The sequence below is a fragment of the Oceanicella actignis genome (assembly GCF_900111545.1).
GTDB classification, from domain to species: Bacteria; Pseudomonadota; Alphaproteobacteria; order Rhodobacterales; family Rhodobacteraceae; genus Oceanicella; species Oceanicella actignis.
Genome location: NZ_FOHL01000002.1, coordinates 358,915 through 414,429, shown reverse-complemented (window position 1 = coordinate 414,429; position 55,515 = coordinate 358,915). Strand labels below are relative to the sequence as shown.

Below are 55,515 nucleotides of genomic sequence, written 5' to 3'. Positions count from 1 at the left end.
CCCGAGACCGGCATCGCGCCCTTCGTCGCCAAGCGCGCCGTCATCCAGAAGGGCGAGAACCGCCAGCTGGTCTATTACTGGTTCGAGCAGCGCGGGCGGCGCATCACCAACGACTTCCTGGCCAAGGCGCTGGTGGTGTGGGATTCGCTGCGGCTGGGGCGGACCGACGGCGCGCTGGTGCGCGTGATCACCCCCATCGGCCGGGGCGAGAACGCCATGGCCGAGGCCGAGGCGCGCCTGCGCGACTTCCTGGCCGAGGCGCTGGTTCCGCTGCCGCGTTTCGTGCCGCCCCACCCGCCGCTGGCCGATCCGCGCGCGGGCTGAGGGGCGCGGTCCAAGGGGCGGGCCGGCCGGCCGCCGGGCTGGCGGCGACGAGGACCGCCGGGGAGCCGTGGGACCGGGGGAAGACCGGGCGAATCGGGCCGCGGCGCGCGGGCGGGGCGTCAGTCCAGCTTCTTGACCCGCAGGCGCGTGATGCGGTTGCGCTTGCGCTCGAGCACCTCGAAGCGGAAGCCGTGGAAGCTGAAGATCTGCCCCGGCGTCGGAATGGCCTGCGCCTCGTGGATCACCAGCCCGGCGACGGTGTTGGCCTCGTCGTCGGGCAGCGACCAGTCGCAGGCGCGGTTGAGGTCGCGGATGGTCATGGCGCCGTCCACGATGACCGAGCCGTCGGGCCGGCGCTCGAGCCCCTCGCGCGTGGGGTCGTGCTCGTCCGAGATGTCGCCCACGATCTCTTCGAGGATGTCCTCGAGGGTGATGAGCCCTTGCAGGTCGCCGTATTCGTCCACCACCAGCGCGAAATGGCTGCGGCGCTTGAGAAAGGCGCGCATCTGCTCGTCCAGCGAGGTGGTGTCGGGCACGAACCAGGGCTGCATGGCGATCGCCAGCGGGTCGAGCTTGCGCACCGCCGCGCTCCAGTCGCCGCCGTTCTCGCGCACCAGGCGGTTGACCTCGCGCAGCAGGTCCTTGGCGTGGATGACGCCGACGATGTTCTCGGGGTTGTCCTTCCAGATGGGCAGCCGCGTGTGGGTCGAGGCCAGGCACGCGTCGATCAGCTCTTCGGGCGGCAGCGAGGCGTCGATCATCTCGATGTTGCGCCGATGGGTCATCACCTCGGACACCTCGCGATGGCGCAGATCCAGCGCCGCCAGAAGGCGGTCGCGGTCGTCCTTGGCCACGGCGCCCTCGTGGTGGTGCATCACGATGGCCTCGGCGATCTCCTGATGGGCCAGCACCTTGGCCTCGGGGTCGGTGCGCACGCCCAGCAGCCCCAGAAACGCGCGCACGAAGCGCGACACCGCCGCCACCGCCGGCGCCAGCGCCCACACCAGCAGCGCGATGGGACGCGAGACGCGCTCGGCCGCCGCCTCGGGTTCGGTGATGGCGTAGGTCTTGGGCGCGACCTCGGCGAAGATGAGCACCAGCAGGGTCATGACCAGCGTCGCCAGCGCCACGCCCCCCTCGCCGAACAGCGCCGTGAACAGCGACGTCGCCAGCGCCGCCGACAGGATGTTGACCAGGTTGTTGCCCAGCAGGATCGCGCCGATCAGCCGCTCGGGCTCGCCGCGCAGGCGCAGCGCCAGCGCCGCCCCGCGCGATCCCTTCTCGGCCATGGCGTGCAGCTTGGCCCGGTTGGCGGCCGTCAGCGCCGTTTCCGAGCCCGAGAAGAAGGCGGACATCAGCAGCAGCAGCACGATCGCCGCGCCGTTCCACAGCACGGCGGGGTCGTCGAAGGCCATCAGGGCCAGGGCGTCGTCGGGCATGGCTTGCTTCCCTTGTTGGCGCGCAGCGCCCATATGCGCCCATCGCCCCCCGCGCGGCAAGAGCGCGCGGCGCGCTGGACAGCGCGCGCGGAATGAGGCATCAGAGGGGCCATGACCGCCGCCGCCAGAACCGCCGTTCACATCGCCGCAATCCGCATCATCCGCTGACTTGCCCTCCGCGGCGGCGCGTCCTTTCGAGCATCGGGAAGGCGGCCGGCGCCGCGGAAGGCGCCGCGCATCCGGGGCCTTGCCATGACCGAGCATCCCATCCGCCTTCGCAACTCGCTGACCGGCCGCAAGGAGGCGTTCGTCCCCATCGACTGGACGCGCGACATGCCCGACGAGTCGCGCCGCGTGCGCATGTATGTCTGTGGCCCCACCGTCTATGACCGCGCCCATATCGGCAATGCGCGCCCGGTGGTCGTCTTCGACGTGCTGTTCCGCCTGCTGCGCCGCCTCTACGGCCCCGAGCGCGTGATCTACGCGCGCAACATCACCGACATCGACGACAAGATCATCGACCGCGCGCGTCTTGCCGGCCGCCCCATCGAGGACATCACCCGCGAGACCGCCGCCTGGTTCGCCGAGGACATGGCCGCGCTCGGCGCGCTTGCGCCCACGCTTCAGCCGCGGGCGACCGAATGGGTCGGGCGCATGATCGCCATGATCGAAACGCTGATCGCCAGGGGGCACGCCTACGAGGCCGAGGGGCATGTGCTGTTCTCGGTCGACAGCTGGCCGCAATACGGGGCGCTCTCGCGCCGCTCGGTCGAGGACATGATCGCCGGCGCCCGCGTCGAGGTCGCTCCCTACAAGAAGAACCCCATGGATTTCGTGCTGTGGAAGCCCTCGACGCCCGAGCAGCCCGGCTGGGACAGCCCCTGGGGGCGGGGGCGTCCGGGCTGGCACATCGAGTGCTCGGCCATGGCGCAAGAGCTGCTGGGCGCCGATTTCGACATCCATGGCGGCGGCGCGGACCTGATCTTTCCGCATCACGAAAACGAGATCGCGCAGTCGTGCTGCGCCGCGCCGGGCAGCGGCTTCGCCCATGTCTGGATGCATAACGGCATGATCCGCGTCGATGGGCGCAAGATGTCGAAGTCGCTTGGAAACTTCATCACCGTCAAGGATTTGCGAGATGAAATTCATCCGCAGGTGATCCGCCTGACGCTGCTCTCGGTCCATTACCGCAAGACGCTGGACTGGACCGCGCAGCGCGTCGCCGAGATGGCCGAGTGGCTGGCCTCGGCCATCGCCGCCACGCCACCCGACTGGAACGGCGAAGAGCTGGGCCCCGTGCCCGAGCAGGTGATGCGCCGGCTGTGCAACGATCTCGACACCCACGGCGCCTTCGTCGAGATCGGCCTGCTGCGCACCGCCGCCGGGCCGGGCGGGCGCGACGACGCCGAGGCCTCGCGCCAGGTGGCCAGCGCGCTGGCCTTTCTGGGCTTCGACCGCTCGTGGCTGACGGCGCGCGAGGGCGCCGCCGCCCGCCGGCGCGAGCGCGCCGCGCCCCTCGTCGAAAGGCTGCTCGAAGAGCGCCGCGCCGCCCGCGCGGCGCGCGACTTCGCCCGCGCCGACGCCATCCGCGACCTGTTCAAGGCGGCCGGCGTGCTGGTCAAGGACACCCCGCAGGGCGCCGAGTGGGAGCTGGGCCCCGATTTCGACCCCGCCAAGCTGGAGAACGCGCAATGACCGCCCGCGAGCGTCTTTTCCTTTACGACACCACGCTGCGCGACGGCCAGCAGACCGCCGGCGTGGATTTCTCGGCCGAGGAGAAGGCCCGCATCGCCCGCGCGCTGGACGCGCTGGGGGTGGATTACGTCGAGGGCGGCTGGCCCGGCGCCAACCCCACCGACAGCGACTTCTTCGACGCCCCGCCCAGCCTGTCGCGCGCGCGCCTGACGGCCTTCGGCATGACGCGGCGGGTCGGGCGCTCGGCGGCCAATGACGACGTGCTGGGCGCGGTGATCAACGCCGGCGCCCCGGCGGTCTGCCTGGTGGGCAAGACCCATGACTACCACGTCACCGCCGCGCTCGGCGTCTCGCTGGACGAGAACCGCCAGGCCATCGCCGACAGCCTGCGCCACCTGGTCGCGCTGGGGCGCGAGGCGCTGTTCGACGCCGAGCATTTCTTCGACGGCTACAAGGCCAATCCCGATTACGCGCTGTCCTGCGTCGAGGCCGCCATCGAGGCCGGCGCGCGTTGGGTGGTGCTGTGCGACACGAATGGCGGCGCGCTGCCGCACGAGGTGTTCGAGATCACGCAGGAGGTCACGCGCCGCTTTCCCGGCGAGCGCATCGGCATCCATTGCCATGACGACGCGGGGCTTGCGGCGGCGAACTCGCTGGCGGCGGTCGATGCGGGGGCGCGGCAGATCCAGGGCACGCTCAACGGTCTGGGCGAGCGCTGCGGCAACGCCAACCTGGTCACGCTGATCCCGACGCTGCTGCTCAAGGCGCCCTATCGCGACCGCTTCGAGACCGGCGTCACCCCCGAGGCGCTGACCACCCTGACCTCGGTCAGCCGCATGGTGGACGACATCCTCAACCGCGTGCCCGATCGCCACGCGCCCTATGTCGGCGCGGCCGCCTTCACCCACAAGGCGGGGCTGCACGCCTCGGCCATCCTCAAGGACCCCTCGACCTACGAGCACATCCCCCCCGAGCTGGTGGGCAACGAGCGCGTGGTGCCCATGTCGAACCAGGCCGGGCAGTCGAACCTGATCCGCCGCCTGTCCGAGATGGGGATCAAGGTCGAGAAGGGCGACCCGCGCCTGGCGCGCATCCTCGATCTGGTCAAGCGGCGCGAGGACGAGGGCTACGCCTATGACGGCGCGCAGGCCAGCTTCGAGCTGCTGGCGCGGCGCGAGCTGGGCCTTCTGCCGCGCTTCTTCGAGGTCGAGCGCTACCGCGTCACGGTCGAGCGGCGGCGCAACGCCCTTCAGCGCGAGATCACCGTGTCCGAGGCCGTGGTGGTCGTGCGCATCGACGGCGAGCGGGTGATGAGCGTGTCCGAATCCCACGATCCCGTCTCGGACGCCGATCAGGGGCCGGTGAACGCGCTCAGCCGCGCGCTGGCCAAGGATCTGGGGCGGTATCAGAGCTATATCGACGACATGCACCTGGTGGATTTCAAGGTGCGCATCACCGGCGCGGGAACCGACGCGGTGACCCGGGTGCTCATCGACAGCGCCGACGGGCAGGGGCGACGCTGGTCCACGGTCGGGGTTTCGGCCAACATCGTCGACGCCAGCTTCCAGGCGCTGCATGACGCGCTGGTGTGGAAGCTGGTGCGCGATGGCGCGCCCGCCGCCGCATGAGCGCCCGCGCCCGCGCCCCCGCCCTCGACGCCGACGCCGACGCCGAGGCCTGCGCCGAGCTGCTGCGCCGCGGCGATCCCGACCGGCTGCGCACGGCGCTGGCGGCGGGGGACAAGGCGCCGCGGCTGCTGGGGCTTTACGCCTTCAACCTCGAGGTGGCGCGCATCGCCTCGGCCGCGCGCGAGCCCATCCTGGCGCAGATGCGGCTGCAATGGTGGCGCGACGCGCTCGAGCGGCTGCACGCCGGCGGCGCGGCGGCCGGCCATCCGGCGCTCGCGCCGCTGGCCGAGGCGATGGCCGCGGCGCGGCTCGATCGCGCCTTGTTCGACCGCTATCTGGACGCGCGCGCGCTTGATCCCGAGGGGCCCAGCTTCGCCGAGGAGGGGGCGCTGCACGCCTATCTGGCCGATACGGGCGGCGCGCTGATGCGGCTGGCGACGCGGGCGCTGCTGGACGGGGCCGACGCCGACGCCCTGGCCGTCGCGGACGAGGCCGCCGCGCATATGGGCTGGGCCTCGGCCGCGGCCAATCTGACGCGCGCGCTGCCCGCCCTTTACGCGCGCGGGGCCGAGCCCTTGCCGCTGGACGCGCCCGCCGATCGCGCGGCCATGGCCGAGGGGCGCACCCCGCCGGCCCTGCGCCCGGCGCTGGCGGCGCTGGCGCGCGCGGGGCTGGGGCGGCTGGCCCGGGCGCGGGCGCTGCGCCGGCGCGTGCCGCGCGCCGCGGCCCCCGCCTTTCTGGCCGGCTGGGAGGCCGAGCGCATTCTTCGCGCCGCCGCGCGGCCCGATTACGACATGTTTTCAGGGCATCAGGCGTCCGAGTTCAGACGCCGCGGCAGCCTGGCGCTGCGCGCGCTGACGGGGCTTTGGTGAGCGCGGCTCAGAGCTTGCGCATGACGTAGAGCGTCGCCTCGCGCCCATCCGGGGCCCGATGCAGACCGCGCTCCTTGACCTCGAGCAGCGCCGCGCCCGAGTCAAGCAGCTCGGTCAGCCGCGCCAGGCGCTCGCGCTCGGCCTCTTCGTCGATGGCGGTCGCGACCAGCCCTTGCGGCGCGGCCAGCGCCAGCGCGCCGTCCAGCAGCTCGGGCGGGGCGTCTTCGGGCGGGGTCAGCAGCACGACCCCGGCATAGCCCCCCGGCGCCGCGGCCGCGGCCGCGTCGGCCGGGTCCGCCTCGATCAGCCGGCGATAGGCGCCCACGGCCTGCGCCTGCGCCAGAAGCGGCTTGCGCGGGTCCAGCCCGTCGATGGCGCGAAAGCCCAGATCGCTCAGCGCCGCGCCGGTCAGGCCGGCGCCGCAGAATAGGTCGAGGATCGGCGCGCCGCGATCGGGGATCAGCTCGGCCAGCGCCGCGGCGGCGCGCAGATGCGCGTCCGCGCGCGCGGCGTCGGTCGATGGTGCAGCGTTCATGTTCATGGCATCCTCCCACAAAGTCATTTTCCGACCTTGGGGGGCGCAAGTCAAACCGGCGCCGCCGCGGGGGCGAGCCGCGCCCATTCGCGCCACAGCGGCTTGGCGCGTTCGGTGTAGGCGCGCGCGCGCTCGCGCTTGCCGCGCCGCCCGCCGCGCGCCCCGTCCAGCGGCGGGAACAGGCCGAAATTCACGTTCATGGGCTGGAAGGTCTCGGCCTCGGCCCCGCCGGTGATATGCGCGTGCAGCGCGCCGATGGCGGTTTCGCGCGGGGGCGGGGGCAGGGGGCGGCCCAGCCGCTCGGCCGCGGCCAGACGTCCGGCCAGCAGCCCCATGGCGGCGCTTTCCACATAGCCCTCGACGCCGGTGATCTGGCCCGCCAGGCGCAGCCGCGGATCGGCGCGCAGGCGCAGCTCGGCGTCCAAAAGCCGGGGGGCGTTGATGAAGGTGTTGCGGTGAATGCCGCCAAGGCGCGCGAAGCGGGCGTTCTCGAGCCCCGGAATCATCCGGAAGACAGACACTTGCGCGCCGTGCTTCATCTTGGTCTGGAAGCCGACCATGTTGTAGAGCGTGCCCAGCGCGTTGTCGCGGCGCAGCTGCACCACGGCGTAGGGCTTGACGTCGGGCTGGTGCGGATTGGTCAGCCCCACGGGCTTGAGCGGACCGTAGCGCAAGGTCTCGCGGCCGCGCTCGGCCATGACCTCGATGGGCAGGCAGCCCTCGAAATAGGGGGTGTCGCGCTCCCAGTCCTTGAACTCCGTCTTCTCGGCCGCCAGCAGCGCGTCGACGAAGGCCTCGTATTGCGCGCGGTCCATGGGGCAGTTGAGATAGGCGGTGCGCTCGGCCTCGGTCTCGCCCTTGTCGTAGCGCGACTGGAACCAGGCCTTGGACATGTCGATGCTGTCGGCATGCACGATGGGCGCGATGGCGTCGAAGAAGGCCAGCCCGTCCTCGCCGGTCAGGGCGCGCAGGCGCTCGGCCAGCGCGGCCGAGGTCAGCGGACCCGTGGCGATGATGACGCTGCGCCAGCTTTCGGGGGGCCAGTCGATTTCCTCGCGGCGGATCTCGATCAGCGGGTGCGACTCGAGCGCGGCGGTCACGGCGGCCGAGAAGGGCTCGCGATCGACGGCCAGCGCGCCGCCGGCGGGCACGCTATGCCGGTCGGCCATGCGCATGATCAGGCCGTCGGCCTCGCGCATCTCCCAGTGCAGCAGGCCCACGGCGTTCGTCTCGTCGTCGTCCGAGCGGAACGAGTTCGAGCAGACCAGCTCGGCCAGCCCGTCGGTGCGATGGGCGTCGGTGGCGCGCACGGGGCGCATCTCGTGCAGGATGACGGGCACGCCCATGCGCGCCGCCTGCCATGCGGCTTCGGAGCCGGCCATGCCGCCGCCGATGATGTGAACGGGTTCGATCATGGCGCCCATGTAGGGCTTTTCGCGGGGATTTGCAAAGTCATCCGCGCTGCGCTTCGGCCAGGCCCGCGGCGACCGGAACCGAGGCCGCGCTCATCAGCGCAAGCGCGGCCAGCGCCGCGGCGGGTCCGGCCAGCTGCGCCAAGAGCCCGAAGCCGCCCCCCAGCAGCAAGAGCGCGCCGATCGCCGTGTTCGCCAGGGCCACAAGGCGCGCGCGCTGTTTCTCGTCGGTCATGTCGGTCAGATGCACCTTGCGCGAGACGCGCCCGCCCGCATGCGCCAGCTGAAGGGCGAACAGCGCCCCCGCCGCGGCCCATGGCCCCGCCCCCGCGCCCTGAAGGGCGGTGATGAGCGCGCCCGCGCCCAGCGCCGCCGCGCCCAGCGCGCCCGCGGCCATCATCGCCCGCCGGCTCGAGCGGTCGGCCGCGCGGCCCCACACATAAGAGGACAGCGCCGCCGCCAGCGCCGAGGCCAGCACCAGCGGGCCGAGAGCCCCCGCCGCGCCGCCGCCCTTCAGCGCGGCGGCGCCCATGACCAGAAAGGGCGGACCCAGCGCCGTCGCCGCCAACAGGCCCCGCGCGGCGACGAAGCGGCGAAAATCGCCCGGGCGAAGCAGCGGCGCCAAGGGCGGCCAGGCGTCGCCGCGCCCGGCGTCCTCCGGCCCCGCGGGCGCGCCAGGCTCTTCCTCGAGACGCAGAAAGACCGCGGCCGCCGCCAGCCATGCCAGGCCCGCCAACGCCGCGGCGCCCGCCAGCGCCGATTGCGTCTGCGGCACGATCCCAAGCCAGAGCAGCGCGCCGAAGGCCAGCGCTCCGGCCGAGCCCGCCGTCGCCGCCACCCCCGTGACCGCGCCGCGCCGCGTCTTTCCGACGGTGCGGGCCAGCGCGTCCTTGTGGCTGACCGAACAGGCGGCCCGCGCCACGGCCAGCGCCGCCAGGCACAGCGTCGCCGCAATGCCCGCCGCCCAGCCCGACAGCGTCGCGCCCGCCGCCGCGATCCCCAGCGCCGCCGCGCCCTGGCCCGCCGCGCCCAGGGCCCAGACGCGCTTGCGCAGCGGCGCGCGGCGCACCCGCTCGGCCAGGGCGATCTGGGGCAGCAGCGCGCCGGCCTCGCGCACGGGCGCCAGCGCGCCGATGAAGGCGGAGGGCGCCCCGGCGGCGCTCAGCAGCCAGGGCAGGACCAGCTTGGGGTCGATGAGCGCGTCGGCCAGCCGCGTCAGCGTCAACGCCGCGACGTGGCGCAGGAAATCGCGCGGCTCGGCCGCCCGCGGCGCAGGAGCGCCAGGCCCCGAGGGCGCCAGCGCGCGGAAGATGACCTCGCTCATCGCCATGCGCGCAGCATAGGCCGCGCCGCGCGGCGGCGGCAAGAGCGCGCCACGGGCGCGTCGGACGCGGCGCGGGCGCGTCTGGGGAACGGGGCGGGGGCGCTGGGGCGCGGGCACATGGCGCAGGGCGCGGCGCGGGGCCGCGCCTTTGACGCCGGGCGCCTCAGCCCTCGGCCGGGTCCGCGCCCGGCTCGTCGCCCGGCTTCGACGCCGCCGCCTCGGACGATGCGGGGGCGGCCGCAGGGGCATCCTCGGAATCGGCCGCGGGCGCCGCGCGCTCGTCCTCGCCATGCTCGGCGATGCGGGCGGCCGAGACCACGCGCTCGCCCTCGGCGATGTCGAGGATCTTGACCCCGCCCGCCGCGCGCGAGCGGAACGAGATGCCCGCCACCGGGCAGCGGATCGACTTGCCCGCATCGGTGGCCAGCATGATCTGGTCGTCCGGCTCGACGGGGAAGGCGGCGACCAGAAGCCCGCCGCGCATGGCCCGGTCGATGGCCGCCACGCCCTGGCCGCCGCGCCCGCGCACGGGGTAGTCGTGGCTGGAGCTGAGCTTGCCCTGGCCGCGCTCGGTGACGGTCAGGATCAGCTCTTCGGCGGCCGACATCTGCGCGTAGCGCTCGGGCGAGAGGGGCGCGTCGGCGGCGGCCTCCTCCTCGTCGGCGTCGAGCTCCTCCTCCTCGGCGGCGCCGGCCATCATGCGGCGCATCTTCAGATAGGCTGCGCGCTCTTCGGGCGTCGCCTCGAAATGGCGCAGGATCGACATGGCCACCACGCGGTCGCCCTCGGCCAGGCGGATGCCGCGCACGCCCGTCGAGTCGCGGCCCTTGAACACCCGCACCTCGCCGACCGGGAAGCGGATCGCCTTGCCCTGGGCGGTGACCAGCATCACGTCGTCGTCCGGCGCGCAGATGCGCGCGTTCACCAGGCTGACGCCCTCCGGCAGCTTCATGGCGATCTTGCCGTTGGACTTGACGTTGGTGAAGTCGGACAGCGCGTTGCGCCGCACCTGACCGTCCGAGGTGGCGAAGAAGATGTGCAGCTTGTCCCAGTCCTGTTCGGGCGCGTCCACGGGCATGATCGCGGCCACCGAGACCCCCTGCGCGATGGGCAGGATGTTGACGATGGCCTTGCCGCGCGCGTTGCGCCCGCCCGGCGGCAAGCGCCAGGTCTTGAGCTTGTAGACCATGCCGTCGGTGGTGAAGAACAGCAGCTGCGTGTGCGTGTCGGCCACGAACAGGCGTGTGACGAAGTCCTCGTCCTTGGTCGCCATGCCCGCCAGGCCCTTGCCGCCGCGCGCCTGCGCGCGGTAGTCGACCAGCGGCGTGCGCTTGATGTAGCCCTGGTTCGTGACGGTGACGACCATGTCCTCGCGCTCGATCAGGTCCTCGTCGTCGAGATCGCCCGCATAGTCCACGATCTGGGTGCGGCGGGGCGTGCCGAACTCTTCCTTCACGGCGCGCAGCTCGTCGGCGATGATGCCCAGGATCCGCTCGCGCGAGCGCAAGATGTCGAGATAGTCGGTGATGCGCGCGGCCAGATCGCGCAGCTCGTCGGTCACCTCCTGCACGCCGAGCGCCGTCAGGCGCTGCAGCCGCAGGTCGAGGATGGCGCGCGCCTGCGTCTCGGACAGGCGGTAGGTCCCGTCCTCGGCGACCATGTGGCTCGGATCGTCGATCAGGCGGATGTAGGGCGCGATGCCGGCGGCGGGCCAGTCGCGGGCCATCAGCCGCTCGCGCGCGGTCTGCGGATCGGGCGAGGAGCGGATCAGCGCCACCACCTCGTCCACGTTCTCGACCGCGACGGCGAGGCCGCACAGCACATGGGCGCGCTCGCGCGCCTTGCGCAGGTCGAAGGCGGTGCGGCGGGCGACGACCTCTTCGCGGAAGGCGAGGAAGGCGGTCAGAATGCCGCGCAGGTCCAGCTGCTCGGGCCGGCCGCCGTTCAGCGCCAGCATGTTGCAGCCGAAATGCGTCTGCATCGGCGTGTAGCGGAACAGCTGGTTGAGCACGACCTCGGGGGTCGCGTCGCGGCGCAGCTCGATGACCACGCGCACGCCGAAACGGTCGGATTCGTCCTGGACGTGGGCGATGCCCTCGATCTTCTTCTCGCGCGCCAGCTCGGCGATCTTCTCGATCATCGTCGCCTTGTTCACCTGGTAGGGAATTTCCTCGACGATGATGGCGTAGCGATCCTTGCGGATCTCTTCGACGCGGGTCCTGGCGCGCATGATGACGCTGCCGCGCCCCTCGTGATAGGCCTTGCGCGCGCCGGCGCGGCCCAGGATCAGCCCGCCGGTGGGGAAGTCGGGGCCGGGGATGTGCTCCATCAGCTCCGAAACCGTCAGGTCGGGGTTCTCGATCAGCGCCAGCGTCGCGTCCACCACCTCGCCCAGATTGTGGGGCGGGATGTTGGTGGCCATGCCCACGGCGATGCCGCCGCCGCCGTTGACCAGAAGGTTGGGAAAGCGCGCGGGCAGGACGACGGGCTCGCGGTCCTTGCCGTCGTAGTTGTCCTGGAAATCGACCGTGTCCTTCTCGATGTCGGCCAGAAGCGCCTGCGCCGCCTTGGCCATGCGCACCTCGGTGTAGCGCATGGCCGCGGGGGCGTCGCCGTCCATCGAGCCGAAATTGCCCTGGCCGTCCAGGAGCGGCAGGCGCATCGAGAAGTCCTGCGCCATGCGCACCAGCGCGTCGTAGATCGCGCTGTCGCCATGGGGGTGATATTTGCCCATCACGTCGCCCACGGGGCGGGCCGACTTGCGATAGGGCTTGTCGTGCGTGTTGCCGGTCTCGTGCATCGCGTAGAGGATGCGCCGGTGCACGGGCTTGAGGCCGTCGCGCAGATCCGGGATGGCGCGGCTGACGATCACGCTCATGGCGTAATCGAGATAGCTGCGCTTCATCTCCTCCTCGACCGAGATGGTGGGGCCGTCGTAGACGGGTTTCTCGGGCGCGGCTTCGGGCGTGTCGGAGGCGTCGGTCAAGGGCTCGTCCTGTTCGGGATCGTCGTTGAATCGCGGGCTTGTCGCGCGGCCCGCGCGCGGGCGCTTCCTTATAGGACGCGGGGCCGGCGGGGGCAATCGCCGCGGGGCTTTCGGGGGATTTCGCGGGGCCTTGGGGCGTGGCCCGGGCGGGCGGGCGCGGCGGCCCCGCGGGCGGCGCGGGCGGGGTCGGAGCGCGCGCGGGGTCAGAGCGCGCGCAGATCGCGCGCGGGGTCGGCCAGCGCCTCGGGGTCGGGGGAGTGGCCCGCCTCGAGCCAGCGCTTGCCGGTCATGTAGGCGCGCGGATCGTTCATCGCCTCGACGGCGACGAGGCGCGCGCCGCGGAACAGCCAGACCGACAGCGCCCCTTCGCGCGGGCCGGGGCGCGCGACGGCGCGGTCATGGCCCGCGCCCAGCCCGGCGATCTGCAGCTTGATGTCGTATTGATCCGACCAGAACCAGGGCGTCGGCGCGTAGGGGCGCGCGCGACCCAGCATGTTGGCCGCCGCCGCCTGCGCCTGGTCGATGGCGTTCTGCACGCTTTCGAGCCGCACCCGCGCGCCCTCGAAGGGAAACGAGGCGCAGTCGCCCGCCGCGAAGATGTCGGGGTCCGAGCTGCGGCAGAATTCGTCGACCGCCACGCCGTTCTCGCAGGCCAGGCCCGCCGCCTCGGCCAGCGCGACGTCGGGCGCGGCGCCGATGCCGATGACGGCGAAATCGGCCTCGAGGCGCGCGCCGTCGGTCAGCTCGGCGCCGGCGAGCGCGCCGTCGCGCCCGATCAGCCGCGCCACGCCCACGCCCTCGCGCAGATCGACGCCATGGGCGCGGTGCAGGTCGCGAAAGAACGCCGCCGTGCGCGTCGCGGCGACGCGGCCGAGGATGCGTTCGGCCGCCTCGACCAGCGTCACGCGAAGGCCGCGCGCGGCGCACACCGCCGCGACCTCGAGCCCCACATAGCCGCCGCCGACGATCAGCGCCCGGCGCCCGGCGCGCAGCTGCGGCGCCAGCGCGTCGGAATCGGCCATGCTGCGCAGGACGAACGCCCCCGCCAGATCGCCGCCGATGGCCGCGGGCAGGCGGCGCGCGCGCGCGCCGGTGGTCAGCGCCAGGCGGTCATAGGGCAGGGCGCGCCCGTCCTCCAGATGCACAAGCCGCGCGGCGCGGTCGATGCGCGCGGCCCGCGCGCCGCGGATCAGCTCGACGCCATGCTCGGCGTAATGGCTTTCGGGACGCAGGAACAGGCGTTCGCGCGGGAGCTCGCCCAGAAGGTATTTCTTGGACAGGGGCGGGCGCTGATAGGGCGGGGCGGGCTCTTCGCCCACAAGGGCGATGGGGCCCGCATGCCCCTCGGCGCGCAGCGCCTCGCACAGCGCCGCGCCGGCCTGCCCGGCTCCGATGACGACGATCCGCTCGGCCATGCAAGGCGCCCCGCGCGGCGATCAGAAGGGGATCTCGTCGTCGTCGATGCCCGACCCGCCCGAGGGGCCGGCGCCGAAATCGTCGGCGCGCCCGCCCCCGCCCGAGCTCCCGCCCGAGCCGCCGCCCGAAGGCCCGCCATAGCCGCCGCCGAAGTCGCCGCCGCCCTCGCCGCGGCTGTCGAGCAGGGTCAGCTCGCCGCGATAGGGGCGCAGGACGATTTCGGTGGTGTAACGGTCCTGCCCGCTCTGATCCTGCCATTTGCGGGTCTCGAGCTGGCCTTCGATATACACCTTCGACCCCTTGCGCAGGTAGCGCTCGGCGATGTTGGCGAGGGGCTCTGAGAAGATCGCCACCGAGTGCCACTCGGTGCGCTCGCGCCGCTCGCCGGTGTTGCGGTCCTTCCACGTCTCCGACGTCGCAATGCGAAGGTTGCAGACCTTTCCGCCGTTCTGGAAGGTGCGAACCTCGGGGTCGCGCCCGAGATTGCCGATGAGGATGACCTTGTTGACGCTGCCCGCCATGCGCTTCTCCAGTGCCGCGATTCCGTGGTTGCGCGCAGCCTATCGAAGGCCGCGGCGGGTTTCCAACGGTGATTGCGGGCCGCGGGGACTCGCATCCGCGCGCGGATGGTTTATGTAGCGGCGGTGACCTGAGCGGAGCCGAGCATGACGACCGAGCCCAAGACCATCGCGATCCGCGGCGCGCGCGAGCACAACCTCAAATCCATCGACGTCGACATCCCCCGCGACCGGCTGGTGGTGATCACGGGGCTGAGCGGGTCGGGCAAGTCCTCGCTGGCCTTCGACACCATCTACGCCGAGGGCCAGCGGCGCTACGTCGAAAGCCTGTCGGCCTATGCGCGCCAGTTCCTCGACATGATGCGCAAGCCCGACGTGGACCGCATCTCGGGGCTCAGCCCCGCCATCTCGATCGAGCAGAAGACGACCTCGCGCAATCCGCGCTCGACCGTGGGCACGGTGACCGAGATCCACGACTACCTGCGCCTTCTGTTCGCGCGCGCCGGCACCCCGCACAGCCCGGCCACCGGGCTGCCGATCGAGGCGCAGCAGGTCTCGGACATGGTCGACCGCGTCATGACGCTGCCCGAGGGGACGCGCGCCTATCTGCTGGCCCCCATCGTGCGCGACCGCAAGGGCGAGTATCGCAAGGAATTCGCCGAGCTGCGCAAGCAGGGCTTCCAGCGCGTCAAGGTGGACGGCGCCTTTCACGAGCTCGACGAGCCGCCGACGCTGGACAAGAAGCTGCGCCACGACATCGACGTGGTGGTGGACCGCATCGTCGTGCGCCCGGGGCTCGAGCAGCGTCTGGCCGACAGCTTCCAGACCGCGCTGGCCCTGGCCGACGGCATCGCCGTGATCGAGACCGCCCCGGCCGAGGGCGAGCCCGAGCGCATCGTGTTCTCGCAGAAATTCGCCTGCCCGGTGTCGGGCTTCACGATTCCCGAGATCGAGCCGCGGCTGTTCTCGTTCAACGCGCCCTACGGCGCCTGCCCGGCCTGCGACGGGCTGGGGGTCGAGCTGTTCTTCGACGAGCGGCTCGTCGTGCCCGACGAAAGCCTGAGCCTTTGGCAAGGCGCGATCGCGCCCTGGGCCAAGACGCGCACGCCTTACTTCAAGCAGACCATAGAAGCGCTTGGAAAACATTACGGTTTCGACATTCACGCCCCCTGGCGCGACCTGCCCGAGAAGGCGCGCCAGGTCCTGCTGCGCGGCTCGGGGGGCGAAGAGATCCGCTTCCGCTATGACGAGGGCGGGCGCGTCTACCAGATCTCGCGCCCCTTCGAGGGGGTGATCCCCAACCTCGAGCGGCGCTGGCGCGAGACCGACAGCGCCTTCATGCGCGAAGAGTTCGAGCGCTACCAGAACAACCGCCGCTGCGGCGCCTGCGGCGGCTACCGGCTCAAGCCCGAGGCGCTGGCGGTCAGGATCGGCGGGCTGCATGTGGGGCAGGTGTCCGAGATGTCGATCCGCGAGGCGCTGGAGTGGTCGCGCGGCGTCGAGGCGCAGCTGAGCGCGCAAAAGGCCGAGATCGCCCGGCCCATTCTCAAGGAAATCCGCGAACGCCTTGGTTTTCTTGTCAATGTCGGGCTCGACTACCTGACCCTTGCGCGCGGCTCGGGCACGCTCTCGGGCGGCGAAAGCCAGCGCATCCGCCTGGCCAGCCAGATCGGCTCGGGGCTGACCGGCGTGCTCTACGTGCTGGACGAGCCCTCGATCGGCCTGCATCAGCGCGACAACGGGCGCCTTCTTCAGACGCTGCGCAACCTGCGCGACCAGGGCAACACGGTGATCGTGGTCGAGCATGACGAGGAGGCCATCCGCGAGGCCGACCACGTCATCGACATCGGCCCCGGCGCGGGGGTGCATGGCGGGCGCGTGATCGCGCAGGGGCCGCCCGCGGCCATCGCCGCCGATCCGGCCTCGCTGACCGGGCAATACCTGTCGGGCAAGCGCGCCATCCCCGTGCCCGAGCGCCGCCGCCCCGGCTCGGGCCGCGCGCTGCGCGTGCTGGGCGCCAGCGGCAACAACCTGCGCGACGTGGACGTCGAGTTCCCCCTGGGCACGCTGACCTGCGTCACCGGCGTGTCGGGGGGCGGCAAGTCGACGCTGGTGATCGAGACGCTGTTCAAGACCGCCTCGATGCGCCTGAACGGCGCGCGCCAGACCCCGGCGCCGTGCCGCGCCATCGAGGGGCTCGAGCATCTGGACAAGGTCATCGACATCGACCAGTCGCCCATCGGGCGCACGCCGCGCTCGAACCCGGCGACCTACACCGGCGCCTTCGGCCCCATCCGCGACTGGTTCGCCGGCCTGCCCGAGGCCCGCACCCGCGGCTACAAGCCCGGCCGCTTCAGCTTCAACGTCAAGGGCGGGCGCTGCGAGGCCTGCCAGGGCGACGGCGTCATCAAGATCGAGATGCACTTCCTGCCCGACGTCTATGTCGAATGCGAGACCTGCAAGGGCAAGCGCTACAACCGCGAGACGCTCGAAATCAAGTTCAAGGACAAAAGCATAGCCGACGTTCTTGACATGACGGTCGAAGAGGCCGCCGACTTCTTCTCGGCCGTGCCCGCGATCCGCGACAAGATGGAGACGCTCAAGCGCGTGGGGCTTGGCTACGTCAAGGTCGGCCAGCCCGCCACCACCCTGTCGGGCGGCGAGGCCCAGCGCGTCAAGCTGTCCAAGGAGCTGGCGCGCCGGGCCACGGGCCGCACGCTCTACATCCTCGACGAGCCCACCACCGGCCTGCATTTCGAGGATGTGCGCAAGCTGCTCGAAGTGCTGCACGAGCTGGTCGAGCAGGGCAACACGGTGATCGTGATCGAGCACAACCTCGACGTCATCAAGACCGCCGACTGGATCGTCGACATCGGCCCCGAGGGCGGCGACGGCGGCGGGCGCGTCGTGGCCGCCGGCACGCCCGAGGACGTCGCGCGCGTCGAGGCCAGCCACACCGGCCGCTACCTGCGCCCGATCCTGGCCGCGGCGGGGCGCAGGGCGGGGGCGGCCTGAGGGCGCGGGCCAACGCGCGCCTTGACGGGCGCGCGCGCCCCGGTCACGCTTGAGCAAAGCGATGCAGCCGGGAGGAAGACGCGCATGATCGTCCTGCAGATTCTCAAGAGCAAGGGCTCGTCCAAGGTCGAGACCATCCGCCCCGACGCGCCGTTGTCCGAGGCCGCGGCGCGGCTGTCGGCGCGGCGCATCGGCGCGCTGATCGTGTCGCGCGACGGCCAGGCGGTCGAGGGCGTGATCTCCGAGCGCGACATCGTCCGCGTGCTGGGAACCGAGGGCGCCGCCTGCCTCGACCGCCCGGTCGAGGCGGTCATGACGCGCAAGGTCAGCAGCTGCGCGCCGTCGGACAAGGCCGTCTCGGTGCTGGCGCGCATGACCGAGGGGCGCTTTCGCCACATGCCCGTGCTCGAGGACGGCAAGCTGGCCGGGGTGATTTCGATCGGCGACGTGGTCAAGGCGCGCATCGAGGAGGTCGAGCGCGAAAACGCCGCCATGGCCGACATGATCAGCGGCGCCTGAGCCCGGGGCGCTTTGGGCTTGACCCGGGCGGCGCAATATTGTTGCGTCGCAGCGCGAGCGACGAAGCAAGCGAGGGGAGCACGCCCGAATGCGCACTGGACTTTACCCGGGCACCTTCGATCCCGTCACCTACGGGCATCTCGACATCATCCGCCGCGCCGCCAAGCTGGTCGACCGGCTTGTGATCGGCGTGGCGATCAACCGCGACAAGGGGCCGCTCTTCTCGCTCGAGGAGCGCACCCGCATGCTCGAGGCCGAGGTCGCCCCCATCGCGCGCGAGGCGGGCATCGAGATCGTCGCCGAGCCCTTCGAGAACCTGCTCATCCACTTCGCCGAGCAGGTGGGCGCGCAGGTCATCGTGCGCGGGCTGCGGGCGGTGTCCGACTTCGAATACGAGTTCCAGATGGTCGGCATGAACCGCGCCATGAACGACCGCATCGAGACGCTGTTCCTCATGGCCGACGCGCATCACCAGGCCATCGCCTCGAAGCTGGTCAAGGAGATCGCGCGCCTTGGCGGGGACGTGTCGCGCTTCGTCCCGCACGAGGTCGAGCGCGCGCTGTTCTCGCGCCTCAAGAGCTGAGCGCAGGGAAAGGAAGCCGATGCCCATGAACATCCTCCGCCGCCTCGCCGCCGGCCTGTGCGCCGCCGCGCTGGCGCTGACCGCCGCCCCCGGCCCGGCCGCCGCCGCCGATCCCGAGAACACGCTGGTCATCGAGCTGGAATCGGGGCCGGTGCTGATCGAGATGCTGCCCGACCTCGCGCCGCGCCATGTCGAGCGCATCAAGACCCTGGCGCGCGCCGGCGCCTATGACGGCGTGATCTTCCACCGCGTGATCGAGGGCTTCATGGCCCAGACCGGCGACGTGCGCTACGGCCGCGCCGACCGGCTGGACCTGCGCCGCGCGGGGATGGGCGGATCGGATCTGCCCAACCTGCCGGCCGAGTTCTCGAACATCGCCGCCTTCGAGCGCGGCGCCGTGGGCATGGCCCGCGGCCGCGATCCCGACAGCGCCAACTCGCAATTCTTCATCATGTTCCGCGCCGCGCCGCATCTGAACGGGCAATACACGCTCTGGGGGCGGGTGATCTCGGGCATGGAGCATGTCGACCGCATCGCCCGCGGCGAGCCGCCGCGCAACCCGGACCGCATGCTGCGCGTTTACGTCCAGGCCGATCGCTGAGGCCGAGCCCGCAAGGGGCCAGACAGGAAAGACACATGGAAATCAAAGACCCCGAGAACACTCTTGTCATCACGCTCGAACATGGCGAGGTGGCGATCGAGATGCGCCCCGACCTGGCCCCGCAGCATGTGGCGCGCATCAAGGAGCTGGCGCGCGAGGGTTTTTACGACGGCATCCCCTTTCACCGCGTGATCGAGGGCTTCATGGCCCAGACCGGCTGCCCGCACGGGCGCGGCACGGGCGGCTCGTCCAAGCCGAACCTGCCGGCCGAGTTCTCGGACGAGCCGTTCGAGCGCGGCACGGTGGGCATGGCGCGCACGCCCGATCCGAACTCGGCCAATTCGCAGTTCTTCATCATGTTCGCGCCCGCGCCGCATCTGAACGGGCAATACACCGTCTGGGGCAAGGTGATCTCGGGCATGGAGCATGTCGACGCCATCGCCCGCGGCGAGCCGCCGCGCAACCCGGACCGCATGCTCAAGGTCCGCGTGGCCGCCGACGCCCCCGCCGCCGAGGGCTGAGCGACGGCCCCGCGCCGCGCCTTTCTGGACGCCTGCGTCCTCTACCCGCCGCTGGTGCGCCGGCTGCTGCTGGCGGCGGCGGGGCGCGGGCTGCTGCGGCCGCTGTGGTCGGCGAGGGTGCTCGAGGAATGGGCGCGCGCGGCCGAACGCCGCCATGGGCTGGACGAGGGCCGCGCCGTGCGCGCCGAGGGCGCGCTGCTTGACGCGCTGTGGCCCGAGGCCTCGGTCCCGCCCGCCGAGGGGCCCGCGCCGACGCTGCCCGACCCGGACGATGCGCATGTGCTCGCGGCGGCGCTGGCCGGGCGGGCCGAGATCCTCGTCACCTTCAACCTGCGCGACTTTCCCGCCCCCAAGCTGCGGCGGCTGGGGCTGGCGCCGCTGCATCCCGACGCCGCCTTGTGGGAGCTGTGGGGCGCCGCGCCCGAGCTGATGCGCGCCGCGACGGCCGAGGCGCTGGCCGCCCATGTTCCCCCCGGCGCGCCGTCGCCCTCGGCCGAAGAGGGGCCGCGCCTTGTCAAGCGCGCGGGCCTGCCGCGTCTGGCGCGGCTGATGCGTCGCGAGATGGGCTGAGGCGCGCGGGCCTCAGCTGCCGGGCTCGGCGCAGCCGGTCTTGCGCGCGCCCTCGTCCCAGCGCGCGTGCAGGGCGCGGATGCGGGCGATGCGCTCTTCGATCTTCGGGTGGCTGGCCAGCCAGGCGGGGCCGCCGGCGGGGCCGGCGATGTCGGCCAGCTTGCGGAACATGGAGATCTGCGCCGCGGCGGGCAGGCCGGCCGCGCGCATCAGCGCGGCGGCGTAGGCGTCGGCCTCGAACTCGTCCCGGCGCGAAAGCCGCGCGGCCAGAAGGCCGGTCAGCAGCGTCGCGATCCATGCGCCGATCCCGGGCAGGAGCCGCCCCAGCACCATGGCCAGCGCCGCGCGCGCCGCGTTCTGCCCGGTCCAGTCGATCATGCGCCGGCGCGCGTGGCCCAGCGCCACATGGCCCAGCTCATGCGCGATGATCGAGCCGATCTCCTCGGCCGAGAGCCGCCCCATCCGATACTGGTCGATCACGCCCTGGGTGACGAAGATGCGCCCGTCGGGCGCGGCAAGCCCGTTGAAGACCGGAATGCGATAGACATGCGCGCGCAGGTTCTCGGCCCCGGCGGCGCGGCCCAGCCGGCGCACCACGGCTTCGAGCGGCGGATCATCCAGCGGCGCCGAGCGCGCGTCGAGCTCGCGCCGCAGCCGCCAGGCCGAGAAGCGCCACATCGCCAGCGCCCAGGCGACCATCAGAAGGATCGGCGTCAGCTTCAACATGCCTTGGATATAGGGCGCAAAGGCGCGCGCGTCACCCGCATTGACGCGGCGTCGCCGCAAGCGGCGCTTGCGCGCCGGGGGGGCGTGCGGCAAGCTTTGGTTAACCAAAATTGCGATCCAGGGAGGGATTCATGAAACATCCATTCGCCGCGGCGGCGCTGGCGGCACTGCTGGCCGGGCCGGCGGGGGCCGTCACCGTCGCCGAGCGCTATTCGAGCTTCATCGTCTTCGGCGACAGCCTGTCCGATCCGGGCAATCTCTATGCCGCCACCGGCGGCGCGGTTCCGCAAAGCCCGCCTTATTACGCCGGCCGCTTCTCGGACGGTCCGGTCTGGGCCGAGACGCTGGGCGCGAAATTCGCGGCCGAGGGCAAGCCGGTGGCGAATTACGCCTTCGGCGGCGCAAAGGCGGTGAAGGCGGACGATTTTCCGTTCGACATTCCCGATCTGGCGGACGAGCTGGGCCTTTTCGCCCTGTCGCCCATGCCCGCCGCGCTTGGTCCCGAGCCCCTGGCGGCGCTGTGGTTCGGGGGCAACGATCTGTTCAAGGCCCAGGACGACGGCGGCGCGGCGCTGATCGCGGCGGCCGAGGCGGCGGCCGATGCCGTGGCGGATGCGGCGCAGAGCCTGTTCCGGTTCTACGGCATCGCGGACATCCTGCTGGTCAATCTGGGCGATGTGGGCGCGACGCCCGCCTATGCGCGCACGTCGCTCGAAGCGGACATGACCGCGGCGACCCTGGCCTACAACGCGCGGCTTGCGGCGAACGCCGACCTTCTGCGCCTGTCGGGGCTGGAGGTGACGCTGTTCGACAGCTACGCGCTGGGCAAGCGCATCGCCGACGATCCCGCCGCCTACGGCATCACGAACGCGACGGATGCGTGCTTCGACGGGGTCACGGTCTGCGCCGATCCGACCGCCTACGCCTTCTTCGACGGCGTGCATCCGTCCTCGACCGCCCACAACATCCTGGCGGCGCGCATCGAGGCGGCGCTGCCGGTGCCGGTTCCGGCGGCCGGCGGGATGCTGCTGCTGGGGCTTGGCGCGCTGGCGGCGGCGGGCGCCCGGCGCAAGGCCGCCTGAGCGGCGCGCGCCCCGTCCGCGCGGGCGGGGCGCGTCAGCGGCTGAGCTCCTTCATCGCGCCTTCGAGGCCCTGAAGGGTCATCGGATACATGCGGTCGGCGAAGATCTCGCGGATCATCTGGATCGAATGGGTGTAGCCCCACCGGTCCTCGGGCACGGGGTTGATCCAGACGTTCGAGGGCCACTGGTCGATGGCGCGGCGCAGCCAGACCTCGCCGGCCTCCTCGTTCCAGTGCTCGTTGGCGCCGCCGGGATAGGCGATCTCGTAGGGGCTCATGGACGCGTCGCCGATGAACACGCATTTGTAGTCGCGCCCATAGGTGCGCAGCACCTCCCAGGTGGGGATCTGCTCGGTCCAGCGGCGGCGGTTGTCCTTCCACACGCCTTCGTAAAGGCAGTTGTGGAAATAGAAGTATTCCAGGTGCTTGAATTCGGACCGCGCGGCCGAGAACATCTCTTCCATCACCTTGACGTGGTCGTCCATCGAGCCGCCCACATCCATGAACAGCAGCACCTTGACCGCGTTGCGCCGCTCGGGGCGGGTCTTGACGTCAAGATAGCCATGCTCGGCGGTCGAACGGATGGTGCCGTCCAGGTCCAGCTCCTCGGCCGCGCCCTCGCGCGCCCAGCGGCGCAGGCGCTTGAGCGCGACCTTGATGTTGCGCGTGCCCAGCTCGACCGAATCGTCGAAGTTGCGGAACTCGCGCCGGTCCCAGACCTTGACCGCCCGCCGATGGCGCGAGCGGTCCTGACCGATGCGCACGCCCTCGGGGTTGTAGCCATAGGCGCCGAAGGGCGATGTCCCGGCCGTGCCGATCCACTTGTTGCCGCCCTGGTGGCGGCCCTTCTGCTCTTCGAGCCGCTTGCGCAGCGTCTCCATCAGCTTGTCGAAGCCGCCCAGCGCCTCGATCTGGGCCATCTCTTCGGGGGTGAGGTGCTTTTCGGCCAGCTTGCGCAGCCATTCCTCGGGCAGGGCGACGGGCGATCCGCCCTCGGGGGCGCCAGAGACGGCCTCGAGCCCCTTGAACACCTGGGCGAAGACGCGGTCGAACTTGTCGATGTTGCGCTCGTCCTTCACCAGCGCCGCGCGGGCCAGGTAGTAGAAGCCCTCGACGTCATACATGACGACCTGCTTCTCCATCGCCTCGAGCAGCGTCAGGTATTCGCGCAGCGACACGGGCACCTTGGCCTCGCGCAGCGCAAGAAAGAAGTTCACGAACATGGCGCCGGCCTCCGAAGGAATTGGCGGGTCAGTTGGTCAGTCCCTGCCAGTCGCCGAGCGTGACGAAGGCATACAGCGCCAGCGCCGCCGCCAGGCCGTGCACGATGCCGTAGCGCACGCGGTCGGCAAGGCCGCCGCCGGCGCGGCGCGCGCGCAGCCAGCCCAGGGCGAAGAAGGCGATGAAGACGGCAAGCAGGATCATGGGCGCTCCGCTCGGGCATACTTGATGAAGGGCGTGCGTTCGGCGACGCGGTCATACAGGGCGCGCGCCGCGTGGTTGAACTCTTGCGTCAGCCAGTAGACCGTCGGCCGTCCGGCCTGGTCGGCGGCGGCGTAGACGGCCTCGATCAGCGCGCGGCCAAGGCCGGCGCCGCGCGCGGACGGGTCCACATAGAGATCCTGCAGATAGGTGACGCCCTCGGGGCGCCAGCAGTGATCGTGGAAGATGAAGTGGACCAGCCCCGCCGGCGCGCCGTCGCGCTCGGCGATCAGCGCGCGCATGTTCGCCGAGCCGCCCGGCAGGAGGCGCGCGAAGGTTTGCGCATAGGTCTCTTCGGGCAGCGCGGCGCCGTAGAAGTCGAGATAGCCGCGCCAGAGCGCGCGCCAGCGCGGCGCGTCCCCGGGCGCGAGGGGGCGGATGACGCTCACGCGCGCGGCCGCCGGGCCATGAAGGCCAGGCGCTCGAACAGGTGCACGTCCTGCTCGTTCTTGAGCAGCGCCCCATGCAGGCGCGGCAGCGCGGCGCCCGGTTCGGCGCGCAGGTCCTCGGCGTCCAGATCGTCGGCCATCAGCAGCTTGAGCCAGTCGAGCGCCTCGGAGGTCGAGGGCTTCTTCTTCAGCCCCGGCGTCTCGCGCAGCTCGTAAAAGCGCGTGAGCGCGGCGCGCAGCAGGGTCGGCTTGATGTCGGGGAAGTGGACGCGCACGATCCGCTCCATGGTCTGCGCGTCGGGGAAGGAGATGTAGTGGAAGAAGCAGCGGCGCAGGAAGGCGTCGGGCAGCTCCTTCTCGTTGTTCGAGGTGATGATGACGATGGGCCGATGCCTGGCGCGGATGGTCTCGCCGGTCTCGTAGACGAAGAACTCCATCCGGTCGAGCTCCTGCAGCAGGTCGTTGGGGAACTCGATGTCGGCCTTGTCGATCTCGTCGATCAGGAGCACGACCTTCTCGTCGGCCTCGAAGGCCTCCCACAGCTTGCCCTTCTTGATGTAGTTGCGCACGTCGCGCACGCGCTCGTCGCCCAGCTGGCTGTCGCGCAGGCGGCTGACGGCGTCGTATTCGTAAAGGCCCTGCTGCGCCTTGGTGGTCGATTTCACGTTCCACTCGATCATGCGCAGCCCCAGCGCCGAGGCCACCTGGCGCGCCAGCTCGGTCTTGCCGGTGCCCGGCTCGCCCTTCACCAGAAGCGGCCGCTCGAGGGCGATGGCCGCGTTCACCGCGATGGTCAGATCCTCGGTGGCGACGTAGTCGGAGGTGCCTGTGAATTGCATCGAATCCTGCCTGAATTTCGCGTGACGATGGTCGCTTGACGGCGCAAATTGCCCTGATAGGGGCGCGGAGGCAAGCTTTGCCTCGATTTGCGGAACGGCGTGCCGCATCGCCTCGCGCCCGCAAGGTTGAACGGAAAAGCGCAAGCTTTCGCGTGACATGCGCCGGGTCTGGCGCTATCAGTTCGACCCAAGGCGGGCGGCCGCGGCAAGGGGAGGGCCGGGCGCGACAGGCGCCGAAAAGGCGACGCGCCGCCTTAGGGGAAGCCAATGCGAGGTGTTGGGAGATGAAGTCCGAAATCGTGCTTGAGCCCGGCTATGTTCCGGCTGAGGACGAGCCGTTCATGAACCCGCGGCAGAAGGAATATTTCCGCCGCAAGCTGCTTGCCTGGAAGGAAAGCATCCTGAACGAGAGCCGGAGCACGCTCGAGGGCCTTCAGGAAGGGCCGATCTACGCCCCGGACATCGCCGACCGCGCCGCGGCCGAGACCGACCGCGCCATCGAGCTGCGCACGCGCGACCGCCAGCGCAAGCTGATCGCCAAGATCGACGCGGCGCTGCGCCGGATCGAGGACGGCACCTATGGCTATTGCGAGGTCACGGGCGACCCGATCAGCCTCAAGCGGCTGGACGCGCGCCCGATCGCCACGCTGAGCCTGGCCGCGCAGGAGATGCACGAGCGCCGCGAGAAGGTCTATCGCGACGACTGACGAGGCGCGGGCCTCGCCCGGCCGAATCGCAAGGCGAAGAAAACGGGCCGCGCCGGCAGATCCGGCGCGGCCCCTTTCGTTTCGCGCGGCGTCCCTGCCGCGGGCGGGGGCTCAGGCCCCCTTGGCCACGGCGTCCGGGGCGCGCTTTTCCCGCCGCACCATCAGGCGGTTGAGCGCGTGCACATAGGCCCGCGTCGAGGCCAGGATGGTGTCGGTGTCGGCCGACTGGCCCGAGGCGATGCGCCCGTCCTCCTCGATGCGGACCGAGACGGTGGCCTGCGCGTCGGTCCCCTCGGTCACGGCGTGAACCTGGTAGAGCTGCAGCCGCGCCTGGTTCGGCACCAGCTGGTTGACCGCCTTGAAGCAGCTGTCCACGGGGCCGTCGCCGGTCGCGGTGGTGGTCTTCTCTTCGCCGTCGATCTCGAGCGTCAGCACCGCCGAGGGACGCAGCGTGCCGCAGGTGACGGTCAGCGACTTGACCTTCACGCGGTCCGAGCCGGCGTCCGAGTGCATCTCGGTCATCAGCGCCAGCAGGTCCTCGTCATAGACCTCCTTCTTCTGGTCGGCCAGGGCCTTGAAGCGCACGAACACGTCGTTGAGCTGGTTGTCGCCCAGCTCGAAGCCCAGCTCGCGCAGCTTGGCGCGCAGGGCGTTGCGGCCCGAATGCTTGCCCATCACCAGGTTCGAGGCGGTCAGGCCCACATCCTCGGGGCGCATGATCTCGTAGGTGCCGGCGTGCTTGAGCATCCCGTCCTGGTGGATGCCCGATTCATGCGCGAAGGCGTTCTTGCCGACGATGGCCTTGTTGTATTGCACCGGAAAGCCGGTGATGCGGCTGACCAGGCGCGAGGCCTGCATGATCTTGGTCGTGTCCACGCCCGTGCGCCAGGGCATGATGTCGTTGCGCACGCGCATGGCCATCACCACCTCTTCGAGCGCGGCGTTGCCCGCGCGCTCGCCCAGGCCGTTGATGGTGCATTCCACCTGCCGCGCGCCCGCCTCGACCGCCGCCAGCGCGTTGGCCACGGCCATGCCCAGATCGTTGTGGCAATGGGTCGAGATGACGACCTTGTCGATGTCGGGCACGCGCTCCTTGAGCATGCGGATCAGCGCCGCGCTTTCGCCCGGCGCGGTGTAGCCGACCGTGTCGGGGATGTTGATCGTGGTCGCACCGGCCTTGATCGCGGTCTCGACGGCGCGGCACAGGAAATCGTGCTCGGTGCGGGTGCCGTCCTCGGGGCTCCACTGCACGTCGTCGGTCAGCGAGCGCGCATGCGAGACCGAGCGCGCGATGGCCTCGAGCACCTCTTCGGGCTCCATCTGCAGCTTGTATTTCATGTGCAGCGGCGAGGTGGAGATGAAGGTATGGATGCGCGCGCGCCGCGCGCCCTGCAGCGCCTCCCAGGCGCGGTCGATGTCCTTCGCGCCGGCGCGGGCGAGCCCGCACACCACCGCGTTCTTCACCACCTTGGAAATCTCGCGCACCGCTTCGAAATCGCCCTCGGAGGCGATGGGAAAGCCGGCCTCGATGATGTCGACGCCCATCTCGTCCAGCAGCGTCGCGACCTCGAGCTTCTCGGTCAGCGTCATGGTCGCGCCGGGCGACTGCTCGCCGTCGCGCAGCGTGGTGTCGAAGATCAGCACGCGCTCCTGCTCGGGGGCGCCGTTTGCGGTCTGTTCGGTCATGTCATTGATTCCCTGTCCGGGTCCGGCATCGCCGGGTTGCCTCTTGCGGCGCGAAGCGGCGTCCCCTGAGCGCGCGCGCCGACGACCCCGGCACGCTCAGGGGCGGCTAAGGAGAAGAAGCGCGGCGCGCACGCCGCCGGTCCCGCGCAGGGCGCGGGGCTGGGGCAGGGGGCGTATGGGCGCGCGGTGCGTCATGCGGCCGAATATACGCGCCGCGGCGCGAAAGAAAAGCGCATCTTGCGCGCCGCGCGCGTCACTGCGCCTGGCTGGGGGCGGGCGCCGAGGCGCGGCGGCCGTCGATCCACTCGCCTTCGTAGACGGCGCCCGAGGCGTATTCCATCTTGCCCTCGCCATGGCGCTGGCCGTTGCGGAAGGCGCCGGTGTAGACGTCGCCGTTGCGATAGACCGCCACGCCCTGGCCGTGGATCTCGCCGCCCTTCCACGAGCCGGCGTATTCGAAGCCGTCGGGCATGGTGATGCGGCCCTGGCCCTCGCGCAGCCCCTCGGCGAAGTCGCCCTCGTAGACCGAGCCGTCGGGGAAGGTGGTGCGGCCCTTGCCGTGCTGAAGGCCGGCCTTCCATTCGCCCTCGTAGACGTAGCCGTCGGGGTAGGTGATCTTGCCCACGCCGTCCTGCTTGCCGTCCTTGAACTGGCCCTCGTAGACGGCGCCGTTGGCGTAGCGCGCCACGCCCTCGCCCTCGATGCGGCCCTCGACCCAGTCGCCTTCATACGAGCCGCCGTCGGCATAGACGATCTTGCCCTTGCCGTGCTGCTTGCCGTCCTTGAACTGGCCCTCGTAGACGGCGCCGTCGGGATAGACCGCGCGGCCCTGGCCGTCGATCTTGCCGCGCGACCAGCTTCCTTCGTAGCGGAAGCCGTCGGCGGCGACGAAGGTTCCCTGGCCATGGCGCTCGTCGGCGTCGAACTCGCCCTCGTAGACGTCGCCGTTGGCGTAGCGCGCGACGCCCCGGCCATGGCGGTTGCCCTGGACGAACTCGCCCTCGTAGACGTCGCCATTGGCCTGCACGGCGACGCCGACGCCGTCGATCTCGCCGGCCTTCCACGAGCCCTTGTAGACGAAGCCGTCGGGCAGGCGGATCTCGCCCTGGCCCTCGCGCTTGCCGGCCACCAGGCGGCCGGCATAGACCGAGCCGTCGGGATAGGTGACCACGCCCTCGCCGTCGGGCAGGCCGTCCTTGAATTCGCCCTCGTAGCGGTAGCCGTTGGGGCGGGTCATCACGCCCTTGCCGTTCTGGCGCGAGTCGCGGAACGCGCCCTCGTAGACGATGCCGTTGGCATAACGCGCCACGCCCTGGCCCTCGATGCGGCCCTCGACCCAGTCGCCTTCATATGAGCCGCCGTCGGCGTAGACGATCTTGCCCTTGCCGTGGGGGCGGCCGTCCTTGAACTGGCCCTCGTAGACCGAGCCGTTGGGATACTCGGCGCGGCCCTGGCCCTCGATGCGGCCCTCGACCCACTCGCCGACATAGCGGAAGCCGTCGGGGCGCGTGAAGGCGCCCTTGCCGTGCTGCTTGCCGTCCTTGAATTCGCCTTCGTAGACGTCGCCGGTGTCGTAGGTCTTCTTCACCACCTCGGCGCGGGCCGCAAGCGGCGCCGCTGCCAGGGCCGCGGCCAGCGCCGCGAAAGCGAATCCGGGCTTGCTGCGCATCGATTTTCCATCCCCTGCCGGCGCATGGCGCCTTGTTGTTCCTTGCGTCGCGCGGCGCACGGCCCGTGTTCCGCGCGGCGGGCGGCGACACGATACGGGCGGCGGCGCGGCCGCGCAACGATCCTGCGCATGGTGCATTCAAATTTCGTTCATTTCAATCGAATCGGCCCGCACTCCCGAATTCGCGCCCGCCAATGCGCACCCCGCCCGCGCCGCCATGGGGCCGTCGCGCCGCCAACCCGCCGCCAACCCGCCGCCAACCCGCCCTTGTGTCGGCGCGCGCGCTGAGGCTATCTGCCTTGCGCGAAGGCCGCGCCATCCCGCGCCGCCAGACGCAAGCCGCCGGACCCAACAAGACGGGATCAGACGCCGCCATGGACACCGCCACTGCTCGATCCGGCCCGCGCCGGCTGCGCATCGCCCTTGGCCAGCTGGGCCCGCGGGTCGGAGACCTGGACGCGAACGCCGACAAGGCGATCGCCGCCCATGCCCGCGCGCGCGAGGCCGGCGCCGACCTTGTGGCGCTGCCCGAGATGTTCCTGGCCGGCTATCAGCCGCAGGACCTGGTGCTCAAGCCCGCCTTCCTGCGCGCCGTGCGCCGGCGCATCGAGCGCCTGGCCGCCGCCTGCGCCGACGGTCCCGCGCTGGGGATCGGCGCGCCCGATTTCGCCGAGGGGCGCGTGTGGAACGCCTGGTTCGTGCTCGAGGCCGGCGCCGTCAAGGCGGTGATCCGCAAGCACGAGCTGCCCAATTACGGCGTCTTCGACGAAAAGCGCCTCTACGCCCCGGCCGAGCCGCAGGGGCCCGTCTCGATCCGCGACGTGCGCGTGGGCGTGCCGATCTGCGAGGACGCCTGGACGCCCGAAGTGTGCGAGACGCTTGCCGAGACCGGGGCCGAGATCCTGCTGGCGCCCAACGGCTCGCCCTACGAGCGCGGCAAGCTCGAACAGCGCCACGCGCTGATGGTCGCGCGGGTGATCGAGACGGGGCTGCCGCTGATCTACCTCAACATGACGGGCGGGCAGGACGACCAGGTCTTCGACGGCGGCTCGTTCGCGCTGGCGCGCGGCGGGCGGCTGGCGCTGCAGATGCCGCTCTTCGACGAGGCGATCGAGATCGTCGAGCTGGAGGAGGGCGACGAGGGCTGGCGTTTCGTCGCCCCGGCGGGGCGCGCGGCGCTGGCGCCCGTGCCCGGCCCGCTCGAGACCGACTACCGCGCCATGGTCGAGGGCACGCGCGACTACGCCGCCAAGACCGGCTTTTCGCGCGCGCTGCTGGGCCTTTCGGGCGGGGTGGACAGCGCGCTGGTCGCGGCGGTGGCGGCCGACGCGCTGGGGCCCGGGAACGTGCGCTGCGTCATGCTGCCTTCGCGCTACACCTCGGCGCAGTCGCTCGAAGACGCGGCGACGGTGGCGCGCGCCCTTGGCTGCGCGCTGCACGAGCTGCCCATCGAGGGGGCGGTCGAGGCGGTGGGGCGGGGGCTGGCGCCCTTTTTCGCCGGCCTCGCCCCCGACGTGACCGAGGAGAACATCCAGTCGCGCCTGCGCGGGCTCTACCTCATGGCCTTGTCGAACAAGTTCGGCGAACTGCTTCTGAGCACGGGAAACAAGTCCGAGCTTGCCGTGGGCTACGCGACCCTTTACGGCGACATGAACGGGGGCTGGAACCCGCTCAAGGACGTCTACAAGTCGCGCGTCTTCGCGCTGTGCCGCTGGCGCAACGCCCATCACCGGCCCTGGATGCTGGGGCCGGCGGGCGAGGTCATCGCGCCGCGGATCATCGACAAGCCCCCCAGCGCCGAGCTGCGCGAGGGCCAGCGCGACGAGGACAGCCTGCCGCCCTACGAGCGGCTCGACGCCATGCTCGAGATGCTGATCGAGCAGGACGCCGCCATCGAGGACCTTGTCGCCGCGGGCCATGACCGCGCCGAGGCCGAGCGCGTCGAGGGGCTGCTGCTGCGGGCCGAATACAAGCGCTTCCAGTCCGCGCCGGGGCCCAAGCTGGGGCCGAAGGCGTTCTGGCTGGACCGGCGCTATCCGATCGCGAACGCATGGCGGGACAGGGAATGAGCGAGCTTGAGCGCGCGCTGCGCATGGGCGACGACGAAAGCCACGTCGAGACAAGGTTTTACCTCAACCCCTTCAAGTTGTGGTCGCTGGTGGCGCTGCTGCTGGGCGGGGCCTTCTTCTTCGCCTGGCACGCCGTGCGCGCGGGCTGGCGGCCCGACACGCCCGAGGCGCCCGGCACGCTGGCGCTGGGCGCGCTGGCGGTGGTTCTGTTCGCGCTGGCGCTGGTCTTCCGCCGCGAGGCCAGGGACCCGGCGCCGGCGCTCGAGGTCACGCCCGAGGGGCTGCGCGACCGGCGCCTCGGCTTCGTCCCCTGGTCGGATGTGGACAATTACCGCCTGCGGGGCGGCATGTTCACGCCTTGCTTCGGCTACGATCTGCGCCGCGGCGTCCGGCCCGAGCGCGGGGCGCTGTTCTACCGCGTGACCGGCACGTTGGCCTGGATGGGCGGGCTGCCGCGCCGCAACTTCCGCAAGGCGATGATCGTCGGCGGACTTGAACCGATGCTTGAAGCTTGCCGGGCCATGCGCCCGGATCTGGAGCGAAAATGACCGTCGTCACCCGTTTCGCGCCGTCGCCGACGGGGCTCTTGCATGTGGGCAATCTGCGCACGGCGCTGTTCAACTGGCTGTTCGCGCGCAAGGCCGGCGGGCGCTTCGTGCTGCGGCTCGACGACACCGACGCCGAACGCTCGCGCCCCGAATTCGCCGACGCCATCCGCCGCGATCTGGAATGGATGGGGCTCGACTGGGACCAGGAGCTGCGCCAGTCCGAGCGCATGGATCTTTACCGCGCCAGGGCCGAGGCGCTGCGGGGGCAGGGGCGCCTTTACCCGTGCTGGGAGACCCCCGACGAGCTCGAGCGCAAACGCAGGCTTCGGCGCATGCAGGGCCGCCCCCCGATCTACGACCGCGCGGCGCTGGCGCTGGACGAGGACGAGCGCGCGCGCCTTGGCGCCCAGCGTCCGCCGCACTGGCGCTTTCTGCTCGAACATCGCCGCGAGGGATGGGACGATCTCTTCCTCGGCCCACGCGAGGTGGACGCCGCCTCGATGTCCGATCCGGTGCTGATCCGCGAGGATGGGCAGTTCCTGTATACGCTGTGCTCGGTGGCCGATGACGCGGATCTGGGCGTGACGCATGTGCTGCGCGGCGCCGATCACGTGTCGAACACGGCGGTGCAGATGCAGATCTTCCGCGCGCTGGGGGCCGAGGCGCCGGTCTTCGGCCATCACGCGCTGCTGACGGGGCCGGGCGGCGCGCCCTTGTCCAAGCGCCTTGGCGGCCTGTCGCTGGCCGATCTGCGCGCGCAGGGGGTCGAGCCGATGGCCCTGGCGTCGATCCTGGCCCGGCTGGGCGGCGCCGCGGCCCCCGAGCCGCGGCTGAGCCTGCGCGAGCTGATCGCCGAATTCGACCCCGCCGCTTTCGGCGCCGCGCCGGCCGCCTTCGATCCGGCCGATGCGCGCGCCATGACGGCGCGCATTCTGCGCCTGACGCCTTACGAGGCGGCGGCCCCGGCGCTGGCGGCGCGCAACGCCGATCTCGGGCCGCGCTTTTGGGAGACGGTGCGCGAGAACGTCGCCTCATGGGACGAGGCCGCCGCCTGGGCGCGCATTCTGCGCGAGGGCGCGCGACCCGACGTTGCGCCCGAGGACCGCGCCTTCGTGGCCGAGGCGCTGGCGCTTCTGCCGCCGCGGCCTTGGGACGAGACCGCGTGGAAGCGTTGGACCGACGCGGTCAAGGCGGCGTCGGGGCGCAAGGGGCGCGCGCTTTTCATGCCGCTGCGCAAGGCGCTTACGGGCAAAGGCTCGGGCCCGGACATGTCGCGCCTCATGCCGCTGATGCAGGGCCCGGCGCCGCGTCCCGAGGACGTTTCCGCCGATTGAGGGCGGAGCGCGGGTTCGCGGCGCGCGCGGATCTGGTCATATCCGCAGTGCGCATAATCAATATTATGTCAAATAATGGCTGCTCATGAGGATGCAGCCGATGCCGACGCCGCAGGTTCTCGGCCATGACGTCGATCAAGGCCTGCGTGCTGCATGGTCCGGCTGCCGGTCTCGGACCCGAAGGCCTCATTCCAATTGACATGAACCCCCGCCTTCAGCATGTTTAGATTTGGTTAACATTGATGAGCGAGGGGTATGCGCAATGTCGCACCTGCCAAGGCATTCAAGATCATTCGCGCTGGGCGCGATCGCAAGCGTCATGTTCGCCGGCGCCGCTTCGGCATCCGCGATCATCACCAATGGCTCGGTCACGCTGGGCGTGGACGACTTCGGCCAGCTGAACATCCCCGGGCCGCCGTCGCGGCATGACGGGACGGCCTCCGTCGGCCTGCGCCATGCGGCGACGGGGCTGGAGGCGACCTCGCATGGCTGCCTGTGCGAGGGCTGGGGCGTGGGCATCGCCGATGGCGGCGGGATCCGGATCGCCTCGGGACGCGCGAACAACAACTACGGGGTGTCCAACCTCTCCGCGGTGAGCTTCATGTCCACGGCCTCGACGGCGACGTCGGTCGTCGAGCTGAGGGATGACTCCGACACCACCTCGCTCCTGCGCATCACCCACGCCTTCGGGCCGGCGGCCGAGACGTCGGACCTCTACCGGGTGAACGTGACCATCGAGAACATCTCGGGGGCGGCGATCGCCGACCTGCGCTACACCCGCACCTTCGACTGGGACATCGAGCCCGACACCTTCTCCGAGGTCGTCACCCATGCCGGCGTCGCCACCACGCCGTCGGTGCTGGTGGCGGTGGACAACGGCTTCGTCAATTCCGATCCGTTCGCCGGCGGCCGCACCGAGCAGGTGGCGGGCGGCACGGGCGACTTCGTCGATCTCGGTCCGTCCGATCACGGCTCGAACTTCGACTTCGGCTTCGGCATGCTGGCGGCGGGCGACAGCTTCGCCTTCGACATCTTCTACGGCGCGACCCGCACCGAGACGGCGGCGCTGGCGGCGCTGGGCGAGGTCGGGGCCGAGCTCTACTCGCTCGGGCAGCCGGGTTGCGATCCGACGGGCACCGGAACCGGAACCGGCTGCGCCTACGGCGACGACCTGGCTACAGCGACGTTCATCTTCGGCTTCGCCGGCGTGGGCGGCTCGATCATCATCCCCGACCCGACGCCGGGCGGCGTGGTGCCGCTGCCGGCCGCGGCGTGGCTGCTGTTGACCGGCATCGGCGCTCTGGGCGCCGGCGGGGCGATGCGCCGCCGCAAGGCGTGATCGCATGACGACAGGCCCCGCCGCGCCCAATGCGGCGCGGCGGGGTTCTTCTTGACCTCGGACCGAGGGGAAGGCATGGCCGGGATGCGCGGCGCGGGCAGGACAGAACTTCGGGCGACGCTGGTCGCGCTGGCGCTGGCGTGGGCCGCCGCCCCGCCGGCCGCGGCGCAGGCGCGGGCTCAGAACTGGCTGAAAAGCTGCGAGAACGGCCGCTGCACGGTTGCGGCGCGGCTGGTGGCCGACGGCGCGGACCGCATTTTCGCCACCATCGTCATCGGCTTCGACGAGCGAGGGGGCGCGCCGACGCTGACGCTGGTCGCCCCGCTGGGCATCGCCGTGCCGCCCGGGGTTCGGCTGGTGGTGGACGGGGAACGCGCCATCGACGCGCCGGTGACGGTGTGCCTGCCCGATGGCTGCCGGGCGGCGCGGGCGCTGAGCGAGGACGAGCTGGCGGCGCTGGCGCGAGCCCAGACGCTGGAAGTGCGCTATTTCGAGGCCGCCGGCGGACGGCAGCTGGCGGCGCCGGTCTCGACCGCGGGGCTCTCCGCCCTGCTGGCCGACGCGCGCTGAGCGCGGGCGCCCGATCAGCCCGGCGCGCCGCCCTGCCCTGCGGCGGCTTCGCCCCAGCTTCCCGACCTGCGGAACGGCGTTCGGGCTGCCCCCCTCCACCGCCGTGAACAGGAATCGGCGCCAGCGAAAGATCCGGCCTCGCCGCCGGACCGCTCGCACCTCCGCGGCGCGGGTCCGCGGCCGTCTCGGGGCGGCGAAGTCGGCCTAGCCGCTCTCGGGCGTCGCCAGGGTCGCGAAGCGTTTCTCGAATCGCGCCAGCACCTCGGGATCGGCGGCCACGGTCATGCGCGCCTCGTCCTCGGCGTGGTCCTCGGCGATCACGCGCGCATGTTCGTGCAGCCAGGCGCGCGCCGCGCCCTCGGCGGCGGGAATGCGGTAGACTCGCGTCTGCTCGGCCGCGCCGAGCCGCGCGGCGATCATCTCGCGCAGGCGCTCGATCCCCTCGCCCGTGACCGCCGAGACCGCGGCCGCGCCGGGCAGACGCGCGGCCTCGTTGAGCGCCGCGGCCCGCGCCTCGGGCGCCAGAAGGTCGATCTTGTTGCGCACCTCGATCATGGCGTCGCGGCGCGCCTCGTCCACGCCCAGCTCTTCGAGCACGTCCAGCACGTCGGCCTTCTGCGCCTCGGCGTCCGGGTGGCTGACGTCGCGCACATGCACGATCAGATCGGCTTCGAGCACCTCTTCGAGCGTGGCGCGGAACGCGGCCACCAGCTGCGTGGGCAGGTCCGATATGAATCCCACCGTGTCCGAGATGATCGCCTTGCGCCCGCCCGGCAGCGTGACGCCGCGCATCGTCGGGTCGAGGGTGGCGAACAGCATGTCGCGCGCAAGCACGCCCGATTCCGTCAACCTGTTGAAGAGCGTTGATTTTCCCGCGTTGGTGTAGCCCACCAGCGCCACGACGGGGAACGGAACCTTGCGCCGCGAGGCGCGATGCAGATGGCGCGTGCGCACCACGCGCTCGAGCTTGCGGTTGATGCGCGCGATCTTCTCGGCGATGGCGCGCCGGTCGGCCTCGATCTGCGTCTCGCCCGGGCCGCCGACGAAGCCCAGCCCGCCGCGCTGACGCTCGAGATGGGTCCAGGAGCGCACGAGGCGCGACTTGGCGTAGTTCAGATGCGCCAGCTCGACCTGCAGCACGCCCTCGCGCGTGCGGGCGCGCTCGCCGAAGATCTCGAGGATCAGGCCCGTGCGGTCCAGAAGCTTGACGTTCCAGGCCTTTTCAAGGTTGCGCTGCTGGATCGGCGTGACCGGCCCGTCCACCACCACCAGATCGGCGCGCGCCTCGGCCAGGCGCCCGGCCAGCTCGGCGACCTTGCCCGAGCCGAACAGCGTGCCCGCCTGGGGCGCGGCCAGGGGCACGACCTCGGCGCCGGCCAGCTCCAGATCCAGCGCCGCGGTCAGCCCGACGGCCTCTTCGAGCGAGCGCGCGGGATCGCGGCGCGCGCGTCCCTCGTCGGCCCGGGCGCGGGCGCGGATGTCGGGGTGCAGGACGTAGACGCGCGTCATGCGCGCCGCTCAGCTCTGGTCGTCGCCGTCATGCAGATTGATCGGCTGCGACGGCATCACCGTCGAGATCGCGTGCTTGTAGACCAGCTGCCCCTGCCCGTCGCGGCGCAGCAGCACGCAGAAATTGTCGAACCAGGTGATGATTCCCTGCAGCTTGACCCCGTTCACCAGAAAGATCGTCACGGGAACCTTGTTCTTGCGAATGTGATTGAGAAAAGCGTCCTGAAGGCTTTGCTTGTCGGCGGCCATGGTTGATGCAACCCCTTAGCTGGTGCGTTGTTGTTGGCGCTGATGCGCGCGCCGCGGGGCGCGTCCGCGGCGTCATGTTCCGAGAGAAACAGCCTGTCGCCCCGTCTTGCAACCGCGAAATGCGCAAGACGGGCGCTTTCAGCCGCCGCGGCCGCCCAGCGCGCCGGGATTGAGCAGCGCGACGAAGGCCAGGATCTCGATCCGGCCCAGGATCATCGCGCCGCACAGCGCTAGGCGCGCCTCGGGGGCCAGCGCCTTGTAGGCGGCCGGATCGCCCGTGACCATGACCAGCGCCGGCCCGGTGTTGGAAAGCGCGGCGATCGTCGCCTCGAGCGACAGCGCGAAGGGCGCCTCGGTCAGCGTCAGCAGCGCCGTGCCCGTGGCCATCGCCGCCAGGAACAGCGCCATGTAGACCCAGGCGTTCATCACGTCGGCGCGCGTCAGGCGCCCGGCGGGGGTGCGGGCGGTCTCGATCATGTGCGGATGGACCATGCGCGCAAGCTCGGCCGATCCGTGCCGGAACAGCGCGTAGGCGCGGAACAGCTTCAGCCCGCCCGCCGTCGAGGCCACGCCCCCGCCCATGGCCGCAAGGCCCAGCAGCATCAGCGTCGGCGTATCCAGCCCCGACCAGTAGCGCGCCGCCGCCCAATCGGCCGAGACGTAGCCCGTCGTGGTCAGGAAGCTGATGCAGGTCATCGCCGCGCCCCACAGCGCCACGAAGCCGCCCGCGATGGTGTCGCGCAGCTCGGGCGCGGCTTCGGTCAGCGTCAGCGCCCCGATCCAGTGCCGCACGAACAGCCATCCCGCGCAGATCGCCGCCGTCAGCGCCAGAAGCCGCATTTCGGGGTCGGCGGTCCAGGCGCGCCAACCCTCGCGCGCGATCTGGCGGCGATAGATCAGCCTGCTGGCCGCCAGGATCATGCCCGCCAGCGCCGCCGCCTCGGCCCAGCGGTTGTCGAGCGCCGCGAACCCGCCGTCGAGCGGCGAGATCCCGCTGGTCGAGACCACCCCCATCGCATGCGCCGCCGCCGCCAGCCCGTCGCCCGCGCCCGAGGCCAGGAAGGCCAGCGCCAGCGCCGCCGTCAGCGCCCCGTAGATCGGCGCGATGCGCCTCAGCGCGCGCAAGGTCCGCCCGCCCGAATCGACCAGCGCCACCACCCTGCCCGCGCGCGCCGATTCCGGCATGACCTGCGAGGCGCCCGGCGCCTGCGTCAGCCCCCGCGGCAGCAGCACCGCCGCCGCCGCCGTCAGCGTCGCCAGCCCGCCCGCCCAGCCCAGCATGGCGCGCCACAGCTGCACCGCGCGATGGCTTTCCTGCGGGCGGTCGAACAGCGTCGCGCCCGTGGTGGTCATGGCCGAGACCGCCTCGAAATACGCCCCCTCGGCGCCCAGCGCCGGATGCAGCAGCCAGATGGGAATGGCGGCGAAGACCGGCAGCCAGGCGAAGAAGCCCAGAATGGCCATGAGCTCGGTCTGCGCGCCGGCGCGCTCGGGGCGCGGATCATGCGCCGCCGCGCCCCAGATGGCCGCGAAGAAGCCGACGAAGATGGCCGAATACAGAAAGAAGCGCGCCGCGCGCCAGTCCTGCTCGACCGCGGCGAACAGCGCCGGAACCAGCATCAGCCCGCCCAGCGCCGCCAGGGCCATCGCCAGCAGCGGAACCCCGCGCACGCGCATGGTTCAGAAATACTCGGCCGAGACGCGGAACAGCTGCTCGACCTCGCGCAGCCGCTCGCTGAGGGCGAAGACCAGCACCCGGTCGCCTTCCTCGATCACCAGGTCGCCGCGCGGCATCCGCAGCCCGTCGCGCCCCATCACCGCGCACACGATCGCCCCCGAGGGGATGCCAGCCGCGCGCAGCGGCTTGCCCGCGATGGGCGAGGTGCTCAGCACCACCGCCTCGATGGCCTCGGCCTCCTGATCGCCGACCGAATACACCTGCCGCACCCTGCCCCGGCGCACATGGCGCAGGATCGAAGAGACCGTCGTCGCGCGCGGCACGATCATGGCGTCGATGCCCAGCGGCTCGGCCAGCTCGGAATAGCTGGCGTCGTTCGACAGCGCGATGGCCGTGGCGCAGCCCGCCCGCTTGCCGCGCGCGGCGGCCAGAAGGTTGGTCTTGTCGTCGTCCGTCAGCGCCAGAACCGCCGCGCCCTCGCCCACCCCGGCCTCGGCCTGAAGCTCGGGGTCCAGACCGTCGCCCATCAGCACGATCGTGCGCTCGAGCGTCTCGGCCGCGCGCTCGGCCCGGGCGCGGTCGCGCTCGATCATCTTCACGCGCAGATGGCTCGGGTCGTTCTCGATCATGCGCGCCACCGAAAGCCCCACGCTGCCGGCGCCGATCACCGTCACGCGCCCCGCGCGCGGCGCCTCGCGGCCGAACAGGCCGATGGCGCGGCGCACATCCTCGGCCGCGGCGACGAAATAGATCTCGTCGCCCGCGTAAAGCTGGTCCTCGGGCTCGGCCACATGCAGCCGTCCGTCGCGCCGATAGGCCGCCACGATGGCGCGCAGCGTCGAGAACAGCTCGGTCAGCTGGCGCAGCGGCGTGTTGAGCAGCGGGCAGTTCTCGTCCAGCCGCAAGCCCACCAGGCGCGCGTGGCCGTCGAGGAAATCGGCGCTGTCGAAGGCTTCGGGCTCGAGCAGGCGGCGCATGGCCACGCGCGCCACCTCGAGCTCGGGCGAGATCACCACGTCGATGGGCATGTGGTCGCGCCGGAACAGGTCCGACCATTCGGGCGCCAGATAGGACTGGGCGCGGATGCGCGCGATCTTCTGCGAGACCGAGAACACCGAATGCGCGATCTGGCACGCGACCATGTTCACCTCGTCCGAGAAGGTGGCCGCGATCAGCATCTCGGCGTCTGCCGCGCCCGCGCGCTCGAGCACGTCGGGATGCGAGGCGAAGCCCGTCACGCCGCTCACGTCATAGGCCTCGGTCACACGCCGCACCAGGCCCGGGTCCTGATCGACGATGGTGACGTCGTTGCGCTCGCCCGCCAGATGCCGCGCGATCTGCGAGCCCACCTGGCCCGCGCCGCAGATGATGATCTTCATGCCGTCTCGCTCACGAATGCGGCTCCCTTTGCGGTCTGCGGAGCCCAGCGCGCGCGACTATGCGCCCGCCCGCGCCTCAGGTCAAACCCGCGCCCGCTTCGCCCGCCTCGCCCTCGTCGCCATCCTCGCGCGCGCGCGACGGCGCGTCGTTCTGGGCCATGGCCACGCGCGCGCCCGCGCGCACGGTGGTCACCACGCCCAGCGACTTGAGCTTGCGGTGCAGCGCCGAGCGCTCCATGCCCACGAACTCGGCCGTGCGCGAGATGTTGCCGCCGAAGCGGTTGATCTGCGCGATCAGGTAGTCGCGCTCGAACAGGTCGCGCGCCTCGCGCAGCGGCAGCGAGATGATGAGCGCCGACAGCCCCGCCCCCGAATCCGCCGAGGGCGCGCCCAGGGGCAGCTCTTCGGGCGCGATCTCGGCCGCGCCGGCGCCCAGGATCAGCACCTGCTCCATCATGTTGCGCAGCTGGCGCACATTGCCCGGCCAGTCCTGCGTCTGAAGCAGCGCCGCCGCCTCGGGGCTCAGCGTGCGGCGCGGCAGCCCCTCGGCGCGGCTCAGCCGCTCGAGAAAGTGATCGGCCAGAAGCGGGATGTCCTCGCGCCGGGCGGCCAGGGGCGGCACCTCGATCGGCACCACCGAAAGGCGGTGATAGAGGTCCTCGCGGAAGGCGCCCTGCGCGATCAGCGCCTCGAGGTCGCGGTTGGTGGCCGAGATCACCCGCACGTCCACCCGCACCGTCTCGGACCCGCCGCGGCGCTGGAAGGTCTGGTCGACCAGCGCGCGCAGGATCTTGGATTGCGCGCCCATGGGCATGTCGGCCACCTCGTCGATGAAGAGCGTGCCGCCATGGGCCTTCTCGAACAGGCCCGGCTCGTGGCCGCCATCCTCGCGCATGCGGCCGAACAGGGTTTCCTCCATCCGGTCGGGGTCGATGGTGGCGGCGTTGACCACCACGAACGGGCCGTCGGCGCGCGCCGAGCGGGCGTGGATGTAGCGCGCGGCCACCTCCTTGCCCGCGCCCGGCGGCCCCGACAGCAGCACCCGGCTGCCGGTGCGCGCCACCTTGTCGAGCTTGGCGCGCAGCGCGCTCATGGCCGCCGAGGCGCCGATCAGCTCGGCCGCCTGCTGGTCCTGGCGGCGCAGGCGCGCATTCTCGCGCCGCAGCCGCGAGGCCTCGAGCGCGCGGCCCACCACCACCATCAGCTGGTCGATGGTGAAGGGCTTCTCGATGAAGTCGTAGGCGCCCTTCTTGACCGCCGCCACGGCGATCTCGATGTTGCCGTGGCCCGAGATGATGACCACCGGAATGTCGGGCATGTTGCGCTTGACGGTCGTGAGCACCTCGATCCCGTCCATGCGGCTGCCCTGAAGCCAGATGTCGAGGATGATCAGGTCCGGCGGCGACGCCTCGATCGCGGCCATGGCCTGGTCCGCGTCGGCGGCCATGCGCGCCTCGTGCCCCTCGTCCTCGAGGATGTCGGCGATCAGGGCGCGGATGTCGGCCTCGTCGTCCACGACAAGAATGTCAGCCATTTTCGGTTTCCTCTTGCGTTGCGCCCGGCGGCGGGCCCGCCTGCGCCGCGGGCAGCACGATCAGCGCCATGGCCCCCGGCCCGTCGGGGGAATCGGTCAGCGCGAAGGTTCCGCCGTGCTCCTCGACGATCTTCTTGACGATGGCGAGGCCAAGGCCCGCGCCCTTTTCGCGCGTCGTCACATAGGGCTCCATCAGCCGCGCGCGGTTTTCCGCCGGCAGGCCGGCGCCGTTGTCGATGATGCGGATTTCCACCCGGTCGGGGGCGTAGAGGATGCGCGCGCGCACAACGCCCGGCGGCTCGGGCGCGCGGGCCAGCCGGGCCTCGACCGCCTCGGCCGCGTTCTTGAGCAGATTGGCCAGCGCCTGCCCCATCAGCCCACGGTCGCAGGGCACCGGGCGCGGGGCGCCCTCGGTCTCGACCTCGAAGGCGACGCCGGCGGCCGCCTCGCCGCGCAACAGCGCCGCTTCGTCGAGGATCTGGCGCAGATCGTTCGGCGCCGGCTCGGGCGCGGGCATGCGCGCAAAGCGGTTGAACTCGTCGACCATGCGGCGGATGTCGCCGGCCTGGCGCACGATCATGTCGGCATACTGGTCGAAGCGCGCGCGCGCCTCGCCCGACAGCCCGGCGCCGAACTTGCGCTTGAGCCGCTCGGCCGAGAGCTGGATGGGGGTGAGGGGGTTCTTGATCTCGTGCGCGATGCGCCGCGCGACGTCGCCCCAGGCGGCCATGCGCTGGGCCGAGACCAGCTCGGTCAGGTCGTCGAAGGTCAGCACCAGGCCGCCCTGCCCCGCGCCCTCCTGCCCGGCGGCGTCGGCGGCGTCGCCGGTCGGCTCGCCCCCGGCGCCCTCGGCCGCGCCCGTGCGCGCGACGCGGGCCAGGAAATCGCGCTCGCGCCCGCCGACATGGCCATGCACCCGCGCCTCGGCCTCGCCCGCGCGGCGGGCGCGGGCGGTTTCGACCAGCTCGGCGAAAAGCGGCGCAACCTCGGCCAGCGGGCGGCCCGCCGCCTGCGCCGCGTCCACGCCCAGAAGGCGCGCGGCGGCGTCGTTCATCAGCTCGATCCGACCCTCGGCGTCAAGGCGCACCACCCCCGCCGTCACCCCCGCCAGCACCGCCTCGATGAAGCGGCGGCGGCGCTCGGCCTCGCGGTTGGCGGCCATGAGCGCGTCGCGCTGGGCGGCGACCTGCTCGATCATGCGGTTGAACACGCGCGAGAGCACGGCGACCTCGTCGTCGCCCTTATCGACGGGCACGCGCACGCCCAGATCGCCCGCGCCCACCCGCTGCGCCGCGCCCGCCAGGCGCCCGATCGGGCGCGCCAGCTTCTCGGCGAACCACAGGCCCAGCCAGACCGCCGCCAGGATGACCAGGAGCGCAAAGCCGAGGTAAAGCGCGGCGAATTCCAGCAGCACCCCGTCGCGGCTGGCCTCGAGCGTTTCGTAAAGGCGCACGGTCTCGCGCGTCTCGTCCAGCAGCGACAGGATGTTGCCGTTCACCGGCCGGGCGACGAGCAGGTAGTAGTCGAACAGGTCGCGCAGCCAGACCAGCGCGCCGATCTCGCCCGCCTCCTTGTCCTCGAGGATCACCACCTCGCCGGCGCGCGCGCGCGCCATCTGCTCGGGCGTGGGCGGGCGGAACCAGAACAGATACGAGAACTCGCCGCGCGCGCGCAGGTCCATCGCGCTGTCGAAGACATAGGCCTGCGGCACCTCGCGCAGCCGCGCCTGGGCGCGCAGCACCTCGCCCAGCTGCGCGTCGCCCGCGCCCAGCGCGCCCGCGCGCCCCAGCTCGGCCGCGATGGCCACCGCGTCGCCGCGGATGCGCCCGCGATGCTCGCGCTCATAGGCCTGCGCCGTCGCCAGCGAGTTGCGCACCACCGAGCGGATCTGGTCCGAGAACCAGCCCTCGAGCCCGTAGCTGACCGTGAGCGTGGCGAACACCGCCACCAGCACCGTCGGCGCCAGCGCGACCAGCGTGAACACCGCCGTCAGGCGCAGATGCAGCCGCGAGCCGGCCGAGCGCGCGCGCCGCGCCGAGATCAGCGTGGCGATGCGCCACACCACCAGCGCCGCCACCACGATCACATAGACCAGGTCCAGCAGGTAGACCCCGCGCACCAGCTCGGGCGAGGCCAGCTCCTGCCCCTCGCGCGTGGCGGTGGCCACGGTCAGCACCGCCAAGAGCGGCCCCAGCGCGACCAGCGCCGCCGCCGCCCAGCCGCGCAGGCCGCGCAGCCTGGCGCCGAGGGGCCGCGCCGCGCCCGCGCGCGCGAACGGGTTCGGCTTCGGCGCCCGCGCCTCGGCCGCGCCCGCCGGCGCCGGCGGGGCGGCGGGCCCGTCGGCCTGCGCGATGTTGTGACCGCTGCGCTCGATGCGTTCGACCTCCGCCTGGGGCGCGCCGGCCGGCGGCGCCCGATGCGTCCACGCCATGAATTCGGCGCCGACTGTTGCGTCGTTACATCAGTTTCTTGCCGCGCGCGACCTCGATGTCAAGCTCGCGGATCTTCTTGCGCAGCGTGTTGCGGTTGATTCCCAGCACCTGCGCGGCCTTGATCTGGTTGCCGCGCGTCGCCGCAAGGGTCAGCGCGATCAGCGGCAGCTCGACCTCGCGCATGACCATGTCGTAAAGCCCCTGCGGCGGCAGCGCGTCGCCATGGCGGCGGAAATAGGCGCGCAGATGCTGCTCGACGGCCGCGCCCAGCGACGCCCCCGCCCCGGCCAGGGCGCCCCCCGCGCCGCCCGTCGCGCCGCCCGTCGCGCCGCCCGCCGCCGCCGGCGGGCGCGCGGCCAGCTCGCGGCGCACGGTCTCGGCGTCGATGACGTCGTCGGCGCTGAGCGCGGCGAGGCGCTTCATCAGGTTCTCGAGCTCGCGCACATTGCCCGGCCAGGGCTGGCGCTTGAGCAGATCCAGCGCCTCGGCCGAGATGCTCTTGCGCGGCAGCCCCTCCTCCTCGGCCCGGCGCAGGAAGGCGCGAGCCAGATCGGGCACGTCGTCGAGGCGCTCGCGCAGCGGCGGCAGGCGCACGGGCACGACGTTGAGCCGGTAGAACAGGTCCTCGCGGAAGGCGCCCTGGGCGATGAGCGCCCGCAGGTCCTGATGCGTGGCGGCGATGATGCGCGCATCGGCGCGGATCGGCGCGCGCCCGCCGACGCGCATGAACTCGCCCTCCTGCAGCACGCGCAGAAGGCGGGTCTGGGCCTCGGGGGGCATGTCGCCGATCTCGTCGAGGAACAGCGTGCCGCCCGCCGCCTGCTCGAAGCGGCCCTCGCGGCGCTCATGCGCGCCGGTGAAGGCGCCGCGCTCGTGGCCGAACAGCTCGCTCTCGATCAGCTCGCGGGGGATGGCGGCCATGTTCACCGCCACGAAGGGCCCGCGCCGGCGGCGGCCGAAATCGTGCAGCACGCGCGCGACCAGCTCCTTGCCCACGCCCGATTCGCCCTCGATCATCACCGTCAGGTCGGTGTTCATCAGCCGCGCAAGCACGCGATACACCTCCTGCATCGCGGGCGAGCGGCCGATGATGGGCAGGCGCTCGTCCTCGGCGGCGGGGGCGGCGGCCTCGGGGCGGGCGGGGCGCGCCGCGCCCTCGAGCGCGCGCCGCACCAGCGCGATCATCTCGCGCAGATCGAAGGGCTTGGGCAGGTAGTCATACGCCCCCGCCTCGGCGGCGCGGATGGCGGTCATGATGGTGTTGTGCGCGCTCATCACGATCACGGGCAGATCGTCGCGGCGCTTGCGGATCGCGGGCAGCATGTCCAGCGCGTCGCCGTCGGGCATCGAGACGTCCGAGATGACGACGTCGCCCTCGCCCTCTTCGATCCAGCGCCAGAGCGTGCCCGCCGAGGCCGTCGCGCGCACCCGGAACCCGGCCCGCGTCAGCGCCTGGCCGACCACCGTGCGGATCGAGCGGTCGTCGTCGGCGACGAGCACCACCGCGCTCATGCGTCGTCCTCCTGCGGGGCCTCGTCCCGCCCCGAGTCGCGCCAGATGGGCAGCAGCACGCGAAAGACCGTGCGGCCGGGCTCGGATTCGCACTCGACCGCGCCGCCAAGGTCGGCCACGATCTTGGCCACCAGCGCCAGCCCCAGCCCCGCCCCCGCGCTCTTGGTGGTGACGAAGGGCTCGAAGATGTCGGCGCGGATGCTTTCGGGCACGCCGGGGCCGTTGTCGATCACCGCCACCTCGAGGGGCAGGCTCTCGCGCCGGCCCGAGGGCAGCGACAGGCGCAGGCCGGGCCGGTAGCTGGTGCGCACCGCCACGGCGCCGCCGACCCTGGGCGCGGCCTCGGCCGCGTTCTTGAGCAGGTTCAGGAAGACCTGCATCAGCTGGTCGGGATCGGCCGCCGCCGGGGGCAGCGAGGGGTCGTATTCGGCGCTCAAGCGCAGATGCGACGCGAAGCCCGCTTGCGCCGACAGGCGCGCGCGGTCGAGCACGTCGTGGATGTTGACGGGCCGGCGCTCGACCGGGCGGCTGTCGCCGAAGCGATCCACGCGGCCGATCAGCTTGACGATGCGCTCGGCCTCGTCGCGGATCAGGCGCGTGAGCTCGCGCTCTTCGTCGCCAAGGTTCATTTCCAGCAGCTGCGCCGCGCCCGAGATGCCCGCGAGGGGGTTCTTGATCTCGTGCGCCAGCATCGCCGCCATGCCCGAGATCGTGCGCGCCGCCGAGCGGTGCGACATGCTGCGGTCCATCTTGCGCGCAAGCGACTGCGGCTGGATCAGAAGCAGCGCGTCGCCCGCGCCCTCGGCCACCGGGGCGGCGTGAATGTCGGCGCGGCAGGGCGGGCGCTCGGGCATGAGCAGCTCCATGTCGTATTCCGCCACCGTGGCCGCGCCGCGCCTGAGCTGCGCCAGCAGATCCAGCACGCGGCTGGCGGGGCCGAACAGGTCGGCCAGCGCGCGCCCGCGCAGCGAACGCGCGCTCAGCCCCAGAAAGGCCTCGGCGGCGCCGTTGACCTCGAGCACCCTGTCCTGCGCATCCAGCGCAAGGGCCGGCGCGGGCAGCGCGTTCCACAGCGCCGCGTGATCGGGTCGGCGGGAAGGGGCGTTCATGCCGCGGCTCCTTCGACGGTCGGAGCGGCGGCGCACAGCGCCGGCAGCTCGGTTTCGATGGCGCGGCGGATGGCCGCGGGATCGGTCATGCGCATCAGCCGCGCGCGCAGCGCCTCGGCGCCGGGGACGTGCTCGAGATGCCACGAGATGTGCTTGCGCGCGCAGCGCACGCCCAGCTCGCGCCCGTAGAAGGACAGCATCTCTTCATGCTGGCGCGCCAGAAGCTCGGCGCGCGCGGCGCCGTCGGGCTCGGGCGGAACCGGGCGCCCGGCCAGCGCCGCGGCGATCTGCGCCGGCAGCCAGGGGCGGCCGCGCGCCGCGCGTCCGATCATCACCCCGTCCGCGCCCGAGGCCGCGAGCGCCGCGCGCGCCGTCGCGGCGTCGCGGATGTCGCCGTTGACGATCAGCGGGATCGAGATGACGCGCCGCACCTCGGCCACGGCGGCCCAGTCGGCGCGCCCCTCGTAGAACTGCTGGCGCGTGCGCCCATGCACCGTGACCATCGCGGCGCCGGCCTCCTGCGCGCCGCGGGCGATGCGCGGCGCGGTGATCGCGCTTTGGTCCCAGCCCAGGCGCATCTTCACCGTCACGGGAACCGAGACCGCGCGCGCCGTCGCCTCGATCAGCCGCAGCGCGTGGTCCGGGTCGCGCATCAGCGCCGAGCCCGACAGCCCCTTCGTCACTTTCTTGGCCGGGCAGCCCAGATTGATGTCGATGATCGGCGCGCCCAGGTCCTCGAGCATGCGGGCGCATTCGGCCATCGCCCCGGCCTCGCGCCCGGCGATCTGCACGGCCGCCGGGCCGATCGCGCCGTCCAGCTCGGCGCGCGCCAACGCCGCGGCGCGGCCGGTCAGCGCCTCGCCGCTGGCGACCATCTCGGACACGGTCAGCCCGACGCCGAAGCGCGCCGCCGCGCGGCGGAACGGCAGGTCGGTGATGCCGGCCATCGGGGCCAGCAGGACCGGATCGCTCAATTCATGGGCGCCTATGCGCAGGCTCATGTGCTTGTTCCTTGTGCAGACGCTTCTGATTACCCTTGCCGCTTGTGCGCGGCAAGGGCTCGGGCTAACTGCCGGGGTCCGCGCAACTGCAGCCCAGAGGATCCGCCATGACCGTTCACGCCGTCATCCTGGCCGCCGGGCGCGGCACGCGCGCCGGGCCCGGCGCTCCGAAGCAATACCGCGACCTGGGCGGCGCCACGGTGCTGCGCCGCGCCGTCGAGGCGCTGCGCGCCGCGCCGGGGGTGAACGGCGTGCGCGTCGTCATCCACCCCGAGGACCGCGCCGCCTACGAGGCGGCCGTCGCGGGGCTTGACCTGCCGCCGCCCATCCTGGGCGGGGCGACGCGCGCGGCCTCGGCGCTGGCCGCGCTCGAGACCCTGGCCGCCGAGGGCGCCGCGCCCGACGACCTGGTGCTGCTGCACGACGCGGCCCGCCCCTTCCCGTCGCCGCGGCTGATCGCGCAGGTCATCGCGGCGCTGGCGCGTCATCCGGCCGCCTGCCCCGCCCTGCCCATGACCGACACCGTGCGCCGCGCGGCCGAGGGCGGGCTGGCCGGCGCGACGCTGGACCGCGCGGGCCTTGTGCGCGCGCAGACGCCGCAGGGCTTTCGCCTGGGGCCGATCCTGCGCGCGCACCGCGCCGCGCGCGACGCCGGCCGGCATGACGCGGCGACCGACGACGTCGCCCTGGCGCAGGCGGCGGGCCTTGACGTGGCGCTCACGCCCGGCGACGAAGACAACGCCAAGATCACCACCGCGCAGGATCTGCGCCGCGCCCGCGCCCTGGCCGCCGCGCGCCGCGCCGCACAAGGAGGACGCATGGACATCCGCATCGGCTCGGGCTTCGACGTGCACGCCTTCGGCCCCGGCGACCATGTCACGCTGTGCGGCGTGCGCATACCGCACGAGCGCGGGCTGACGGGCCATTCCGACGCCGATGTGGGCCTGCACGCCATCGCCGACGCCATCTTCGGCGCGCTGGCCGAGGGGGACATCGGCCGCTGGTTCCCGCCGTCGGACCCGCAATGGCGCGGCGCGCGCTCCGAGATCTTCCTGGCCAAGGCGGCCGAGCGGGTGCGCGCGCGCGGCGGGCGCATCGGCAACGTCGACTGCACCCTGATCTGCGAGCGCCCGCGCATCGGCCCGCACGCCGAGGCGATGCGCGCCGAGATCGCCCGCATCCTGGACATCCCGGCCGAGCGCGTCTCGGTCAAGGCGACCACGACCGAAAGGCTGGGCTTCGCCGGCCGCGAGGAAGGCATCGCCGCCCAGGCCAGCGCGCTGATCGTGCTGGAGGGCGAAGCATGAGCGCCCCGGCGCCGAGCGGCGGGCTGGCGACGCTGTGGGGGCTGGGCGCGCGCGTGCCGGCGCCCGGCAGCTGGGGAGCGGCGGCCGCCTTGCCGCTGGGCTGGCTGGCGCATTGGGCGGGGGGCTTCGGCCTGTTCGCCGCGACGCTGGCGGCGGTGACGGCGCTGGGCTGGCGCGCGACGGCGCGGCATCTGGCGCGCACCGGCCGCAAGGACCCGTCCGAGGTCATCGTCGACGAGGTCGCCGGCCAGCTGGTCGCGCTGGCGCCGCTGTCGCTGGGGCTGTGGCTGGCGGGCGCGGCGCCGCATGTCTTTCCCTGGCCCGGCTGGGTCGGCGCCTTCGTGACCTTCCGCTTCTTCGACATCCTCAAGCCCCCGCCCGTCAGCTGGGCCGAGCGCCTGCCCGGCGCGGCGGGCGTGATGGCCGACGATCTGGTCGCGGGGGTTCTGGCCGCGCTTTGCGTGACGCTGGCCGCGGCGCTGGCGCATGGGTGGCTGGCATGAGCGCGCCCGATCTCGCCGCCCTGGCCGCGCGGGCGCTCGCGGCCGCGCAGGCGGCGGAGCTGAGCGTGGCCGCGGCCGAGAGCTGCACCGGCGGCATGGTCTGCGCCGCGCTGACCGAGATCCCCGGCGCCTCGCGCACGCTCGACCGCGGCTTCGTCACCTACTCCAACGCCGCCAAGACCGAGATGCTGGGCGTTCCCGCGGCGCTGATCGCCGCCCATGGCGCGGTCTCCGAGCAGGTCGCCGCGGCGATGGCCGAAGGGGCGCTGACGCATTCGCGCGCCGATCTGGCGGTCGCGATCACGGGCATCGCCGGGCCGGGCGGGTCCGAGTTCAAGCCCGAGGGCCGGGTCTGCTTCGCCCTGGCGCGGCGTGGGGCCCCCACGCGCACCCTGACCGAAGAGTTCGGCCCGCTCGGGCGCGCGCGCGTTCGCGCCGCGGCCGCGGCGCGCGCGCTCGAGCTGCTGGAGGCCGGCGCGCGGAGCTAGTTCGCGCATACATCAGGCGCCCGGATATTGGGCGCCACGGCGGGCGCATGCCCAAATCATGGGCAATCGCGCGTCAAGCCGCCCGCGGCACGCGCGTTGTTCGTTGCATTTCCCCCTGGGCGCCCTTCAGAACGGCCGCCGACGCGCAGTCGCGCGCGCAAAGGAGGGAATGCCACGATGAATGGAGCGGATGCCGCCTGGGTCGCCGTCGCCTCGGCGCTTGTGCTTTTCATGACGCTGCCGGGGCTGGCGCTGTTCTATGGCGGGCTCGTGCGGGCGCGCAACTTCCTGTCCGTACTGGCGCAGTGCCTGGCCATCGCATGCCTCATGTCGCTGCTCTGGCTGGCGGCGGGCTATTCCATCGCCTTCGGCGACGAAGGCGGGGCGCTGTGGGGCGGGCTGGGCAAGGCCTTCATGCTGGGCGTCGGGCCCGATGCGCTGCGCGGCACGATCCCCGAGATCCTGTTCTTCCTGTTCCAGATGACCTTCGCCATCATCACCCCGGCGCTGATCGTCGGCGCCTGGGTCGAGCGGGCGCGCTTCGGCTTCGTGCTGCTGTTCTCGAGCGCATGGATGCTGCTGTGCTACGCGCCGGTGGCGCACTGGATCTGGGGCGGCGGCTGGCTGGCGCGGATGGGAACGGTCGATTTCGCCGGCGGCATCGTGGTGCACGAGACGGCGGGCCTTGCGGCGCTGGTCCTGGCGGCGATGCTGGGTCCGCGGCGCGACGGCGCGCGCCCGCCCCATGCGCCGGCGATGACCATGATCGGCGGCGCGATGCTGTGGGTGGGCTGGTTCGGCTTCAACGGCGGCTCGCAGCTGGCGGCCGACGGCGGCGCGGCCATGGCGATGACGGTCACGCATCTGTCGGCCTCGGCCGGGGCGCTGAGCTGGGCGGCGTATGAGCGGGTGCGCTACGGCAAGGCCTCGCTCATCGGGCTTGCCACGGGCGCCATTGCGGGGCTGGCCACGATCACGCCGGCGGCGGGCGAGGCCGGGCCGCTCGAGGCCGTGCTGCTGGGCGCCGTCGCGGGCGTTCTGTGCCAGCTTTGCGTGGTGTGGGTGCGCACGGGGCTGCGCATCGACGACTCGCTCGACGTCTTCGCCGTGCACGGGGTGGGCGGCGTCTTCGGCACGATCATGCTGGCGGCGCTCGGCCATGCCGACCCGGCGGCGCAGCTGACGGCGCTGGCCGCGGTGGGCGCCTTCGTGGTCGCGGTCACCTGGGCGCTGGCGCGGCTGTGCGCGCTGATCGTTCCCATGCGCGTGAGCGCCGAGGACGAGACCGAGGGCCTCGACTACGCCTCGCATGGCGAGCGCGCCTACGACATCGTCTCCTGAGCGCGGGGACCGGGCGGTCAGTCGAGAAGCCCCATCTCGTGAAAGCTGGCCACCCGGTCCTTGCCCACGATGACGTGGTCGTGCACGCGCAGCCCCATGGACTCGCAGGCCAGCACGATGCGGTGGGTCATGTCGATGTCCGACTGGCTGGGCGTGGGGTCGCCCGAGGGGTGGTTGTGCACCAGGATCAGCGCCGACGCCTCGAGCGCAAGCGCGCGCTTGACCACCTCGCGCGGGTAGACGGGAACATGATCGACCGTGCCGCGCTGCTGGGCCTCGTCGGCGATGAGCACGTTCTTGCGATCCAGATAGAGCACGCGGAACTGCTCGGTGCGCTCATGCGCCAGGCGCTGGCGCAGATAGGCCACCAGCGCGTCCCATGACGAGATCGCCTCGCGCCCCAGCACCCGCGCCTGGGCCAGGCGGTGGGCGGCGGCCTCGACGATCTTGAGCTCGCGAATCACGGCCTTGCCGGCGCCGCGCACCTCGGCCAGGCGTTCGGGCGGGGCCGAGATGGCGTGGTTGAAGTCGCCGAAGGCGCGGATCAGCCGCTTGGCCAGGGGCTTGACGTCCTGGCGCGGGATGGCGCGGAACAGGATCAGCTCGAGCAGCTCGTAATCGTCCAGCGCATCGGCGCCGCGGCGCATGAAGCGCTCGCGCAGGCGCTCGCGATGGTCGGCATACCAGGGCTCGTCCGGGGCCTTGGCCGCGGCCGGATCGGGGATCGCGGCCGGCGCCGGCGCGGCGCTCGGCGCCCGCGGACCGTCCGCCCCCGCCGTCCGGGCGCGCCGCGCCTCGCCCGGCTGCGCCGCCCCGGCGGCGTCGAACAGGCCTGGCTGCGGCGCCTCGGCGAAGGCGTCAGCGGTCGGGAAGCGGCGGTGCTGCGTCGGCATGGGCGGCGTGCTCCTTGCGGGTCGCGCCGATCTTGGCCGCCGGATGGTTGCCGAAGCGTTAAGCCCGTCGCGGCCTCAGGCCTGCCGCGCCCAGGTCGGGTGGAAGCGGCCGGCGGGCGAGAGGGTGAAGATCTCGCACCCATCCTCGGTCACGCCGATCGAGTGCTCGAACTGCGCCGAAAGCGACTTGTCGCGCGTGACGGCGGTCCACCCGTCGGCCAGGATCTTGGTGTCGGGGCGGCCCAGATTGACCATCGGCTCGATGGTGAAGAACATGCCCGGCTCAAGCCGCGGACCCGCGCCGGGGCGGCCGAAATGCAGAACGTTGGGCGGCTCGTGAAAGGCGCGGCCCAGACCGTGGCCGCAGAAGTCGCGCACCACCGAGCAGCGCTGGGCCTCGACATAGGTCTGGATGGCGTGGCCGATGTCGCCGAAGGTCGCGCCCGGCCGCACGGCGGCGATGCCGCGCATGAGGGCCTCGTGGGTGACGTCGATCAGGCGCTCGGCCTTGCGGCTGGGCGCGCCGGCCACATACATGCGCGAGGTGTCGCCATACCAGCCGTCCACGACCACCGTGACGTCGATGTTCAGGATGTCGCCCTCGCGCAGCTTCTTGGGGCCGGGGATGCCATGGCAGACCACGTGATTGACCGAGATGCACGAGGCGTGCCGGTAGCCGCGATAGCCGATGGTGGCCGAAACGGCGCCGGCCTCGGCGACCATGGCCTCGATGCGCGCGTCCAGCTCTTCGGTCGCGACGCCGGGGGCGACATGCTCGGCGATGCGGTCGAGGATCTCGGCCGCCACGCGGCCGGCGCGGCGCATGCCCTCGAAATCCTCGGGGCGGTAGAGCTTGATCCCGTCGGGGGTGATCGCGGGGCTGGGGGTGTCCATGGCGGCGTCCTCGTCAAGTCGGTCGGTCGGGATCATAACGCATCGCCCGCGGCGGCGCGATCCGCCCGTTCGGGCGGGGCCTCGGCCAAAGGCAGGGCGGGGCCGAGCGCGACGCCCGCGCGCGAGAGGGCCGCGCGCCGGACCAGGACGCGCACCCCGGCCGCGCGGGCGCGGTCGAAGGCCTCGGCATAGGCCGGATCGATGTCGCGCGCAACGGCGGCGCGCGCGGCGTCGTCGCGCTGCACGAAGAACAGCAGCGCCGCCTCGTCGCCCGCGCGGGCGGCGGCGGCCAGCTCGTCCAGGTGGCGGGCGCCGCGGGCGGTGCGCGCGTCGGGAAACTCGGCCAGATCGCCCCGGCGGCGCAGGCTGACGGTCTTGACCTCGAGCCAGAGCGTCGGGCGCCCGGGCGCGGTCAGCGCGAAATCCACGCGCGAGCGCGCGCCCAGCCGGGCCTCGGGGCGAACCTCGCGGCCGGCCAGCTCGGGGATGGCGCCGGCGGCCAGGGCCTCGGCGACCACGCGGTTGGCGATCGAGGTGTCGACGCCCGCAAGGCCCCCGCCGGGCGTCTCGACCAGCTTCCAGCTCCAGCGCAGCTTGCGGCGCGGATCGTCGTTCGGCTCGATCCAGCAGCGCAGGCCGGGTTCGGCCAGCCCCGTCATCGCGCCCGGATTGGCGCAGTGGACGGTGACCTCGCGCCCGTCCTCGAGGCGCATGTCGGCCAGAAAGCGCTTGTAGCGGCGCAAGAGGCGCGCGGGCTGCAGGGGGCGATCGAAGTCCATGCGCGCGACCTAGCGCGGCGGGCCGGCGAAGGCAACTTGCGCGCGCGCGGCCCGCGGCCTAAGTGCAACCCGTCGGGCGCCCGTGGCGGACAGGCCCGGCCCCGCGTCAGGAGAAGCCGCATGACCGCAGACCACGCCCCAGAGCATGTCCCCGACCCGGCCGCCGGGGACGGCGCCCCTTCGCCCGCGCGCGTTCCCACGGCCGCCATGATCGTCATCGGCGACGAGATCCTGTCCGGGCGCACGCGCGACAGCAACATGCACCACCTTGCGCGCGAGCTGACGGCCATGGGCGTGGCGCTGCGCGAGGCGCGCGTGGTGCCGGACGAGCGCGCGGCGATCGTCGCGGCGGTCAACGCGCTGCGCGCGGCGCATGACCATGTGTTCACCTCGGGCGGCATCGGCCCGACCCATGACGACGTCACCGCCGACGCCGTGGCCGAGGCCTTCGGCGTGCCGATCGACGTGCGCGAGGACGCGCGCGCGATCCTCGAGGCCTATTACGGCGACTCGGGCGCGCTGAACGCCGCGCGGTTGCGCATGGCGCGCATTCCCGAGGGCGCGGTCCTGATCCCGAACCCCATCAGCCAGGCGCCGGGCTTTCAGATCGGCAACGTCTATGTCATGGCGGGCGTGCCGGACATCTTCGCCGCGATGCTCGAAGAGGTGAAGCCGCGCATCGTCGGCGGCCCGCCCGTCCTGTCCCATGCGCTGCGCGCGCCCCTGGCCGAGGGCGACATCGCCGACGCCCTGGCCGAGGCGGCGCGCGCCCATCCGCAGGTGTCGATCGGCTCGTATCCCTTCTATCGCGGCGGCCTGGGCACGACGCTTGTCGCGCGGGCGCGCGATCGCGCGGCGCTCGAGGCGGCGGTGCGCGACCTGCGCGAGATGTGCGCGCGTCTGGGCGCGGCGCGCATCGAAGAGACGCCGCCGCCCGAAGGGGCCTGACCCGCGCGCCCGAACGCGTTCCCGCCCGCCTGCCCCCGCCCGCCTTCCCCCGCCCGGCCGCGCGGCGCGGCTTGCCGGTGCGGCGGGCGCGGCCTATACCCGCCTCGGGGCCGCTTGCTGGAACCGGTAGACAGACCCGACTTAAAATCGGGCGCCTTCGGGCGTGGGGGTTCGAGTCCCCCAGCGGCCACCAGCCGTTGTTCCCGCTCCGGTTGTATGGAAGCGCACGGATTCGCCCCTCAACGAATCAGGTGACGTTCCGTAAAGCCTCTTGAATGGATAATGAACCTTTTCTTTCAATGACTTGCGCGCGCCTTCCCCGCAATTTTCGGGGGGTGGACGAGCGGCGCGAAAATGTGCAACTTTACTCCCCGTAGCGTAGCGTGAAGCGTTGCAGCAAGCGCATCGTCGATGCACAGCATGGCGAGTGGCAAGCGTTCTGCGTAGTGAACGGCTTCCTGAAGACAGGCCCGGCGTTATTGGGCAGCGTGACCAAGCTAGCGGCCGGCGGGGGTCCCCAAACCCCGCCGGTTCTTGCTTCCGGACCTATCCGATTCGCCGTGATCGAAACGTGACGCGCCCGCCGCTCAGCCGCCGCGCGCGCGCAACGCCTCGGGCAGCCACAGCGCCAGCTCGGGAAAGGCGGTCAGGATCGCCACCATCGCCACCATGATCGCGAACATCGGCGCCGCGGCGCGGGCGATGTAGCCGATGGGCTTGCCGGTCATGCCTTGCAGCACGAACAGGTTGAAGCCGATGGGCGGCGTGATCTGCGCCATCTCGACCACCACGACGATGAAGATGCCGAACCAGATCAGGTCGATTCCCGCCTGGCGGATCATGGGCTCGACCACGGCCATGGTCAGCACCACCGACGAGATCCCGTCCAGGAACATGCCGATGACGATGTAGAACAGCGTCAGCGCCACGATCAGCTCGACCGGCGTCAGCCCCAGCGAGGCGATCCACTCGGCCAGCCGCCGCGGCAGCCCGGTGAAGCCCATCGACAGGCTCAGAAACGCCGCGCCCATCAGGATCAGCGCGATCATGGCCGAGGTGCGCGCCGCCCCCATCAGGCTTTGCGCGAAGGACTCGCGGCTCAGCGACCCCTGCCCCGCCGCCAGCGCCAGCGCGCCCAGCACGCCGAAGGCCGCGGCCTCGGTGGCGGTGGCGTAGCCCAGATACATCGACCCGATCACCAGCAGCACCAGGCCGATCACCGGCGCCAGATGGCGCGAGTTGCGCAGCTTCTCGGCCAGCGGCATGGGCGGCTCGGGCGCCGGGCGCTGGTCGGGATGCAGAAGGTCCCACGCCGCGACATAGCCCATGAACAGCGCCGCCAGCGTCAGGCCGGGCAGCACGCCGGCCATGAACAGCTGGGTGATGCTCTCGTTCACCGTCACGCCGTAGACGATCAGCGTCAGCGAGGGCGGGATCATCAGCCCCAGCGTCGCCGCTCCGGCGAGCGTGCCCAGCGTCATGCGCTCGGGATAGCCGCGGCGCAGAAGCTCGGGGATCGACATGCGCCCGACGGTGCTGAGCGTGGCCGCCGACGAGCCCGA

The 55,515-nt window shown here is 72.0% G+C and carries 49 protein-coding genes and 1 tRNA gene (2 of these 50 cut by a window edge); 23 read left to right on the top strand and 27 right to left on the bottom strand.

The genetic code is table 11. The features are described from left to right. Positions 1-324 carry the final stretch of a VPLPA-CTERM-specific exosortase XrtD gene (gene xrtD / locus BMW67_RS04560; RefSeq protein ID WP_072745743.1) on the top strand. 1,302 nt of this gene lie to the left of the window's left edge, so 324 of the gene's 1,626 nt are visible here — the last part of the coding sequence; the start codon falls outside the window, past its left edge; it ends in the stop codon at positions 322-324. Positions 325-443: 119 nt separating this feature from the next. Here the strand turns inward: xrtD and BMW67_RS04555 are convergent, their stop codons facing one another. After that, positions 444-1,763 (bottom strand): HlyC/CorC family transporter, encoded by a 1,320-nt coding sequence (locus tag BMW67_RS04555; RefSeq protein WP_370426832.1) that lies wholly within the window; start codon positions 1,761-1,763, stop codon positions 444-446. Between the two features lie 252 nt (positions 1,764-2,015). On the opposite strand from BMW67_RS04555, the gene cysS reads away from it, so the two are divergent. The 3 genes from cysS to BMW67_RS04540 are packed head-to-tail and all read left to right on the top strand — an operon-like array spanning position 2,016 to position 5,958. Beyond that, entirely contained in the window at positions 2,016-3,458 is a 1,443-nt protein-coding gene (cysS, locus tag BMW67_RS04550; protein ID WP_072745744.1) for a cysteine--tRNA ligase, read from the top strand. Next, positions 3,455-5,086, top strand: coding sequence for a citramalate synthase (cimA, locus tag BMW67_RS04545; RefSeq protein ID WP_072745745.1), 1,632 nt, complete (start codon positions 3,455-3,457; stop codon positions 5,084-5,086). Before cysS ends, cimA begins: the two co-directional genes overlap by 4 nt. Then, the gene (locus BMW67_RS04540) at positions 5,083-5,958 is read left to right on the top strand and encodes a squalene/phytoene synthase family protein (RefSeq protein ID WP_072745746.1); all 876 of its coding nucleotides are present in this window, start codon (positions 5,083-5,085) and stop codon (positions 5,956-5,958) included. The genes cimA and BMW67_RS04540 overlap by 4 nt, the downstream gene beginning before the upstream one ends. Positions 5,959-5,965: 7 nt before the next feature. On the opposite strand, the gene BMW67_RS15660 is transcribed toward BMW67_RS04540, so the two are convergent. The 6 genes from BMW67_RS15660 to ssb all read right to left on the bottom strand — a co-directional run bounded on the left by BMW67_RS15660 (position 5,966) and on the right by ssb (position 14,152). Further along, positions 5,966-6,499 (bottom strand): class I SAM-dependent methyltransferase, encoded by a 534-nt coding sequence (locus BMW67_RS15660; protein WP_072745747.1) that lies wholly within the window; start codon positions 6,497-6,499, stop codon positions 5,966-5,968. Between the two features lie 44 nt (positions 6,500-6,543). Beyond that, entirely contained in the window at positions 6,544-7,908 is a 1,365-nt protein-coding gene (gene trmFO, locus BMW67_RS04530; protein WP_072746078.1) for a methylenetetrahydrofolate--tRNA-(uracil(54)-C(5))-methyltransferase (FADH(2)-oxidizing) TrmFO, read from the bottom strand. Positions 7,909-7,945: 37 nt separating this feature from the next. Continuing rightward, on the bottom strand, positions 7,946-9,235 hold the full coding sequence (locus tag BMW67_RS04525; protein ID WP_072746079.1) for a hypothetical protein: 1,290 nt from the start codon (positions 9,233-9,235) through the stop codon (positions 7,946-7,948). 157 nt (positions 9,236-9,392) lie between these two features. Then, positions 9,393-12,134, bottom strand: coding sequence for a DNA gyrase subunit A (gyrA, locus tag BMW67_RS04520; protein ID WP_245728464.1), 2,742 nt, complete (start codon positions 12,132-12,134; stop codon positions 9,393-9,395). A 284-nt stretch (positions 12,135-12,418) separates the two neighbouring features. Beyond that, the gene (locus tag BMW67_RS04515; RefSeq protein ID WP_072745748.1) at positions 12,419-13,630 is read right to left on the bottom strand and encodes an NAD(P)/FAD-dependent oxidoreductase; all 1,212 of its coding nucleotides are present in this window, start codon (positions 13,628-13,630) and stop codon (positions 12,419-12,421) included. 21 nt (positions 13,631-13,651) lie between these two features. Continuing rightward, positions 13,652-14,152 (bottom strand): single-stranded DNA-binding protein, encoded by a 501-nt coding sequence (ssb, locus tag BMW67_RS04510; RefSeq protein WP_072745749.1) that lies wholly within the window; start codon positions 14,150-14,152, stop codon positions 13,652-13,654. A gap of 144 nt (positions 14,153-14,296) precedes the next feature. Between ssb and uvrA the strand changes: the two genes are divergently transcribed. The 6 genes from uvrA to BMW67_RS04480 all read left to right on the top strand — a co-directional run bounded on the left by uvrA (position 14,297) and on the right by BMW67_RS04480 (position 19,958). Continuing rightward, entirely contained in the window at positions 14,297-17,164 is a 2,868-nt protein-coding gene (gene uvrA, locus BMW67_RS04505) for an excinuclease ABC subunit UvrA (protein WP_072745750.1), read from the top strand. 84 nt (positions 17,165-17,248) lie between these two features. Next, the gene (locus BMW67_RS04500; RefSeq protein WP_072745751.1) at positions 17,249-17,683 is read left to right on the top strand and encodes a CBS domain-containing protein; all 435 of its coding nucleotides are present in this window, start codon (positions 17,249-17,251) and stop codon (positions 17,681-17,683) included. A gap of 88 nt (positions 17,684-17,771) precedes the next feature. Then, positions 17,772-18,266 carry a pantetheine-phosphate adenylyltransferase gene (gene coaD, locus BMW67_RS04495; protein ID WP_072745752.1) on the top strand — a complete coding sequence of 165 codons (495 nt, stop codon included), beginning with the start codon at positions 17,772-17,774 and terminating at the stop codon, positions 18,264-18,266. Positions 18,267-18,291: 25 nt separating this feature from the next. After that, on the top strand, positions 18,292-18,867 hold the full coding sequence (locus BMW67_RS04490; RefSeq protein ID WP_083581100.1) for a peptidylprolyl isomerase: 576 nt from the start codon (positions 18,292-18,294) through the stop codon (positions 18,865-18,867). Between the two features lie 35 nt (positions 18,868-18,902). Continuing rightward, on the top strand, positions 18,903-19,388 hold the full coding sequence (locus BMW67_RS04485) for a peptidylprolyl isomerase (RefSeq protein ID WP_072745753.1): 486 nt from the start codon (positions 18,903-18,905) through the stop codon (positions 19,386-19,388). A gap of 24 nt (positions 19,389-19,412) precedes the next feature. Beyond that, positions 19,413-19,958: an RSP_2648 family PIN domain-containing protein gene (locus BMW67_RS04480; protein ID WP_072745754.1), complete on the top strand. Its 546-nt coding sequence runs from the start codon at positions 19,413-19,415 to the stop codon at positions 19,956-19,958. Positions 19,959-19,970: 12 nt separating this feature from the next. Here BMW67_RS04480 and BMW67_RS04475 read toward each other — a convergent pair whose 3' ends face one another. Continuing rightward, positions 19,971-20,684: a M48 family metalloprotease gene (locus tag BMW67_RS04475; protein WP_072745755.1), complete on the bottom strand. Its 714-nt coding sequence runs from the start codon at positions 20,682-20,684 to the stop codon at positions 19,971-19,973. A 131-nt stretch (positions 20,685-20,815) separates the two neighbouring features. Here BMW67_RS04475 and BMW67_RS04470 point away from each other — a divergent pair, with 131 nt between their 5' ends. Next, complete coding sequence (locus BMW67_RS04470) at positions 20,816-21,766, top strand: SGNH/GDSL hydrolase family protein (protein WP_072745756.1); 951 nt, start codon at positions 20,816-20,818, stop codon at positions 21,764-21,766. A 34-nt stretch (positions 21,767-21,800) separates the two neighbouring features. Here the strand turns inward: BMW67_RS04470 and BMW67_RS04465 are convergent, their stop codons facing one another. Genes BMW67_RS04465 through BMW67_RS04455 form a run of 4 tightly spaced genes read right to left on the bottom strand, consistent with a single transcriptional unit; the run spans position 21,801 to position 24,475 of the window. Beyond that, positions 21,801-22,988: a vWA domain-containing protein gene (locus tag BMW67_RS04465; RefSeq protein WP_072745757.1), complete on the bottom strand. Its 1,188-nt coding sequence runs from the start codon at positions 22,986-22,988 to the stop codon at positions 21,801-21,803. A 28-nt stretch (positions 22,989-23,016) separates the two neighbouring features. Continuing rightward, positions 23,017-23,190, bottom strand: coding sequence for a hypothetical protein (locus BMW67_RS15655; RefSeq protein WP_177174479.1), 174 nt, complete (start codon positions 23,188-23,190; stop codon positions 23,017-23,019). Beyond that, a complete protein-coding gene (locus tag BMW67_RS04460) occupies positions 23,187-23,636 on the bottom strand; it encodes a GNAT family N-acetyltransferase (protein WP_072745758.1) in 450 nt (149 codons plus the stop codon). The genes BMW67_RS15655 and BMW67_RS04460 overlap by 4 nt, the downstream gene beginning before the upstream one ends. After that, complete coding sequence (locus BMW67_RS04455; RefSeq protein WP_072745759.1) at positions 23,633-24,475, bottom strand: AAA family ATPase; 843 nt, start codon at positions 24,473-24,475, stop codon at positions 23,633-23,635. Before BMW67_RS04455 ends, BMW67_RS04460 begins: the two co-directional genes overlap by 4 nt. 284 nt (positions 24,476-24,759) lie before the next feature. Here BMW67_RS04455 and dksA point away from each other — a divergent pair, with 284 nt between their 5' ends. Next, positions 24,760-25,182: an RNA polymerase-binding protein DksA gene (dksA, locus tag BMW67_RS04450; protein WP_072745760.1), complete on the top strand. Its 423-nt coding sequence runs from the start codon at positions 24,760-24,762 to the stop codon at positions 25,180-25,182. A 111-nt stretch (positions 25,183-25,293) separates the two neighbouring features. Here dksA and BMW67_RS04445 read toward each other — a convergent pair whose 3' ends face one another. Together BMW67_RS04445 and BMW67_RS04440 are read right to left on the bottom strand one after the other, a co-directional pair. Next, positions 25,294-26,868, bottom strand: a complete 1,575-nt coding sequence (locus BMW67_RS04445) for a 2-isopropylmalate synthase (protein WP_072745761.1) — start codon at positions 26,866-26,868, stop codon at positions 25,294-25,296. A gap of 253 nt (positions 26,869-27,121) precedes the next feature. After that, the gene (locus tag BMW67_RS04440) at positions 27,122-28,537 is read right to left on the bottom strand and encodes an MORN repeat-containing protein (protein ID WP_072745762.1); all 1,416 of its coding nucleotides are present in this window, start codon (positions 28,535-28,537) and stop codon (positions 27,122-27,124) included. A gap of 374 nt (positions 28,538-28,911) precedes the next feature. Here BMW67_RS04440 and BMW67_RS04435 point away from each other — a divergent pair, with 374 nt between their 5' ends. The 5 genes from BMW67_RS04435 to BMW67_RS04415 all read left to right on the top strand — a co-directional run bounded on the left by BMW67_RS04435 (position 28,912) and on the right by BMW67_RS04415 (position 34,397). Beyond that, a complete protein-coding gene (locus BMW67_RS04435; RefSeq protein WP_072746081.1) occupies positions 28,912-30,606 on the top strand; it encodes an NAD+ synthase in 1,695 nt (564 codons plus the stop codon). Then, positions 30,603-31,154, top strand: a complete 552-nt coding sequence (locus BMW67_RS04430) for a nucleoside-diphosphate sugar epimerase/dehydratase (protein ID WP_072745763.1) — start codon at positions 30,603-30,605, stop codon at positions 31,152-31,154. The genes BMW67_RS04435 and BMW67_RS04430 overlap by 4 nt, the downstream gene beginning before the upstream one ends. Then, positions 31,151-32,488 (top strand): glutamate--tRNA ligase, encoded by a 1,338-nt coding sequence (locus BMW67_RS04425; protein WP_072745764.1) that lies wholly within the window; start codon positions 31,151-31,153, stop codon positions 32,486-32,488. The genes BMW67_RS04430 and BMW67_RS04425 overlap by 4 nt, the downstream gene beginning before the upstream one ends. A 262-nt stretch (positions 32,489-32,750) precedes the next feature. Beyond that, positions 32,751-33,827: a hypothetical protein gene (locus tag BMW67_RS04420; protein ID WP_072745765.1), complete on the top strand. Its 1,077-nt coding sequence runs from the start codon at positions 32,751-32,753 to the stop codon at positions 33,825-33,827. Between the two features lie 75 nt (positions 33,828-33,902). Beyond that, the gene (locus tag BMW67_RS04415) at positions 33,903-34,397 is read left to right on the top strand and encodes an invasion associated locus B family protein (protein WP_083581060.1); all 495 of its coding nucleotides are present in this window, start codon (positions 33,903-33,905) and stop codon (positions 34,395-34,397) included. A gap of 204 nt (positions 34,398-34,601) precedes the next feature. Here the strand turns inward: BMW67_RS04415 and hflX are convergent, their stop codons facing one another. From hflX to dusB, 9 genes are all read right to left on the bottom strand, one after another. Continuing rightward, positions 34,602-35,906, bottom strand: coding sequence for a GTPase HflX (gene hflX, locus BMW67_RS04410; RefSeq protein WP_072745767.1), 1,305 nt, complete (start codon positions 35,904-35,906; stop codon positions 34,602-34,604). A 9-nt stretch (positions 35,907-35,915) separates the two neighbouring features. Continuing rightward, on the bottom strand, positions 35,916-36,155 hold the full coding sequence (gene hfq, locus BMW67_RS04405) for an RNA chaperone Hfq (protein ID WP_072745768.1): 240 nt from the start codon (positions 36,153-36,155) through the stop codon (positions 35,916-35,918). Positions 36,156-36,293: 138 nt separating this feature from the next. Beyond that, positions 36,294-37,832 carry a potassium transporter TrkG gene (locus BMW67_RS04400; RefSeq protein WP_072745769.1) on the bottom strand — a complete coding sequence of 513 codons (1,539 nt, stop codon included), beginning with the start codon at positions 37,830-37,832 and terminating at the stop codon, positions 36,294-36,296. A gap of 3 nt (positions 37,833-37,835) precedes the next feature. Further along, positions 37,836-39,212 carry a Trk system potassium transporter TrkA gene (gene trkA / locus BMW67_RS04395; protein WP_072745770.1) on the bottom strand — a complete coding sequence of 459 codons (1,377 nt, stop codon included), beginning with the start codon at positions 39,210-39,212 and terminating at the stop codon, positions 37,836-37,838. Positions 39,213-39,288: 76 nt separating this feature from the next. After that, complete coding sequence (gene ntrX, locus BMW67_RS04390; protein ID WP_072745771.1) at positions 39,289-40,746, bottom strand: nitrogen assimilation response regulator NtrX; 1,458 nt, start codon at positions 40,744-40,746, stop codon at positions 39,289-39,291. Next, entirely contained in the window at positions 40,739-43,177 is a 2,439-nt protein-coding gene (locus BMW67_RS04385) for a sensor histidine kinase NtrY-like (protein ID WP_083581061.1), read from the bottom strand. The genes ntrX and BMW67_RS04385 overlap by 8 nt, the downstream gene beginning before the upstream one ends. Positions 43,178-43,202: 25 nt before the next feature. Beyond that, the gene (ntrC, locus tag BMW67_RS04380; RefSeq protein ID WP_072745772.1) at positions 43,203-44,690 is read right to left on the bottom strand and encodes a nitrogen regulation protein NR(I); all 1,488 of its coding nucleotides are present in this window, start codon (positions 44,688-44,690) and stop codon (positions 43,203-43,205) included. Next, positions 44,687-45,799: a two-component system sensor histidine kinase NtrB gene (locus BMW67_RS04375; RefSeq protein ID WP_072745773.1), complete on the bottom strand. Its 1,113-nt coding sequence runs from the start codon at positions 45,797-45,799 to the stop codon at positions 44,687-44,689. Before BMW67_RS04375 ends, ntrC begins: the two co-directional genes overlap by 4 nt. Beyond that, a complete protein-coding gene (dusB, locus tag BMW67_RS04370) occupies positions 45,796-46,800 on the bottom strand; it encodes a tRNA dihydrouridine synthase DusB (protein ID WP_072745774.1) in 1,005 nt (334 codons plus the stop codon). Before dusB ends, BMW67_RS04375 begins: the two co-directional genes overlap by 4 nt. A 107-nt stretch (positions 46,801-46,907) precedes the next feature. Here dusB and BMW67_RS04365 point away from each other — a divergent pair, with 107 nt between their 5' ends. From BMW67_RS04365 to BMW67_RS04350, 4 genes are all read left to right on the top strand, one after another. Next, complete coding sequence (locus BMW67_RS04365) at positions 46,908-48,107, top strand: bifunctional 2-C-methyl-D-erythritol 4-phosphate cytidylyltransferase/2-C-methyl-D-erythritol 2,4-cyclodiphosphate synthase (protein ID WP_072745775.1); 1,200 nt, start codon at positions 46,908-46,910, stop codon at positions 48,105-48,107. After that, complete coding sequence (locus BMW67_RS04360) at positions 48,104-48,610, top strand: phosphatidylglycerophosphatase A family protein (RefSeq protein ID WP_072745776.1); 507 nt, start codon at positions 48,104-48,106, stop codon at positions 48,608-48,610. Before BMW67_RS04365 ends, BMW67_RS04360 begins: the two co-directional genes overlap by 4 nt. Next, positions 48,607-49,098 (top strand): CinA family protein, encoded by a 492-nt coding sequence (locus BMW67_RS04355; RefSeq protein ID WP_072745777.1) that lies wholly within the window; start codon positions 48,607-48,609, stop codon positions 49,096-49,098. The genes BMW67_RS04360 and BMW67_RS04355 overlap by 4 nt, the downstream gene beginning before the upstream one ends. Before the next feature lie 177 nt (positions 49,099-49,275). After that, positions 49,276-50,439 (top strand): ammonium transporter, encoded by a 1,164-nt coding sequence (locus BMW67_RS04350; RefSeq protein WP_072745778.1) that lies wholly within the window; start codon positions 49,276-49,278, stop codon positions 50,437-50,439. 17 nt (positions 50,440-50,456) lie between these two features. Here BMW67_RS04350 and radC read toward each other — a convergent pair whose 3' ends face one another. The 3 genes from radC to sfsA all read right to left on the bottom strand — a co-directional run bounded on the left by radC (position 50,457) and on the right by sfsA (position 53,005). Continuing rightward, positions 50,457-51,332, bottom strand: a complete 876-nt coding sequence (radC, locus tag BMW67_RS04345) for a RadC family protein (RefSeq protein WP_083581062.1) — start codon at positions 51,330-51,332, stop codon at positions 50,457-50,459. 75 nt (positions 51,333-51,407) lie between these two features. After that, positions 51,408-52,226, bottom strand: a complete 819-nt coding sequence (map, locus tag BMW67_RS04340) for a type I methionyl aminopeptidase (protein WP_072746084.1) — start codon at positions 52,224-52,226, stop codon at positions 51,408-51,410. Positions 52,227-52,258: 32 nt separating this feature from the next. Next, the gene (gene sfsA / locus BMW67_RS04335) at positions 52,259-53,005 is read right to left on the bottom strand and encodes a DNA/RNA nuclease SfsA (RefSeq protein ID WP_072745779.1); all 747 of its coding nucleotides are present in this window, start codon (positions 53,003-53,005) and stop codon (positions 52,259-52,261) included. Positions 53,006-53,212: 207 nt separating this feature from the next. Between sfsA and BMW67_RS04330 the strand changes: the two genes are divergently transcribed. Together BMW67_RS04330 and BMW67_RS04325 are read left to right on the top strand one after the other, a co-directional pair. After that, entirely contained in the window at positions 53,213-53,953 is a 741-nt protein-coding gene (locus BMW67_RS04330) for a competence/damage-inducible protein A (RefSeq protein ID WP_072746085.1), read from the top strand. A gap of 108 nt (positions 53,954-54,061) precedes the next feature. Beyond that, a tRNA-Leu gene (locus BMW67_RS04325) sits at positions 54,062-54,146 on the top strand. Positions 54,147-54,540: 394 nt separating this feature from the next. On the opposite strand, the gene BMW67_RS04320 is transcribed toward BMW67_RS04325, so the two are convergent. Continuing rightward, positions 54,541-55,515, bottom strand: partial view of a TRAP transporter large permease gene (locus tag BMW67_RS04320; protein WP_072745780.1) — the 3' portion only. The gene runs 339 nt beyond the window's last position; the window shows 975 of its 1,314 coding nt (coding positions 340-1,314); the start codon falls outside the window, past its right edge; it ends in the stop codon at positions 54,541-54,543.

Excerpts from the sequence above, each read along its gene's own strand:
- BMW67_RS04555 (WP_370426832.1), bottom strand. The coding sequence starts at position 1,763 with ATGCCCGACGACGCCCTGGCCCTGATGGCCTTCGACGACCCCGCCGTG.
- cysS (WP_072745744.1), top strand. The coding sequence starts at position 2,016 with ATGACCGAGCATCCCATCCGCCTTCGCAACTCGCTGACCGGCCGCAAG.
- cimA (WP_072745745.1), top strand. The coding sequence starts at position 3,455 with ATGACCGCCCGCGAGCGTCTTTTCCTTTACGACACCACGCTGCGCGAC.
- BMW67_RS04540 (WP_072745746.1), top strand. The coding sequence starts at position 5,083 with ATGAGCGCCCGCGCCCGCGCCCCCGCCCTCGACGCCGACGCCGACGCC.
- BMW67_RS15660 (WP_072745747.1), bottom strand. The coding sequence starts at position 6,499 with ATGAACATGAACGCTGCACCATCGACCGACGCCGCGCGCGCGGACGCG.
- trmFO (WP_072746078.1), bottom strand. The coding sequence starts at position 7,908 with ATGATCGAACCCGTTCACATCATCGGCGGCGGCATGGCCGGCTCCGAA.
- BMW67_RS04525 (WP_072746079.1), bottom strand. The coding sequence starts at position 9,235 with ATGGCGATGAGCGAGGTCATCTTCCGCGCGCTGGCGCCCTCGGGGCCT.
- gyrA (WP_245728464.1), bottom strand. The coding sequence starts at position 12,134 with ATGAAGCGCAGCTATCTCGATTACGCCATGAGCGTGATCGTCAGCCGC.
- BMW67_RS04515 (WP_072745748.1), bottom strand. The coding sequence starts at position 13,630 with ATGGCCGAGCGGATCGTCGTCATCGGAGCCGGGCAGGCCGGCGCGGCG.
- ssb (WP_072745749.1), bottom strand. The coding sequence starts at position 14,152 with ATGGCGGGCAGCGTCAACAAGGTCATCCTCATCGGCAATCTCGGGCGC.
- uvrA (WP_072745750.1), top strand. The coding sequence starts at position 14,297 with ATGACGACCGAGCCCAAGACCATCGCGATCCGCGGCGCGCGCGAGCAC.
- BMW67_RS04500 (WP_072745751.1), top strand. The coding sequence starts at position 17,249 with ATGATCGTCCTGCAGATTCTCAAGAGCAAGGGCTCGTCCAAGGTCGAG.
- coaD (WP_072745752.1), top strand. The coding sequence starts at position 17,772 with ATGCGCACTGGACTTTACCCGGGCACCTTCGATCCCGTCACCTACGGG.
- BMW67_RS04490 (WP_083581100.1), top strand. The coding sequence starts at position 18,292 with ATGAACATCCTCCGCCGCCTCGCCGCCGGCCTGTGCGCCGCCGCGCTG.
- BMW67_RS04485 (WP_072745753.1), top strand. The coding sequence starts at position 18,903 with ATGGAAATCAAAGACCCCGAGAACACTCTTGTCATCACGCTCGAACAT.
- BMW67_RS04475 (WP_072745755.1), bottom strand. The coding sequence starts at position 20,684 with ATGTTGAAGCTGACGCCGATCCTTCTGATGGTCGCCTGGGCGCTGGCG.
- BMW67_RS04470 (WP_072745756.1), top strand. The coding sequence starts at position 20,816 with ATGAAACATCCATTCGCCGCGGCGGCGCTGGCGGCACTGCTGGCCGGG.
- BMW67_RS04465 (WP_072745757.1), bottom strand. The coding sequence starts at position 22,988 with ATGTTCGTGAACTTCTTTCTTGCGCTGCGCGAGGCCAAGGTGCCCGTG.
- BMW67_RS15655 (WP_177174479.1), bottom strand. The coding sequence starts at position 23,190 with ATGATCCTGCTTGCCGTCTTCATCGCCTTCTTCGCCCTGGGCTGGCTG.
- BMW67_RS04455 (WP_072745759.1), bottom strand. The coding sequence starts at position 24,475 with ATGCAATTCACAGGCACCTCCGACTACGTCGCCACCGAGGATCTGACC.
- dksA (WP_072745760.1), top strand. The coding sequence starts at position 24,760 with ATGAAGTCCGAAATCGTGCTTGAGCCCGGCTATGTTCCGGCTGAGGAC.
- BMW67_RS04445 (WP_072745761.1), bottom strand. The coding sequence starts at position 26,868 with ATGACCGAACAGACCGCAAACGGCGCCCCCGAGCAGGAGCGCGTGCTG.
- BMW67_RS04440 (WP_072745762.1), bottom strand. The coding sequence starts at position 28,537 with ATGCGCAGCAAGCCCGGATTCGCTTTCGCGGCGCTGGCCGCGGCCCTG.
- BMW67_RS04435 (WP_072746081.1), top strand. The coding sequence starts at position 28,912 with ATGGACACCGCCACTGCTCGATCCGGCCCGCGCCGGCTGCGCATCGCC.
- BMW67_RS04430 (WP_072745763.1), top strand. The coding sequence starts at position 30,603 with ATGAGCGAGCTTGAGCGCGCGCTGCGCATGGGCGACGACGAAAGCCAC.
- BMW67_RS04425 (WP_072745764.1), top strand. The coding sequence starts at position 31,151 with ATGACCGTCGTCACCCGTTTCGCGCCGTCGCCGACGGGGCTCTTGCAT.
- BMW67_RS04420 (WP_072745765.1), top strand. The coding sequence starts at position 32,751 with ATGTCGCACCTGCCAAGGCATTCAAGATCATTCGCGCTGGGCGCGATC.
- BMW67_RS04415 (WP_083581060.1), top strand. The coding sequence starts at position 33,903 with ATGGCCGGGATGCGCGGCGCGGGCAGGACAGAACTTCGGGCGACGCTG.
- hflX (WP_072745767.1), bottom strand. The coding sequence starts at position 35,906 with ATGACGCGCGTCTACGTCCTGCACCCCGACATCCGCGCCCGCGCCCGG.
- hfq (WP_072745768.1), bottom strand. The coding sequence starts at position 36,155 with ATGGCCGCCGACAAGCAAAGCCTTCAGGACGCTTTTCTCAATCACATT.
- BMW67_RS04400 (WP_072745769.1), bottom strand. The coding sequence starts at position 37,832 with ATGCGCGTGCGCGGGGTTCCGCTGCTGGCGATGGCCCTGGCGGCGCTG.
- trkA (WP_072745770.1), bottom strand. The coding sequence starts at position 39,212 with ATGAAGATCATCATCTGCGGCGCGGGCCAGGTGGGCTCGCAGATCGCG.
- ntrX (WP_072745771.1), bottom strand. The coding sequence starts at position 40,746 with ATGGCTGACATTCTTGTCGTGGACGACGAGGCCGACATCCGCGCCCTG.
- BMW67_RS04385 (WP_083581061.1), bottom strand. The coding sequence starts at position 43,177 with ATGGCGTGGACGCATCGGGCGCCGCCGGCCGGCGCGCCCCAGGCGGAG.
- ntrC (WP_072745772.1), bottom strand. The coding sequence starts at position 44,690 with ATGAGCGCGGTGGTGCTCGTCGCCGACGACGACCGCTCGATCCGCACG.
- BMW67_RS04375 (WP_072745773.1), bottom strand. The coding sequence starts at position 45,799 with ATGAACGCCCCTTCCCGCCGACCCGATCACGCGGCGCTGTGGAACGCG.
- dusB (WP_072745774.1), bottom strand. The coding sequence starts at position 46,800 with ATGAGCCTGCGCATAGGCGCCCATGAATTGAGCGATCCGGTCCTGCTG.
- BMW67_RS04365 (WP_072745775.1), top strand. The coding sequence starts at position 46,908 with ATGACCGTTCACGCCGTCATCCTGGCCGCCGGGCGCGGCACGCGCGCC.
- BMW67_RS04360 (WP_072745776.1), top strand. The coding sequence starts at position 48,104 with ATGAGCGCCCCGGCGCCGAGCGGCGGGCTGGCGACGCTGTGGGGGCTG.
- BMW67_RS04355 (WP_072745777.1), top strand. The coding sequence starts at position 48,607 with ATGAGCGCGCCCGATCTCGCCGCCCTGGCCGCGCGGGCGCTCGCGGCC.
- BMW67_RS04350 (WP_072745778.1), top strand. The coding sequence starts at position 49,276 with ATGAATGGAGCGGATGCCGCCTGGGTCGCCGTCGCCTCGGCGCTTGTG.
- radC (WP_083581062.1), bottom strand. The coding sequence starts at position 51,332 with ATGCCGACGCAGCACCGCCGCTTCCCGACCGCTGACGCCTTCGCCGAG.
- map (WP_072746084.1), bottom strand. The coding sequence starts at position 52,226 with ATGGACACCCCCAGCCCCGCGATCACCCCCGACGGGATCAAGCTCTAC.
- sfsA (WP_072745779.1), bottom strand. The coding sequence starts at position 53,005 with ATGGACTTCGATCGCCCCCTGCAGCCCGCGCGCCTCTTGCGCCGCTAC.
- BMW67_RS04330 (WP_072746085.1), top strand. The coding sequence starts at position 53,213 with ATGATCGTCATCGGCGACGAGATCCTGTCCGGGCGCACGCGCGACAGC.